The sequence below is a fragment of the Pedococcus sp. P5_B7 genome (assembly GCF_054049895.1).
Window position 1 is genome coordinate 283,319 of record NZ_JBFULM010000005.1, and the last position, 53,035, is coordinate 336,353.

Consider the following 53,035-nt stretch of genomic DNA (forward strand, 5'->3'; position numbering starts at 1 on the left):
TGACTCAGGGGCAGACCGTGCACCCACGCCTCACGGCGCGCGGGCGAGAGCAGGCGACAGGGGCGGCAAGAGCGATCGCGGACGACCTGGCGGCGTCAGGACTGGAGGCTGGCACCGTCACGACCAGCGACCTCGTGCGCGCGAGGGAGACGGCCGAGATCATCGTCGAGGTCCTCGGCGCGGAGCTGACGGTCGATGAGCGACTCCGCGAGCAACACCTCGGCACCCTCCAGGGCATGAGCCACGACGAGACGTTCGCGCTCGCGGCAACCGTCGACTGGTCGGAACCCGACCAGTCGATTGCGGGCGGTGAGTCGCTGCGCCAGGTGCGCGATCGAGTAGCGGCGGCGCTTTCCTCGATCGACCGCGGGAGCGTGACGACGCTGGTGAGCCACGGCGATGCAATTCGAGTTGCTGTCGCCCATGCGGCAGGGATGGAGCCACATCGCGCGCCGTGGCTGGAGGTACCGAACGGTGCCGTCGCGCGCATAGACGGCCGACGCACGACCTGGCTGCGCGGCTAGTTAGCTGCGCGCAGGTCTTAAGGCGGCCGGGTCGCCAAGGTGACGTCGCGGTCGAAGTCGTCGAAACCTCGCCCGGTGACGGACTCGACCATGCCGGGCATGCGCTCGCCGGCCGTAGCTGGGCCTTGGCTGGTCCGCGGATCTCGTTGTGGATACACCGGTTGCGAACGGGCTTTCGCCCCCGGAGTGGCCAGCCGCTGCACAGCCGAGCTGTCGAGGATGCTGGCGAGCACCGGGCTTGTGGCGCCCTCGCGGTCCGGGTGCCGGGCCCTTGGCCCGAGGTCGGTCTCGAGCCAGCGGGCTAACCGGACTGCTTTGCCGATGAACCGGGCTCGGTGCGCGTCGTGGTGCGCAGTCACGTCGGCCAGGACGTATTCGTAGCCCTTCTTGGTGTCGTCGAACAGCTTGAATGGAGTGACGTGCGCGGGCAAGGACGGCGGCGTGCTCGTGCTCGAGCAGGTCGGCCAGGACGGGCACGGCGACCTGAGGGTTGGTGGAGCGCAACGCCTGGGAACCCGAGCAGGTGATGCGCGCCCATTGGCCGATGAGGAGCGTCGGGAGAAGCGCCGCCAGGTCCTGCTTCTTGTCCCGGTGCGCGGAGTACACGACGTCGGCAGCCCAGGCCGCGTCCTGGAACATCATCGTGTGCGCGACCGTGGCCGCCGCGGCGTCGTCTGCGCTGCTCACGGGGACAGCATGCCCGTCTGCCGCAGGGGCTCTGCTTCCTGGCGCTCCGGGGTGTCGCCGGTTTAGGGCAGGATCTGCGGTGTGTTGGAACCTCACCTTGCTGCTGCGTTTGCTTTGACCGGCGCCCCTGGCGCCTACGCCATGCTTCTCGGGGCCGGTGTCTCAGCGTCGGCGGGCGTGAAGACTGCTTGGCAAGTGCAGGAGGAACTCATCCTTCGGGTTGCCGCTGCCCTGGGCAATGCCCCGGCCGATCCGTTCGCCTGGTTCGAGACCACCTACGGGACGCCGCCCACGTACGAGGGGCTGTTGGAGGCGCTTGCCGCTACCCAGATCGAACGGCAGGCACTGCTGAGGCCGTTCTTCGAGCCGACCGAGCAGGAACGAGCGGACGGTCTGAAGGTGCCGACTGGGGCACATCGGGCTGCGGCCAGGCTGGCAGCGGCAGGGCACGTGCGCGTTCTCATCACCACGAACTTTGACCGGCTGCTCGAGACTGCCCTGCGCGATGAGGGCGTGGAGCCCGTGGTGGTAACGGCCGCCTCACAAATGGCAGGGCTGGCACCGCTGCACACGGTGCGGTGCCTGGTCGTGCACCTGCACGGGGACTACCTGACCCCGACAAGCATGCTCAACACAGTCGAGGAGCTGGCGACCTACCCCGCAGAGGTCGACAAGCTGCTGGACCGCATCTTCGACGACTATGGCCTGCTGGTCGCCGGATGGTCAGCTGTCTACGACCCGGCCCTGCGGGATGCCTGGAGCAGGTGCCCCAACCGCCGGTTCTCCTCGTTCTGGGTCGACCCGCACGGGCTACGACAGGAAGCGCTCGATCTCGCGAGGATGAAGGCCGTTCGCGTCATAGAGGACACCGCGGAGCGGTTCCTGGGCCAAGTGGCCGACTCGGTCGACGCCATTGAACGGACCGGGCAACGCCACCCGCTGACGGTTCCCATCGCCGCGGAGTCAGCGAAACGCGAACTGTCCGGCGGCAGGACTGCCATCGCGCTCCATGACACGCTGCGCCGAGAACTCGACGCCCTGGCCCTTTGCGGCCCGCTGCACCCGGAATCGTTCGACTCAGTGAGCGGTCAGGACGAACACGCACGACGGCTCCGGGTGATCGAAGCCGCCAGCGCCGTGCCGGTGACGCTGGTCGCCACCACGGCGTACTGGGGCACTGAGTCGACTGACCGGTGGTGGCTCGACGACATCCAACGCTTCGGAACCCGTCCCAACGTAGGCGGACTGACGAACCTCATCAACCTCACACAGGCCCCGGCCACGCTGCTCACCTACGCGGCCGGGGTCGCCGCCACCGCTGCACAACGATGGGACCTGGTCACCCTCCTGCTGACCGGCCCGCGGACGCTGGACTGGCAGGGTGAGGAGGTGCCCGTCGCGCAGTTCTTGGGCCCGGACCACACGTTGAACAAACCCCCGAAGTACCTGTACGCCTACCTTCGACCACTCCTGGCCGACCACGTCGGACTCGGCAACGCGTTCGAGGAGGGCTGCCAGAGGTTCGAATACCTGCGGCTGGTCGCCGCTGCCGCCCGGGCCAAGGCGACCTCGCGCGGCTTCAGCCTCGGGCTGCCCCACCTGCAGGTGACTGACGTCGCCCGCATGGAGTACGTGCCCGTGGTGCAACCCTGGTTCCGGCGTTTGCTGGCCACCCCAGACGTCGCAACCATCCTGGCTGGGCTGCAGATACCGGACGCAGCAACCGGCGAGCAGCTCGCAGACGAAGTCGATGCCCAGGTGCACAAGCTCGCCGACCAGGCTGCATGGAGCGCGCTGCCACCGGGCGGAGGAACGCTGCCGTCCGGGACATGGTGGATCGACAACCATGGCCGTTGGGCCGAGCCCTCCTGACCTCGACCCATCGGTCGGATCAAGGATCAGACAAGGTCAGTGCCTGACCATCGCGAGCGAGTTGCTCACGCGGTCCCTGCACGAGCCCCGCGGGACGGTCGTGGGATGCAGCACTCACGGGTGTCTCGACGTACGCCAGTGATGTTCATGTGCGCGGCCGGAGGCTGGCCCAAAAATGAGCCCAATAGACCTCATCCACGTCGGACCAGGTAACGATCTGACAACAGCGGACCGGATGCGTCTCAGCGCGACCGCACGGCTCTGACCTGCGACGATGTGCGCAAGCGGTTGTGAAGGGGTCGCCAGAGTGGTGGGCATGGTCATCCCTTGGAACTTCCCCATCCTGTCCGCGAATTGCTACGGATCAGGGGGTGATTCCTGCGGTGAGGAGGCCGTGCCGGACGTCCTTCCGTGACGACGTCAACGTATAGCGGGCCACACCCGGGGATTGTTCCGACCGGTGCCGAGCTTTGGCCCAGAGCGCACTCAATCTCAGCCTGACGCGGGGTCTGGAGCATGGGCAGTCAACGGCGTGGTCGACATACGCACGTTGTCGCCAGTGGCCACGGCAGCACCTGGGAGGGTGCGGACGGCCGTGTTCAACAGCTCCCCTTACCTGCGAACGTCTGCGCTTGGCTCGAAACTGGGTGGGCGTTTCGGGGCACCGCGTCCAAGGTTGGCTGGTTGTGTCTGGTCGGGTTGCCGTCACTCGTCGTCCGGTGACGATTGGCAACCCTTCGATGCGCCCGAAGGTGGATGCCAGCTGTGCTTGAGGAAGCCTCTCGATGTGACGTCACGATTGACGTTGCTGTCCTACTGCTGTCAGACGGCCGGGAGCGCGAGAAACCGACGGCCTCGCAAGGCGCTGACCTGCGGTTTTGGTGGCCAGGGGCGGGGTCGAACCGCCGACCTTCCGATTTTCAGATGTCGGCGGCCGGGCGAGCCGGTCTGTAGGAGCGCTGCAGGGTGCCGCCTTTGGGCACCTCAAGTGCAGTTCCAGCTGGTGGCGTCTGGGCGCGTTGCTGTCAGTGCTGCTGTCACACGATCTGAAGCTCTCGTCGCCGAATGCGGGGTCGCTCGCCTTACGTGGAGTGCGTGGTGGCCGTCCCGGGGGGGGTCCCCTCTTCGTCCCGAACTTCAGGCATTGGCGTCGGCGAGACGTGATCGTGCTTACGACCCGCCATCAGCCTCCGTAGAGCGGCAAGCTCCGTCGCACCGACTGCTGTACTTCCGTGCTGTACTGCACGTGCCCTTGATTCTCCGCTTTTCAGGCACTCACGAACCGCACGTCAGGGAACCTCTTCGATGTGGCGTGCGATATCTCGTGCAACATCTCGCCCGCAACGCCCGCCTTCGAGCGAGTGTGTCTCATGCTGAGCTGGCCCTTTTGAGGGCAAGGTGCGCGGGTTGCAGCCTCATACCAATGCGCGCATATCGTGCCCTCCTGGCCATGTGAGGGAACTCGCGGTGCGGGGCCGGAGACACGCGCTAACCTAGCAGGGCCCCACTGAGTCGACACGCCGGACGGCTTGCGCTTGCTGAGGTGGTCTGGGGAGCAAACTACAACAGTGTAAGTAGTTGCCGGTTCAGACCCGACTTGGGAAGAGCGAGAGGCGCCACGGTGCGAGCAATTACGAAATCGCAAGGGCAAGGCAGCGTTGCTGTCACGGCCATTGACAAGCTTCCGTCTCGAACGGTCAGCGGCAAGACATTCGTATCGATCCCGATTCGCCCCCAGGTCGTTCGCGCGAGGTCGAAGAAGGCTTCCTAGAGATCGGGAAGCAGCACCTTGATCGCGGCAGCCTGCAGGCGGGATGCCACTTCGCTCAACTCGCCCACCTGGTCGGCGACGGACAGCACTGATCTCAAGTTCGTGTTCCCAGGCTCTACGTCAACGATGTTGCACGTGGTGTTCAACGTCACGGCGCCTACGGTAAGCCGATCAAGAGGTACCTTTACACCACCAGGAGCCAGGATGCTCTCGTCTGTGCAGGCACCTTCCACGGTGATCGGCGTCGCCAGTACTCCTCTCCATGTCTGAGAGTCAGGTCGTGGAGATGTATCGGTCGCCTGGGTTGTGCCGTAATACATCGCCGCCGCCGACGAATACGTAGCAGATGGCTCGATGGCCGCCACTCTGTCGAACGACCACGCCTCCCGATGTGTGAAGGTGCTGGTTCCAACCAGGGCAACTGCGTAGGGGGCAGGAAGGCCGGCCCTTGGCGAGCGCCGGCGCAGCCAAAGAAAAAGACCGAAGTGTTCGTCGGCGGGCTCCCATGTGTGGTCGCGGAGCCTGTGCCGCTCCTTGAGCTTCTCGAGGTAGCGAACCGGGCCATCCTTGGCGTGGAGCACGCCAAACAGCGCTTCGCTCAGATTGTCCGCAGCGGGTCCGAGAGGAAACGGGTTGGACGGCGCGCAACCGATGTTTTCGTAGCACTGGGTCAAGACTCGCGTGAAGCGCTTCCCGTATCTAAGCGACTGACCCTCTCCTCGGGGAACTCGATTCGCGTATTGCTTTGGTCGAGCTACAGCCAGTGACATGTCCGAGACGAGTTGGATCAGTTGGGAGTAGGACTTCAAGAAGACAGGCTTCAGACCCAGCTTCCCCTCGAGGTACTGCGCTGATGCCACGGAGTACCTTACCGAGTCTGCATTTGTCTCTGCGCCGGTAACAGACCCAGGGACCACTAGGACAAACCGTGGGTGCTGCTTCTTCTTCGAAGACGAGACTGGTTCACCCTCGGCCTTCACGTCCCAAAGGGGGCCCACGAGATTTGGATCCGAGAGACTGACGCCGATGAAGAGCACCGGATTCGCCTCCAGCTCCTTGGCGACAACGCTCCTTACCTTCGTGCCATACCTAAGAAAGTGTGACTCTGTCAGGATGATCGGCTTCTTGTCTTCCCGGTCATTAGTTACGACGAGGCCATGCACGTGAAGGACGCCGATACCTCCTGAGGCAACAAACTCGCGCCACTCGTCGGCTTCATCTATGGAGTAGGACTCGATCGACGTCTCGGGAAGGTAGGAGCGCAGTGCTGACTCAAGAACCTCGTCGAAGTTTGTCGTAATAATTCGGACGGCCTGCTTGCGAACGGCGACAAGCCTTGCGATCGCGTCGGCAAGTTCCCCATGAGAGACGTCACCCTGCTCGGGGTAGAGCGCATCACGGATGATTTCAGACTCGCGCTTACGCGTCGCTGACAGCGCCATCTGAACTATGTACTCGGCTTTCCGCATCGGGTCGGAGGGGTCCGCTTTAGCCATGTGCCGCAGCGGCTCATCCGCCAAATCGTCGGCCATCCGCATCAGCAGCGATGACCACGACGGAAGGCCGGCGTCCATTGAGACGCCAGCTCCCACTACGAACGTGATGGGCTCAGGCCTCAGCGTCACACGCAACAGATCAGCGAGAAATGGCTGGTCCTTGGTTGAGAGCGTGTTGCCTTCCAAGATCCTCTCGGCGGAGATCAGCTCCGACTGCGCACCCGTGATACGACGCTGTGCCAACGCAATCCCTCCACACGTGATTACGATTCGCCATCAGGGCGGCGAATGTCCACGCGCCCGGTCGAACATTACATCCGTCGGCACGAGCTTCAGCGCCAACGCCTCGAGTCCACGTTATTGCCACGCGCCTCGGGGCTCCTGACTTCGAGAGGACGATTCGCAGCGCGGAAGTCGTGGAGCTCGGCGTCGAGCCACACGTTCGGCGAAAATGCGCCCTCCATCGAGTCGTCCGGCCAGAGGCATCATGTCGCCACGTGTCCCATCCCATCGACGACGAATCCCCACGCAGGCCAACGGAATTCACCGCGCCGATAGCCGTATTGTGTGAGACACAGGCGGAATCGCCCTGTCCCCACGCACTCCGACAGAGGGAAATCTCACCAGTCCTCGGAGATGGTGGCTTGAGGTCTGTGTTCGACACGGCACACGAACGGTGCGTCACTTCGCCCTGACTTGCGCGGCCATCTGGAGAGCAAAGCAGGGACGAGGCGTAGATCGCGATGGGGCTCACTACGGCCTCGAGGACTACACGCGCATCAGGCACGTGATGCACGCGCACGCATGAGGCAGTCGACCACCGCTCACCCCACCAGGTCGTGCGCCTCGCGGAGGGCGGCCCTGGGCGACTCGACGGCCGACAGCGCCACCGGGTCCCGGCCGCGCGAGCCGAGCAGCCAGGTCAGCGTGACCAGCAGCCGCCGGCGCCGGCAGGGCAGGCGTGAGCCGTGGTAGATGCGGTGCACGAGCCAGGCGAGGTAGCCGCGGAGCGGTACGCCGTACAGCTCGGCCACGCCCTGGCGCCGGCCCAGCGAGGCGACCGCGCCGGCGTCGCGGTGCCGGTAGGCCCCCAGCCGTCCGCGCAGGTTGTCGGCGAGCCGGGTCGCCTGGCGCACGGCGTGCTGGGCCGTCGGTGCACACCAGCCACCGCCGACGACGTCCGGCACGGCCGCGCAGTCGCCGACTGCCCACACGCCATCGACGACGCGGAGGTGCTCGTCTGCCAGCACTCGGCCGGCCTCGTCGCACGGAAGGCCGAGCCGGCGCAGCACCGGGTGCGGGACGACCCCGGCCGTCCACACCACGGTGTCCGTGGCGACGACCGTGCCGTCGCTGAGCACGACCGCGTCGCTGGTCACCCGCTCGAGCCGCGTGTCCAATCGCACGTCGATGCCGCGGCCGGCGAGTTGGGCCGCGGCGTACGAGGCGAGCCGCTCGGGCAGCTGGCCGAGGATGCGTGGTCCGGCCTCGACGAGCACCCAGCGGCTCTGGTCCATGGTGATGCCCGGGAAGTGCGGGAGCTGCCGGCGCACCATGTCCTCGAGCTCGGCGAGCGCCTCGATGCCGGCGTAACCCGCACCCACGAAGACGAAGGTCAGCGCACGCTCGCGCGCGAGCGAGTCGGTCGTCGACGCGGCGAGCTCGAGCCGCGAGAGCACCCGGTTGCCGAGGTGCAGTGCCTCCTCGACGGTCCGGAAGCCGATGGCGTGGTCCACGAGCCCCGGCACCGGCAGGGTCTTGGTCACCGACCCGACCGCGAGCACCAGCTCGTCGTAAGGCACCTCCTGCATCGCACCGTCGCGCGCGGTCAACGTCGCCACCCGGCGAGCGGTGTCCAGGCCGGTGAGTGACGCTGCCAGCACTCGGGCGCCGGGCAGCGCCGTCCGCAGCGGTACGACGACGTGCGCGGGCTGCACGGTACCGGCGGCCGTCTCGGGCAGCAGCGGCTGGTAGGTCATGTAGCCGTGCGGGTTGACCACGGTGACGTCGAGGTCGCGCGCCTTGCGGAGCAGGCGGCGCGCGACGGTGAGGCCGGCGTACCCGCCGCCGATCACGACCACGTGGCGGCTCATGGGAAGTCCACGCTGAAGTACTGGGTCTCCTGGTACTCGCGGATCCCGTCGCGAGCGCCCTCGCGGCCCAGCCCGCTCTGCTTGACGCCGCCGAAGGGTGCCGATGGGTCGGAGACCAGGCCGCGGTTGATGCCGACCATGCCGGCGTCGATCGCCTCGGCCAGGCGCAGGGCGTCCTGGAGCCGTCCGGCGTAGACGTAGGCGGCCAAGCCGAGCTCGGTGTCGTTGACCAGGCGCAGCAGTTCGTCCTCGTCCTTCCACACGACGACGGGGGCGACCGGGCCGAAGATCTCCTCGCGGACGATCTGTGCATCCGCGGGGACGTCGAGCAGGAGGGTCGGCGGGTAGAACCAGCCGTCGGTGGGGATCGGGCCGCGATGCGCGATGCGGCCCCCTTCGGTGACGGCGCGGTTGACCGCGGCTGTCACCCGGTCGACGGCCGCCGCGCTGATCAGTGGGCCGATCTGGGCGCCGTCGAACGCCGGACCCAGGGAGAGCGACGCGATGGCCGCGGCGAACCGGGTGGCGAACTCGTCCACCACGTCGGCGTGCACGTAGAACCGATTGGCGGCCGTGCAGGCCTGGCCGCCATTCCGGAACTTGGCGATCATGGCGCCCTCCACCGCGGCTTCGATGTCGGCGTCCGCGCACACGACGAACGGCGCGTTGCCGCCGAGCTCCATCGAGGCGTTCACCACCCGGTCGGCGGCCTCGCGCAGCAGCAGCTGGCCGACCGCCGTGGAACCGGTGAACGAAACCTTGCGTACCCGTGAGTCGTCGAGCCAGGCGCCGACGACTCCGGGGGCATCGGTGGTGGGCACCACCTGGACTGCTCCTGCTGGAACGCCGGCGGCGTGCAGGATCCGGGCCACCGCGAGGGCGGTGAGTGGCGTTTCGGCCGCCGGCTTCAGCACGACGGTGCAGCCCGCGGCCAGCGCCGGGGCGATCTTGCGAGTCGCCATCGCGGCCGGGAAGTTCCACGGCGTGACCAGAGCCGCAACCCCGACCGGCCGCTGGGTGACCAGCGTGCGGGCGCCGCCGGCCGGGGAGATGCCGTAGCCGCCCTCGGTGCGGACGGCCTCCTCGGAAAACCAGCGGAAGAACTCGGCGGCATAGATGACCTCGGCGTGCGCGTCGGCGAGGCTCTTGCCGTTCTCCCACGAGATTAGTGCGGCGAGCCGGTCGGCGTCGGCGTGCATGAGGTCGAAGGCCCGGCGCAACGCCTCGGAGCGGACCCGTGGGGCGGTCCTCGCCCAGTGGGGGAACACGGCGTGGGCGGCGTCGACCGCGGCCGTGGCGTCGGCAGGGCCGCGATCGGGCAGGTCGCAGACGGTGTTGCCGGTGGCCGGGTCGACGACGCCGAAGGTCGGGCACGTTCCCTGCTCGACGAGGAGCTCGGCGAGCAGGGAGGCGGCGTCCTTGAGCTCCGGGCATGGGGCAGCGGTGAGGGTCATGGGGGTCTCCAGGGGGATCGACGTGGTCACGGGTAGAGGCCGCGCAGCCGGTGGGCCTGCGCGACGCGTTGGACGGCGAGGGCGGTGGCGGCGGTCCGCAACGGCAGTTGCAGTCGCTCAGCGTGGTCGTGGACCTGCCACCACGCGGCCAGCATCCGGTCGGCGAGGCGGCGCTCGACCTCGTCGGCGCTCCACCAGTAGGCCTGGTTGGCCTGCACCCACTCGAAGTAGGACACGATGACGCCGCCTGCGTTGGCGAGGATGTCGGGGACGACGAGCTGCCCGCGCGACTCGAGGAGTGCGTCGGCCTCCGGTGTGGTCGGTCCGTTGGCGCCCTCGACGACGATGCTGGCGCGGATCCTCGGGGCGTTCGCCGCGGTGATCACGCCCTCGACGGCGGCCGGGACGAGCAGGTCGACGTCGGCCTCGATCAGCTCGGCGTGGGTGAGCTCGTCGGCGTCGAAGCCGACCACGCCGCCATGAGCGTGGACGTGCGCCTCGAGGGCGGATACGTCGAGGCCGCGCTCGTCTCCGACCGCGCCGTACTGGTCGCTGACGGCCGTCACTCGCACGCCGGCTTCGGCCAGGAAGCGGGCAGCGTACCTGCCGACCTTGCCGAAGCCCTGGACGGCGGCGGTTGCCCGGGTGGGCTCGATGCCGCGGCTGCGTAGGGCGGCGAGGGCCACGTGGACGACTCCGCGCGAGGTGGCCGTGGCCCGGCCGAGGGAGCCGCCGAGGCTCACCGGCTTACCGGTGGTGACGCCGAGGACCGTGTGTCCCTGCTGGACCGAGTAGGTGTCCATCAGCCACGCCATGGTGTTCTCGTCGGTGCCGATGTCCGGGGCGGGGATGTCGCGCTCGGGCCCGATGAGGGGGCTGATCTCACTGGTGTAGCGGCGGGTCACCCGCTCGAGCTCGGCCGAGGAGTAGGTGCGCGGATCGATCCGCACGCCGCCTTTCGCGCCGCCGTACGGCACGTCGATCAGGGCGCACTTCCAGGTCATCCACATCGCGAGTGCGCGAACCTCATCGAGGGTGACGTCCGGGCTGTAGCGCAGCCCGCCCTTCGCCGGACCGCGCGAAAAGTTGTGCTGCACTCGGTGGCCGGTGAGCAGCTCGGTGGTGCCGTCGTCGCGGCGCAGCGGGATGGCGACCGTCACCTCGCGCCGCGGATGGGCGAGCATCGCGTGCATGCCCTCGTCGAGGCCGAGCACCTCGACGGCCTGGCGCAGCTGCGTGCGCGCGTCGTCGAGCGGGCTCGCGGTCGTGGGCCCCAGCAACGTGGTCACCGGGTCTCCTCGAAGGCCGCAGCGAGGACGTCCAGACCCTCGGCGAGCAGGTGGTCGGGCATGGACAGCGGGGGCAGGAAGCGCAGCACGTTGCCGAACGTGCCGCAGGTCAGCACGATCAGCCCGCGCTGGTGCGCGGCTGCGGCGATCCGGCGGGTCAACTCGGCGTCGGGGACCATGGTTCCCGGCTCGACGAGCTCGACCCCGACCATCGCGCCCCGGCCCCGAACCTCGCCGATCCGGTCATCGCGCTCCTGCAGGCCGCGCAGTCGCTCGACCATCGTCTTTCCGATGTCACGCGCGCGGTCGACGAGCCTGTCCTTCTCTATGGTCTCGATCACGGCGAGGGCAGCTGCACACGCGAGCGGGTTGCCGCCATAGGTGCCGCCGAGGCCGCCGACATGCGGTGCGTCCATGATCTCCGCGCGCCCGGTCACGGCCGAGAGCGGCATGCCGCCGGCGATCCCCTTTGCGGTGACGATCAGGTCGGGTACAACGCCCTCGTGGTCGACGGCGAACATCTCGCCGGTGCGTGCGAACCCGGTCTGCACCTCGTCGGCGATGAAGACGACTGCGTTGTCGCGACACCACGCGGCGAGCGTGCTGAGGAAGCCGGCGGCCGGGACGATGAAGCCGCCCTCGCCCTGGATCGGCTCGATCACGACGGCCGCCAGGTTGTCGGCACCGATCTGCTTCTCGACCACGGTGATCGCCTCGCGGGCGGCCGCCATGCCGTCGTTGTGGCCGTCGCGAAACGGGTAGGACACCGGAGCCCGGTGCACCTCTGGAGCGAAAGGTCCAAAGCCGCTCTTGTACGGCATGCTCTTCGCGGTCAGCGCCATCGTCAGGTTGGTCCGCCCGTGGTAGGCGTGGTCGAAGGCAACCACGGCCTGCTTCCTCGTCCAGGAGCGCGCGATCTTGACCGCGTTCTCGACCCCCTCGGCGCCCGAGTTGAAAAGCACAGTGCGCTTCTCGTGCTCCCCAGGCGTGAGCCGGTTGAGCGCTTCCGCGACCTCCACGTAGCCGGCGTACGGTGTGACCATGAAGCAGGTGTGGGTGAAGGCGCGCGCCTGCTCAGCGACGGCGTCCACGACCAACGGAGCGCTGTTGCCGACGGTGGTGACCGCGATGCCGGAGCCGAAGTCGATGAGCGAGTTGCCGTCGACGTCGACGACCACGCCGCCTCCGGCGGCCATCGCGTAGAGGGGGAGCGTGGTGCCGACGGCCCGGGCGACGGCGGCGCCCTTGCGGGCGTGCAACTCGCGAGACCGTGGGCCGGGCAGCTCGGTGACCAGGCGGCGTTCTTGGGGGAGGGTCGGCCCTCCGGTGGCGTGCGACATCGGGTGCTCCAGCAGTGAGGCGGTGTGGGACTCCTCGACGGTAGGTCGGCGGTGTGAAGTCCGCCATGGCCGAACTGCACAGCCAACAGGCGGCCCGCTGTGCGATCATGACCCCATGGTGGCGGTTACCGATCTCCTTGCTGACCCCGTCCTCGGGCTCGATCCGGTCGAGCTATCGCATCCCGAGGCGGAGGTGCGCTGGGTCGCGGCGAGCGAGCTGGTCGACCCGACGCCATTCCTCGAAGGCAACGAGGTGCTCCTGACCACGGGTCTCGAGACGGTCGGCTGGCGGCGCGAGTGGGCGCCGTACGTCGGGCGCCTCGTCGAGGCGCAGGTGGCCGCCTTGGGCGTCGCCGTCGGGCTCACCCACCGGGCAGTGCCCGTGGGCCTTCGGCGCGCGTGCGCCGACGCCGGGCTGAACCTGTTCGCGGTGCCGCGAGCCACCACGTTCGTGGCGATCAGCCGGACCGCTGCGCGCTTGATCGACGCCCACGCCGGGGCAGCAGCCCGACGCTCCCTCGACGTCCAGCGGCAGCTCACGCAGGCGGCTCTGCGAGGCGGCGCACCGCTCATGCTGATGCGCCGTCTGGCGGCCGTGACGGGCGGTGCCGCCGCTATCGTCGACCGGGACGGACGGGTCGAGGGCGGGCCGGCCGGAGTCGGCCTCGATCTGGACGTGGTCGCTGCAGAGATCGTGCGGCTCCGCCCGCAGGGCCTCCGAGCCGCATCCAGCGTGCAGTCTGGATCAGGGACGATCGTCGTGCAGCCGGTCGGGCTAACCGGGCGCCCCGGATCCTGGCTGGCCGTGCTCCTGCCTGGACGTCCCGACGACGCGCAGCGGGCAGCGGTCACCACCGCGGTGTCACTGCTATCCCTGGCCGCCGAGAGCCGGCGCGCGCGACAAGCGAGCACACGTCGGCTCCGTGGCCGGGCCCTCGAGCTGCTCGTCCGATCCGACTCGCGCACCGCCGCCATCGTGCTGGGTAGCGGAGTCGTCGACGAACCGGCCCTGCCCGATCCCGTGGTGCTCCTCCGGGCAACCGGGCCTGAGGACGCGCTGGACGACGCCGTCAGTCGGGGCGAGGACCGCGCGCCGCTCTTGGCCCGCGTCGGCGACGAGGTGTGGGTCGCGACCGACCCCCGCGATGTCGACCAGCAGGCTGCGGCGTTGGCCGAGCACGGGCTTCGTGTCGGCGTGGGGGACCCCGCACCAGTGGAGTCGGCCGCACGCAGCCATGCCAACGCCGGACACGCGCTGCTTGCCACCTCCGACGCCAGACCCGTGGTGCGATGGGAACGGCTCGTCGGGGCCGGCACGATCGCGATGCTGGACCGGCCGCGCGCCGAGGCCTTCGCGTCGGCCTTCCTGTCGCCGCTCGGCGGTAACGAGGAACTGCTCGCGACGCTGCGCTCGTTCCTGCGCCACCACGGCTCCCGCGCCAGCGTCGCCAAAGAGCTCGGAGTCCATCGCAACACCGTGCGGAACCGGATCGCACAGATCGAGGAAGCCGTGGGCGGCTCGCTCGACGATCCGCAGGTCCGGGTCGATGCCTGGGTGGCGCTCACGATCGCGTGACGACGGGCATTGCTGCCTCCCTCGCGACGCGGTCGAAACTGAACAGGGCTCTGAGTATCGGGCGCGGTTTCGCATGGCCAGCCAAAGGTTCCACGATCGCGCCGCGACCTACCGGCGTCGATGACTGGCTCTCGCGACAGCCTTGGTGATCGACACGTGGCTCAACGTGTCACAACGCACATCGTGCCGTGACCAACGCCATGCCGAATGAGCATCTGCCTCACAGCAAATGGGTATTGGCCCCCTTTCCGATGCTGTCCTTACGATCGCCGCACCACCTCTGCCCCCAGGAGTTCCCATGGCCACACGAAAAGCCACCTCTGCGCTGGTCGCGCTAGTTGGAGCGATAGCGACGACGACCGCGGTCCTTGGCCCGGTCACCTCGCCGGCCGCGGCAGCGACCACCGTTCCAGGGGACCCATTGACCGGCAGCGGCTCGACCGGACGGACCGTACTCACGTTCGCCGACCTCACGACCGGCACGAGCACAGCCCCCGTGGATGACGCTGCATTCGCAGTGCCCGCCCAAGCTGCACCTCCCTCGAACCAGTTCGAGGGCACCCTGACCCTGGCCAACCCGGCTATCAGCGGGGGCTTCAGCGAGATCGTCGACACCTACCGCCGCACGGCGAAGGCCGACAACGCCTGGAAGCACCTTCCGGCATTCACGACCAGCCTGGTGCAGACCGGCAGCCACCTGATCCCGATCAAGCGTGGCCTGACGATCACCGGCGGCACGACGTACAACCTCGTTGTCAGCCCGGGCCGCGCGTGGAACGAGAGCACCGACAACGGCAAGACGCGCGCGGCCATCCCATTCGCAATCATTGAACGCAACGCAAACTGCGTGCACAACGGGGTGCTCACGTTCCTCTTCAACGCCTCGTCGATCAGCAACGTGCGCTACCAGGTGACGCAGGAGACGTGCGCCTACCAGAAGTTCAACATGTGGGGACAGCTCAGCGCGACCTACACACCATCGGTATTGCCCAATGATGAACAGATCCGAAACGACTACGCCGCGGAGGTCAGCACCCGGCTTCCTACCAAGCCGCTCGCTGCCCTCGCGTCCGACTATCCGAGCGCAGGAGTCAACACCACCGCGTTTGGTACCGGCGTCACGCCCGCAGACATGACCAAGTACGGCGTGCTGGTCAATGGGGCCAACTACGTCTCAGGCTGTACGACCAGATTCGGTACTTACCCCTTCTGTGAAGAGATGGTGATGCCGTCGTACTCGACCGCCAAGTCCGCATTCGACGGCGTAGCCTTCATGCGCCTCGCGCAGCTGTACGGGACCTCGGTCAGGAACCAGATCGTCGGAAACCTGGTTCCGGAGACCGCCTCCGCCAGGGGGGAGTGGTCTGACGTGACCTTGGACAATGCCCTTGACATGGCGACCGGCAACTACAACCTCGCCGGCTACGAATCCGACGAGGACGGCCTGAAGATGTCGGACTTCTTCGTCGCCGAGACCTATGACGACAAGATCGACACAGCGCTGGTCTTTCCTCGTAAGGCGGTGCCCGGGACCAAGTGGATCTACCACTCCTCCGACGCGTTCATCACGGCCCGAGCGCAGGATGCCATCTTGAAGTCCCACCAAGGACCTGGGGCTGACATCTTCAACATGTTGCGCGACGACGTCCTGAAGCCGCTCCGGCTCTCGCCCGAGAGCTGGGCCTCCGTGAGGACCGACAACTCGGGGAGCGGCAAGCCGTTCGGAGGCTACGGAATGTTCTGGACTTCGGACAACATCGCCAAGATGGCCAAGCTGCTCAACAATGACAGCGGCCAGATCGGTGAAACCCAGGTGCTCTCCGCAGCGGCGCTCGACACCAGCATGCAGAAGAACGCGAGCGACAGAGGCCTGACAACCTCCGGATCCGTCCCGTTCAAGTACAACAACATGTTCTGGGCCAAGCAGTTCACCCCGGCTGACTACCCACAGCTCTCCTGCTCGTTCTGGACGCCGTTCATGTCCGGGTACGGCGGCATCACTGTGGCCATGGCGCCCAACGGCGCGACGTACTGGTACTTCTCCGACAACAGCGAGTTCTCCTGGGCCTCGGCCGTGATCGAGACCGGCAAGATCAACCCTCTGTGCTGAACCTCGCGGACGGGTGGGTGGCGTACTTCGGTTCGCTGTCCACCATTGCGGTTCGGTCCGCGGCGGCACTATCGGCCCGTGCCATAGCGTTGCTCGGTGAACCGCCGCAATTCCATGACGGCCGTCTCGATCTCCGTGGCGGCGTAATGCGCAGGGTCCCATGCGGCGTAGAGGGTCACGGTGAGTGGCTCCCCGTCGACCAAGATCTGTGCCTTCGACAAGCCGTAGCGCGGATCGTCGGAGGTCACGCACACGCCGCGACCCGCTGCAGCGAGCGCCTGGCCGAGGCGCGGCGCCCGGGCCTGTGCTACGACGTTATAGCTGAGCCCGCGTTTCGCAGCGGCCGCGTCGAAGGCACGTCGTACTGCGTGGCCAAGGTCGAGATGGATCAATGGATGCCGGGTGACCTCGGCGAGGTCCACGCTGGTATCCGTTGCCAGCACATGGTCCGGGGGAGCCTGCGCCCAGACCTCTACCTGGATGAGTACCTCTGCGAACAGAGAACCCGACGGTACCGAGCTGCCAATCCCGAAGTCGGCGTCACCGCGGGTGACGGCGCCGTACACGTCCTGCGGCAGCGTCTCCACCACGTTGGCCAACGAGGCCGGGCCGCCGGCCGCGATGAATGGCGCGACGAGGTCGTTGATGGTTGTGGTGGGACCGGCCAGGACCAGATCCGGGCTCGCGCCGGTCGCGATCGCCGCCACCATTGTCTGGGCCTGCGCGGCCCGGGCCACCAGGTCGCGGGCGATGGGCACGAACTCGCGCCCGGCGGCTGTGAGCACCAGCCGCTTGTCTGACCGGGTGAAAAGTTGCAGGTTGAGGTCCGACTCGAGTCGGCGCAACTGCCGGGAGAGGGAAGGCTGGGCGACAAAGAGCGCCTTGGACGCGGCGGTGACTGAACCGGTGTCCACGATCTCCAGAAAGTACCGCAGCAACCTCAGGTCCATCATGCCTCCCAGGCATCGACAAGGTAGAATGTAAGTATTGGACAGCATGGAAGCTGGCTCCCACAATGGCCGGAAGTCCATTTCTGCACAAGGAGATCCATGAATCGCCGTCGATTCTTCGCAGCCCTCATCTCGGCCGTGGGCCTGGCAGTAGTAGCAGCGTGCTCGGGTGGGAGCTCGGCGGGTGGTCCGGCAGGAGGCTCCGCGAATACGGCGGTCCTCACCGTCGCCTCGTCTGCGTCTGTCACCACATGGGACCCGATCAAGTCCTTCTCCACCGAGGCGATGTATCTGGGGAATCTGTACGAGCCGCTTCTCTGGAAGAACCCTTCTGGGAGCACGGACGAATACACCCCTGGTCTCGCCATCAGCTGGCAGGCCTCCGCCGACGGCCTGACCTGGACGTTCAAGATTCGTCAGGGCGTGACCTTCCACACCGGTGAGAAGGTCGACGCCGCTGCCGTCAAGGCGAGTCTGGAGGCTGCCAAGGAGCGCGGCGGCGCCTCGTTCATCTGGGCGCCGGTGAAGAAGATCGAAGCACCGGACCCGGCCACCGTTGTCTTCACGCTCAAGTACGCCGCACCCCTGGACCTGATTGCCTCATCGACCTATGGCGCATGGATCGTCGCGCCATCGGCGCTCGAGCCCGCCAAGAAGGACGACAAGTACTTCGAGAAGGGCGTCGACGCCGGCACCGGCCCCTACACTCTCGCGGCGTACACCCCCGGCAAGAAGGTCGTGTTGAAGAAGTACGACGGCTATTGGAACGCCAATGCCCGGGCGACATACAAGACGGTCGACATCGCGATCACGTCAGACGCAGTCACGGCACAGCAGATGCTCACTGCTGGTGAGGTGGCGTACTCCACCCAGATTCCGCTCGAGAACATCGCCTCCTTCAAGAAGAACCCTGACTTCACGGTCAAGGTCTCGAAGTCGCCGTTCGACTACCTGGCGATGTTCAACACCACCCGACCTCCGCTCGACAACCCGGTGGTGCGCCAGGCGCTGTCCTACGCGATGCCCTACAAGGACATCATCTCGGTGGGTGCCCAGGGCTACGGCACCCAGAGCCACGGCCCGGTCCCTGACGGAATCTTCCCGTACTCCGCCGACGTCCCCCAGTACACACAGGACCTCGACAAGGCCCGGCAGTTGCTCGCCGACGCCGGGCATCCTGGCGGAGGATTCGACCTGACTCTCACCTACGCGTCCGAGAACGCCGCCGAAGGGCGATTCGTGCCGCTGATCAAGGACGCCCTGGCGAAGGTCGGTGTCAACGTCAAGGTCAAGGCACAGCTCTTCAACCAGCAGTGGGAGGACGCCAAGTCGGATCCGAAGGGCGCTCAGGACATCTTTATCCTCTACTACTGGCCGACCTACAGCGACGCCGGTTCCGACAACATGTACTCCCTGTTCCACAGTGCCAAGAAGCCGTTCTTCAACATGAGCTACTGGGACAACGCGGCCTACGACCAGATCATCGACAAGGCCGCGACGTTTACCGCGACCGATCGTGAAAAGGCGCAGTCGATGTACCAGCAGGCCATGGGCATGCTCCACGAACAGGCACCTGCCGCATTTCTCTACGACGCCCAACAGGTCTCCGTCATCCCCCGCGTACTCAAGGTGCCGGCCTTCAACGAGAACTATCCTTTCACCACCTTCTTCTCGGGTTTTAGCCCCGCCTGACCGATAGCCGCATCATGGGTGCCGGCCTCCAGCTCCGGCCGGCACCCTGGGGCGTGCTGAACCCACTTGCGAGGAAGGAATCCATGACCAAGTACTTCGCGAAGCGGATCGCGACCTCCGGGGCGGTGATGTTGACTCTCACTTTCCTGACCTTCGTACTGGCCCGGGTCGTGCCGTCCGACCCGGCCGTCGTGTACGCCGGCCAGAAGGCAGACGCCGCGACCCTTGACCGCGTCAGGGAGCAGCTTGGTCTGGACCGACCGCTGCCCATCCAGTTCGTCGACTATGTCGGCGCCTTGTTGCGGGGCGATCTCGGTGACTCGCTCGCGACCAAACAACCAGTCCTTCCGGACATCGCCGGCCGGCTCCCCCCGACCCTTGAGCTCATCGCGGCCGCCATGCTCGTGGCGGCAGTGCTCGGCGTGGCGCTCGGGGTCATCGCGGCACGCCGGCCCGGGGGTGTCCTCGACGGACTCATCCGGATTCTGTGCATCGGCGGAATCTCGATGCCAGCCTTTTGGCTCGGGCTGCTCCTCCAGATGCTCTTCGTCGGGCAACTCGGGATGCTCCACGCCACCGGCGAGTTCAGCACCGTGCTCGCCTATTCCAACCCCGTCCGCACAGTGACGCACTTTCCCCTCCTCGACAGCATCCTCACCGGCAACTGGGCGGCGCTCGGCGACGGCCTGGAACACCTGGTGCTGCCCGCCGTCACCTTGGCGGCGTATCCGCTGGGCCTGATTGCGCGGATGACCCGGGCATCGATGCTCGACGCACTCGACCAGGACTACGCGCTCACGGCGCGCGCGTACGGGCTGAGCTCCAGCACGCTCACGTGGCGGCTGGCCCTGAAGAACGCGTTGTCGCCAACGTTGACCGTCCTGGGACTGTCGATCGCGTACACGCTGACGGGCACATTCTTCGTCGAGGTCGTCTTCAATTGGCCCGGGATCGGCCAATACGCCACCCAGGCGATGCTCGCGGTCGATTACCCGGTGATCATGGCGATCACGCTGCTGGGCGCGGCCGGGTACCTGGTCACCAACCTCGTCGTCGACCTGCTCCAGGCACGCATCGACCCCAGAGTCCGGAGCTGAGCCGATGACCGCAATTGAACTCGACGTCGCGACGATGCCAGTCGCGCAACCGCCCACCCGGGCTGCGTCGCTGCTGCGATCGCTACTGCGTGACCGGCTCGCCCTGGCTGGCATCGTGCTGATCGCCCTATTGGTCGCGGTGGCGATCTTCGCCCCATGGATCGCGCCCTACCCAGACCAGGGCCGTGGTGCCACAGACGTCGCTGCGGGCAACCTCGCACCGAGCGCGGCACACTGGTTCGGTACCGACGAGCTGGGTCGCGACATGCTGAGCAGGGTCATCATGGGCGCCCGGCCGGCCCTGACGATCTCGATCGCCGTGGTGCTCGTCGCGGCGGCGATCGGGGTGCCGCTCGGCGCGATCGCGGGCTACCGGGGCGGGTGGGTCGATGAGTTCCTCATGCGGCTCACCGAGCTGTTCCAGTCGTTCCCCCCGCTGCTCCTCGCCATGATCGTGGTGGCCCTGCTGGGGCCCGGGCTCACCAACATGGGTCTGGCCCTCGCCCTGTCGTGGTGGCCCTGGTACGCGCGACTGGTGCGGGGCGAGGCAAGGTCATTGCGCGAGCGACCGTTCGTCACGGCCGCTGAGGCAATCGGCGTGCCCGCCCGCACGATCCTGCGTCGGCACATCGTCCGGAACGCGCTGACGCCGGTGCTGATCCAAGCGACGGTCGACGTGGGCACGGTTGTCCTGGCGGCCGGTTCGCTCGCCTTCATCGGACTAGGCGCCCAGCCGCCAGCAGCTGACTGGGGGTTGATGGTCGCGCAGGGCCGCAGCCTGCTCTTCACCTCATGGTGGATCTCTACGTTCGCCGGCCTCGCGATCTTCCTCACGGTGCTCGCGTTCAACCTCCTGGGCGACGCCCTGCGCGACGTACTCGACCCGAGGAGGGTGAAGCGATGACGAACGACGCCCTGGTTGCTGTCCACAACCTCGAGGTGCAGTTCCTCGATCGAGGACGGGCCACGAACCGACCCCTACGCGGCATCGAGCTCGAGGTAGGGCGCGGTGAGATCCTCGGGATCGTCGGTGAGACCGGATGCGGAAAGTCCATCACCGGCCAGGCCATCCTCGGCGTCCTGCCCGCAGGTACACGCACGTCCGGACAGATCGTCTTCGACGGCGTCGATCAGCTCGTCCTGACAGAGAAGGAGCGAGCGCGCGGCCGCGGTGACGCGATCAGTATCGTCTTCCAGAACCCCGGTACCGCATTCAATCCGGTTTTCACGCTCGGGGCGCAGATGAGACTGGTCCTGCGGCGACATCGGAGCATCCGTGGCCGCGCAGCCAGCGAGCTGATCGAGCAGCGGCTCGCCGATGTGGGCCTGGCCGATACCCGCCGCGTGATGCTCGCCTACCCTCACGAACTCTCGGGCGGGATGCTGCAACGCGCGATGATCGCGATGGCCCTCTTGTGCGAGCCGAAACTGCTCATACTCGACGAGCCCACCACCGCTCTCGACGTCACCATCTCTCGCCAGATTCTCCTGTTGATCGTCGACCTACAGCGGACCTTGGGATTCAGCGTGCTCCTGATCACCCACGATCTCGGTGTGGTCGGAGCAACCTGCGATCGGGTCGCGGTGCTGTACGCCGGGCGCGTCGTCGAGTCGGGTCCGACCGCCACGGTTCTCCGCAGCCCGATGCATCCCTACACTCGTGGCCTCATCGCCGCGCTGCCGACTGGCACGCGTCGGCGCCTGGAGGCGATTCCTGGTCATGTCCCCGCCAACCTGATGGCGATCCAGGGCTGCGCGTTCGCCGACCGCTGCTACGCGGTCGCGGAGACTTGCCGTCGTACCGACCCGCACCTCCTGCCGGTGAGCGCGGCGCACGAGACGGCCTGTCTACGGAGCGGTGACCTGTGAGCGCGCTGATCGCCACCGACGAGCTGGTGCACGACTTCCGGTCACGCCGGTCGTCCCACACCGCGCTCGACCACGTCTCGGTGACCGTGCGCACCGGCTCGTCGCTGGGGGTGATCGGCGAGTCCGGGTCAGGCAAGACCACGCTCGTGCGCTGCATGCTGGGCCTGATCAGGCCGACGAGCGGCTCGATCACCTTCGACAGCACCGAGGTCACCCGGATGTCGCCGGCTGAGCTGCGGGCGATGCGACGGCGGATCGGCATGGTCTTCCAGAATCCCGTCCAGGCCCTCAATCCGCGGATGACCGCGGCGGACAGCGTCGCTGAACCACTGCGCCTGCATGCCCGCGCCCGAGGAGCCGAGCTCCGGCGCAAGGTCGACGAGGTGCTCGACGCAGTCGGACTAGCGTCGGCCCTCCGCGACCGTCTGCCACACCAGCTCTCCGGCGGGCAGTGCCAGCGGGTCGGGATCGCTCGTGCGCTGGCCACCGAACCGGAGCTGCTCATTCTGGACGAGCCGACCTCGGCTCTCGACGTGTCGGTCCAGGCCCAGATCCTCAATCTGCTCACTGACTTACGCGCCGAACGCAACCTGACCTTCGTCATGGTCTCGCACGACCTCGACGTCGTGCGCTACCTGGCTGAGTCCGTCGTCGTGATGTTGCGAGGCCGGGTCGTCGAGGAGGGCCCGACGGAAGCCGTGCTCTCCGACCCAAAACACGAGTACACCCAGACGCTGGTCGCAGCCAGCCCCACCCTGCAGAGCGAGAACCTCCGGTCCGCTCTGGAGAACCGAGAGGATGTCGTCAAGTGAACTGCCGACCCGGCTACGCCCTGGACAAGACGCCCGCGCCCGGCCAGGTCAACCTGACAAACTGGCAGGACCCACCCTGGAACGCATGGGGTTTCAGCCACATCACCGAGCTCGTCCCGACGGCCGTGATATCACGCGACACCTCGGCGGCCGCCACAGAACCGCGCCCCCTGGACTGGATCGACATCGCCAAGCTCCACCATCAGATCGACGCAACCCACACCCGCGCACTCGTCGTGCTCGCGGACGGTCGACTGGTGGGGGAGTGGTATGGCGAGGGCATGACGGCCTCTTCGAAGCACACACTGATGTCAGTATCGAAGAGCCTGTGCGGCCTACTTTTTGGCCGGCTGATCGGGCAAGGCCTCATGGCCGAAGACGCGCGGATCGGCGCCCTCGTTCCGCGACTGAAGGACTCAGCCTTCGGTGAGGCCACCATCCGCCAAGCGCTCGACATGCAGGTCTCCGTCGACTACGACGAGACCTACCACGACCCGCAGGCTCATGTCGCCCAGCAGGATCGGGTGGCCGGCTGGCGTCCTCGTAACAGTGACGATCCGGCCGACACCTACGAGTTCCTGACAGGCCTACGAGCCGCCGGTCAGCACGGGCGGCAGTTGCAGTACTGCTCTGCCACGACCGATGCGCTCGCGTGGGTTGTGGAGTCGGTCACCGGCGCCCGCTACCACGAGGTCCTCTCTGCCGAACTTTGGTCCAGGGTTGCCCCCGAGTCCGATGCAGTCATCACCGTCGACAAAGGCGGCTTCGCATTCGCCAACGGAGGCATCGCCTGCACGGCGCGCGACCTGGCTCGGATCGGTCAACTGATGCTCGACCGCGGGGCAGTCGATGGCCGCCAAGTTGTACCCGAGGCGTGGGTTGAGTCCACCCTCGCCGGCGGGAGCCTCGAGGCAGCGACGGGCAGTGCCTTCCAAGCGGTGCACCCTGGCGGTAGCTACCTCAACCAGTGGTGGGTGACCGGAGACTCGCAAGGCGCGGTCTACGGAGCCGGTATCCATGGTCAGTATCTGTGGGTTGACCCGAGCGCCCGGGTCGTAATCGCCAAGTTCGCGGCCCAGCCGGAGGCCTTCTCGCCTTCAGCGTTGGAGCGCAACAGCGAGTTTCTGCGCTGGTTGGTGGCCTGCTCCCTGACCCGATGAAGGGTGCTAGCACAAACGAAATGCGGGGCACCCCGCCAGCGGGGCACTCCTCAGAGGAGACCATCACCGCGATCAGCAGGAGCAGCATCGGGATGACGATGTCCGCAGACCGGCGGTGTTGGCGGCCGACACAAGCGTGGTGTTTCAGGATGTGCATGATCGTCCCCAATCACTTGGTGCCAGTGGCCACCCGCGCCCATCATTGACGCCTCCGAGTTCGACTCTCGTCGCTCACGCCGACCATCACGGTCGGTCGCGAATCGCCCTTTCCCGACGATGGATTCGTCAGCGGTCATGCCTCGATCGTGACCGAACGTTTGTGAGGGTCCATCCCAATGACCACTGGTGATGCGGTGCCTTCCACGCTGCCCTCCGAACTCGAACCTGATGGGGTTGTCGAGCGGGAAGGGCAACGCTACTTCGAGCTAGGGCAAACCCCTCTTGAGCCACTCCCGCCCTGGCGACGTCTGGGGATGCACAGGCCAAATGAGAGCCACACCGAGGTGAGTAGCCGAAAAGAGAGCGACAACCCGAACGTCTAGACCGAGCCTCGTCAGAACCCAGCCATGACGTCAATGAAACAAGTAGCCGAGATGCGGACCTACGGGAAGGCTGAGAGAACGGCTCGGGGCGATCGAGGGCAGCAACGGCGCTGGCCACCCACTGGCCCAGCGACTGTTGGCGGCCTGCGAGCACCGCCCGGGGGCCGCCCTGTGCGACATCGGCCACAATCGCAAGCCGACGCCCGCGACGCCCACTCCATCGCCTTCGTCGCGGTCCGGACCAAGACGCTGCGTGTCCGCCGCCCCATGGTGGGCCCGAGTCTCTGCGGATGCTGTGTGACCTCCGGGAGAGGCGCACCCAGTTGCGGGTCCAGACGGTGAGCAGGCTGCAACGAGTAGCTCCCCGGATGGGCCAGAAGGACCTTGTCCTTTCATGAGCTAAATGCCCTGGGGCGCAACGGGGAAGTCAGGCGGCAGAAGGCTCGCCGCGTCCGCGTCGGCAATGATCGTAGCGTTTTCATGTAGTTGCACGAGGGATGCAGGACAGCGTGCCGACACAGGGCCGGTTAGGGCGTCACGCAGGGCGTGTGCCTTCGAGATTCCCGACGCGATGAGGAGGAGCCGGCGCGCCCTGGAGATTGTCCCGAGCCCTTGGGATAGGGCGAAATGGGGGACCAGTTCCGGGGCGGGGAAGAAGCGAGCATTGGCCTGGCGGGTGGAGTCAGTGAGGCGAACGACTCTGGTGCATGATCCGAAAGAGCTATCGCTTACGAACTCGTGTCGGCAATGGCGGTTGCGATGGCGCGATAGACCCTCGATCCACCCTTGAGCGATCGAGGGCGCCAACCCGCCAAGATCCTGATCCGCGAGGTCTTGAACGACTGGCAAAGGGGGCACGTCGGCGTGGAGCTCACGCCCGATGAGGTCGATGTGTGCATCAACGTGAGGGCTCACGACGTGAAGCACTTCCTGCACTCCTCCACAGCGAGAGAGCTCAGCAACCTGCTCTTGGCGAAGATCGAGCCATGGAACGAAGTGGCGATCGCACAAGGTCACCAGCCGGCCCTACTTGGGCGAGCGCCAACAGGTGCAAGCGCCATGGCCAGGACAGGGCGTCGTCCTGCTGCACGCGCTCGACACAGACAAACACATACAGTCCCAAGGGTTTCGGCACGTCTTCACCCCGGTCATGCCGCCGCTTGACCGCTAACCGAGGAGCAGTGCGATAGCGGTCAGGCTTGCTGGTCCTTATCGGGGTCCTTCTTGGCGGCCGACAGCACTAGTAGCCAAGCAAGGACAACACCGTGTCCGTCTGTTGAAAATGAGGATGGCCACAAATGAGTGCCTACTTGTCAGCTAGCCCTGATGTGTCACCCACCCACGCCTTCAGCAGCTCCGCCTTTGCGAACCGCCCGCGCCTGGCTCGCAATTGGGTGGGCCGTTTCGGGGCACGTCGTCCAGGGTCGGCTGGTTGCGTCTGGTCGGGTTGCCGTCACTCTGCCTTCGCATGACGATTTGCAAACCTTCGATGCGCGAGAACGTTGACGCGCCAAGTGTGCTCGAGGAAGCCTCACGCTGTGACGCCACGATGGACATGGCTGTCCTACTGCTGTCAGACGGCCGGGAGCAAGAGAGACCGACGGCCTCGCAAGGCGCTGACCTGCGGTTTTGGTGGCCAGGGGCGGGGTCGAACCGCCGACCTTCCGATTTTCAGGTGTCGGCCATCATGGTCGGATGTCTCAAGGGGACAGTCGCCCAGTGCCGTTGGCTATCCGTGGTCCCGGATCCGATGGTTGCGTATGACAGCGTTGCTGTCAGGGCTGCTGTCAGCGCTCATAGTCTCGCAGCTGCTTAGCGTGCACGGGGTTCACGTGCGATCAATTGGACCAGACTTGGGGTGGTCCGGATCGACCGTCGGCGTCCCTGTGTATTCGAGCTCTGGTCAAAAGCATCAGCGGGAAACGGCGTCCGCGGGGTAGGTCAGCCGTTGCTGGCGCTGGGCTGGCCGCGTGTTCCGCTGCTATTGGACCTATCGCCCTTGCCTGGGTGCGATCGAGCCACTTCGGACCGGTCCGGTGGTCCCGCGCACGATCAAGCTGGGCGACAGCACGACCTCCCCACTGGCAGGCAAGTTTCGATCCTCTACACGCTGGACTGCTTTTCCTACCGCCTGCGTTGTCAAGTGGTGGACGTCTTGCCCCACCGATGTGAGGTTGACGTGTGACATCTGGGACAGCTGGCTGTTGTCGTATCCAATGACCGAAACGTCGTCAGGAATCCTGACGCCGGCTCGGGTGAAGGCATCTATCAGCGCGGTCGCAGCCGTGTCATGGTACGGAATGATCGCGGTAGGGATGTCGCCAGCAGCAAGCAGGCGGTGAGCCGCCTCCCACCCGGCCTCGGCGGTGCGGTCGCCGCGCTGCACGCGAGCGGCAAGACCCAGGGCTCGGGCGGCTCCCCTAAAGGCCCGGCGACGGTCCGATGGGAGCTGGCCAGACCCCCCGTCGATGTGAAGGACCTCCCTGTGCCCCAGCTGGGCGAGGTGACCAAGCGCCAAGCGCATGCCAGCCGCCTCTGACGTCCGGACGACGTCCAGGTTCGTCTTTGGCACGCGACGGCCAATCAAGACAACAGGGACCCGAGAGTCCAGCTCCTCCAGTCGTTCTGCCGGCCAGCCAGAGGACAACAGGATGACGGCGTCGCAGCGGTACCCCAGAAGCGTGGCGATTGCCTCCTCCTCGCTGCGTCCTGGCACCTGAGCACTCAGTACTAGTTCGTAGCCGGCCGCCGTCGCCGCCTCGTAGAGGCCTTCGATGAGGTCAATCTGGAACGGGCGGCGAGTGTCGAAGGCGGCCCCGAGCAGGCGGGTCCGAAGCACAGCAAGCGACTGGGCTCGGGTGTCCGGTCGATACCCAAGGCGGTGTGCGGCTTCCAAAACCCGTTCCCGCGCTTCGGCACTGGGCCCAGGCTCGTTGCGGATTACCAAGGATGCCAACGACCTCGAGACCCCCGCTGATGCTGCGACGTCTTTGAGGCGCGCCTCTGACTGCCGCGGGTCCCTGCCCATAAGCCCCCTCCAAAGAAACGTTCTAACAAACTCTTGACGCTATCCGACGGCCAGAGCATACTCGGTGACGCAGCACTTGGAGCGCTCCAAGAACTCGCGCTTGGAGCGCTCCAGGCCACGAACAAACCGTGAGCGGCTGCGATCGACTTAACCGACCGACGAAGGGGTCAGCCCGATGGGTGCAGTCAAGTCCTCAGAGCGCCGCGAGGGTCGCCCGAACGTGCTCGTAGTCCTTCTTGACGACGTTGGGTTTGGTGCGCCCTCACCGTTCGGTGGTCCCTGTCACATGCCCACGGCGGACTGGCTGTCGCGGGGCGGGCTCAGGTACACGCGTTTCCATACGGCGGCTCTCTGCGCACCAACGAGACAGTCCCTGCTCACCGGCCGAAACCCGCACACCGCCGCGATGGGTGGCATCCCGGAGACGGCCACCTCCGAGCCCGGCTATTCCTCGATCAGGCCTGAGTCGATAGCACCACTGGCACGAGTCCTCTCACTCAAGGGCTACGCCACTGGTGCCTTCGGAAAGATGCACCAGACGCCGGCGTGGGAAATCACCCCAAGCGGACCCTTCACCCGCTGGCCGACGGGGGAGGGGTTCGACCGGTTCTACGGCTTCCTCGGCGCGGAAAGCGACCACTTCACACCTCCGGACCTTATCGACGGCACTACTCAGGTTCAGCCGCCGAAGAGCGCGGAGGAGGGCTACCACCTGTCTGAAGACCTCGTGGACCAGGCGATCTCATGGATGTCGACGTTGAACACCCTTGAGCCCGACCGCCCTTGGTTTTGCTACTTGAGCTACGGGGCCTGCCACGCGCCGCTGCACGTGCCCGAGTCTTGGAGGGACCGCTACCGTGGACGGTTCGACCACGGGTGGGATGAAGAGCGCAAACGCACATTCGCACGCCAGAGGGCGCTGGGCCTTGTCCCTGCGGACGCTGAGCTGCCGGCATGGCCCGAGGGCGTGCCCTCCTGGGCGACTCTGTCGGATGCCCAGCGTCGGGTCAGCGCACGACTCATGGAGACCTTCGCGGCCTTTGCCGAACACACCGATGCTCAAACCGGTCGACTCATTGAGCATCTTGAAGCCACAGGTGCGCTGGACAATACGATCGTCTTCTACCTCCTCGGCGACAACGGGCCATCTCCCGAAGGGGGCCTGGAGGGCACCATCAACGAGGCCCTCGCCGTCAACGGATTCACCGACACGGCCGAACGCATGCTGCCATATCTGGACGAGATCGGTGGTCCAACCACCTACCCCCAGTACCCGGTCGGCTGGGCCTTGGCAACGAGTACGCCGTACCAGTGGACGAAGCAGGTCGCGTCGCACTACGGGGGGACCCGCAACGGGATGATCGTCCATTGGCCAAGCAAGATCCCCGACGCCGGCGGGCTCCGGCACCAATGGCATCACGTGGTCGATGTTGCCCCCACAATCCTCGAGGCAGCCAACCTCAGCATGCCCCCCGTGGTCGACGGCATCGAGCAGATCCCACTTGAAGGGGTCTCCTTTGCTTACACGTTCACCGAGCCCGACGCACCGGAGCGTCACACCACACAATACTTCGAGGCACTGGGGAACCGCGGCATCTACCACAAGGGATGGACGGCCGTCACCAAGCATCGCACCCCTTGGCTAATGTCCGGCGCCACTCTTCCCCGATTCGAAGACGATGTCTGGGAGCTGTACGACACCACGTCCGACTGGACGCAAGCCAAGGACCTTTCCGCTCAATACCCGGAGCGCCTCCAGGACCTTCAGCAGATGTTTCAAGCAGAGGCGTCCAAGCACAATGTTCTGCCCCTCGATGATCGGCTCATCGAGAGGTTCAATGCCGCCCTGGTGGGCAGACGCGACCTCTTCGCCGGGCGTTCGAGTGTCACACTTCCTGGAAATCTGCCCCGACTGCGAGAGAACGCAGCCCCGAACCTTAAGAACACATCCTTCACGCTCACCATCGACCTTGAGTTGTCGCCCGAAGCTGAAGGTGTGCTTGTCGCTCAAGGAGGACGCTTCGGCGGCTGGTCGCTATACGTCCATGACGGGCGCCTCCATTACTGCTACAACCTCTGCGGAATCGACATCACGTACGTCCGGTCATCGGTCCTCGAGAGCTTCGGAAGGAGCACGGCCACTCTTGACTTCGTCTATGACGGACAAGGAGTCGGCAAGGGCGGCGACGTCGTCCTCGGTCTGCATGGACGACCCATTGGCGAAGGACGCATACCCCGGACGACCGCCTACATCTTCTCTCAAGACGAGACCTTTGACATCGGTATGGACCGTGGCACACCAGTCACGGAGGAGTACGGCGATATGTCAGCGAACAAGTACACCGGCGCTATACACACTGTCCGCGTGGACTTCGGAGACGATTCGCTCGCGCCAAGCGTGAGCGAACAGATAGGCGCGGCCCTGATAACCCATTAGGGGATGGGAGCCACGTCAAGTCCGGGCCCGCCCTGGAACCGTAATAGATCGAAACAGGTCAAAGTAACCCTCGTGCGCGAGGCCCAAACAGGAGACATCAAATGATTGCATCCAAAAGGCAGAGCCCGCAGGTTGCCGTGGTCCGAGCCGTTGGCATCGCCGCCGTCCTTGCATCCCTGGCGGCATGCAACAGCGGTGGCGGCGGTGGAGCCCTTGGGGGCTCTGAGAAGGGCGGTGTGAGCCAAATCGTCGTCGCGACCAACGTTTCCCCCTGGCTTCCGGCATACAAGGCGGTGGCAGCACACTGCGAGGAGAAGCTCAAGACCACTGTCGTCCTGCGAGAATTCCCGTTGGACGGCCTTCGAACCCAGGAGATCAACGCCGTTCAGCAGGGAAACCACCCCTTTGACGTAATCCAGCTAAATGAGGGGTGGACAGGCGAATTCTACGACAAAGGATGGGTGCGGCCCTTCAAGGACGTCGATAGCTCGTTCCAGCTAGACCCTCAGGTGATCACGTTCGACAGTCTTCCGTTCTGGGATGCAAAAAAGCGCACCTCTGCGGAGTCGGGCCAAATCGTGGCGATGCCCATCAATGGCAACGTTGAACTGCTCGCCTACCGCACCGACATCTACAAGTCGCTGGGACTTAGCGTGCCCAAAACCTGGGAGGAGGCCATCCAAAATGGCCGCCGAGCACAGGAGGCACGAGCGGTCAAATACGGTTACGTGATGCGCACGCAAGCATCACCCGGAGGTAACTCAGTGGGGTACGAATACGCGCACATGCTCTACAGCTACGGTGGCGATTGGTTCGTCGACGAAGGTTCGGACTGGACGCCCGCGCTCAAGTCTCCCGAGGCCCTGGCCGCAACAAAAACCTGGCTCGCGCTTTCCAAGCTCGGTCCTGCAGACCCCCAGACGGTGGGTCAGGCGGAATCAATCGCCTTGATGCAGGGCGGTCAGGCGCTTCAAAGCCAGGTGGTTGCCGCGGCCGCGGCTGACCTACTGAATCCCAGCAAGTCAAAGGTCTCCGACAAGATCGGCTTCGCGGTCATTCCGGCTGGCGCAAAGGGCGCGACACCGGTGAGCGGCACGTGGAGCCTGGCTATTCCCTCCAAGCTGTCCGACGAGCGTGCAAAGGTTGCGCTTGACTTCATCAAGTGCGTCTCTACGGCGGAGTCGCAGAAACTCTTCGCGGCAAAGGGCGGCATTCCTATTCGCCGCGACGTCATGGACGATCCTGCACTCCAGGCTGAGAAGCCATACTTCTCGGCGCTGGCAGACTCCATGGACACGCTGCACCGCTACCCGCGATGGCCCTTCCGGGAGCCAATGATGTCCGGCGTAGAGCAGGCGCTCAGTCAGATCACCACGGGCAAGGTCACTGTCGAAGCGGGGCTTCAAATCATGCAGGAGAAGAGCGAGGCAGCGGTCAAGGAGGCCGGCTTCCTGAAGTAGGTCGCCGACGATATCCTTGAAATGAACGGAGTTGACATGCGTCGCAACCGATTCGCTTGGTGGGCCATTACACCATTCGCAGGGATCATGCTCCTCTTCGGCATCTTCCCAATGCTGCAACTGCTTCGGATGTCAGTTTCCGATGTGAATATCCAACAGGGATCACTGTCGTGGCGATATGCGGGGCTGGACAACTTCCGCAAACTCATCACGGACGACGCAGTGAGAGAATCGGCCCTCGTGACCGCGACATTCATCATGGGAACCGTGCCCCTCACAGTTTTATTTGGCACCCTTCTTGCTCTCCTGGTACACCGAGCAAAGCTTCTTTCTGGCCTGGCTAAGAACGTCATCCTCTGGCCCGCTGTCATTGCACCGGTTGTGGTGAGTCTCATGTGGCTGCTTATCCTCAGTTCGAGCGTAGGGGCCCTGAACAGGGTCCTGAGCTCTACTGGCCTGCCAACTCAGGCCTGGCTCGGTAGCCGTGTGGGCGCCATGACCTCGGTTATCGCCGTTGATGTGTGGCACTGGACGCCTATTGTGTTCCTCCTTGTCTTAACCGCCCTCCAAGGGATGGACGCGGAGATTCTCGAGGCGGCGCGCGTCGACGGCGCAAGCGAAGTAGCTCTGGTGAGGTACGTGATACTGCCGATGCTGCGGCCGGTAACCGGTGTCGCGATTCTCATTCGCTTGGTGATGTCCGTCAAGGCGTTCGATGAAATGTTCTTGCTCACCCGTGGAGGTCCCGACGGAGCCACCAACTTGATCAGCCTCCACATTCGCACGGTCTTTTTCGACCGATTGCAACTCGGATATGGCGCCGCGATGAGCGTCGGTGTCGTGCTAATCGTCGGATTCATGCTCCTAATGGCGGCCATGGCCCGCCGGTTGGTCGCTCGAGGTGGAATCACATGAGGCCCGATGTTGAAATCGAACACGTTGCGACGGGCAATGCCCCTCGAAGCGCAATAGGAACAGCTCGCAAGTCGAGACGGGGCAAACGCACGAGCGGCCGTATTCAGCCGATCGTCGAGATCGGTCTGGCGATCGCGTGCCTTCTCATCATCGTGCCGATCGCGTGGATGGTGGTCCTTGCTCTGCAACCGGGTCGGAACATTGTAGATCCCGATTGGGCCTTCTCTCTCTCCATGAGCAACTTCGAGGAACTCCTGGGCCCCGGCCAAGCCTTCGCTGCCCAAGCGTTCAACAGTCTACTGATCGTGCTCGGCACCGTGGCGTTGTGTGCGCTTGTAGGTTCACTGACGGGATACGCTCTTTCCCTTCTGAACTTGCCACGTTCAATAACCTGGCTTCTTCTCGGTATCGCGGCGTTCCTGCAGTTTGTGCCTCCCATGGCGCTGGTGCCAGGGCTCTACGTGACGATGGACGGTCTTGGCCTCCTGGGCACCATTCCGGGACTTATCGTCCTCAACACTGTGTTTCAGCTGCCGTTCTCGGTCTTGCTTATGAAGGTCTACTTCGACGCAGCCCCGCGGGCACTGCGGGAGGCGGCGATGATTGACGGAGCGAGTGAGTGGAGAACGTTCCTGTCCGTCATGCTTCCCCTGGTCAGGCCAGGAGTGGGGGCAGTCGCCATCTTCGCGGGGATCATGGCCTGGAACGAGTTCCTATTTGGCCTCACGATGACATCTGGCGGAAAGACCTCCCCACTCACAGTCGGCATTGCCTCCCTCGTCCAGGAATATCAGGTCGCATGGGGCCAGATGGCAGCGGCAGGTGCTGCGGCGGCCATTCCCATGGTCGTCTTGGGTGTCATCGCCAACCGTCAAATCGTGGCCGGCCTCACCGGAGGGGCGGTGAAGGGGTAGTGGGCAATCAGGCGAAGGCCCAGCCAGGAAGTCGGCGGACTTCCTGGAGCTGTTCACGGATCGGTCCGAGGACGTTCTCAGGCGAAGTGTCAAACTCGATTCGCTCGAAAGCGCGTCTCCCATGAGCGGGTGTTGCGCCCCGCGAGGCCAGGTCTCGAGGGCGCCCGGTTCCGCCGCTCAGCCCGGTTCCGCCGTTCAAGAGACCCCCGGGCCGTCGCCGACCAGCTGCCTGCCCGAGTTCGTCCACCTGGCCGGCGGCACCTTCGTCATGGGAGGTGCCGGTCCGGAGGTTAACCCCGCCGACGGTGAAGGCCCACTCCGGCGGGTCGCGGTGTCCCCGTTCCTGATGTCGCGAACCGCAGTCACCAACGCCCAGTTCGCCGAGTTCGTGCAAGCCACGGGACATCAGACCGGCGCAGAACGCTGGGGATGGTCGTTTGTGTTCGCTGGTCTTCTCCCCGGCCCGCTGCGTCGAGGGCAGCGCCCCCCTGGCGCCCCTTGGTGGTGCCGCGTCGACGGGGCGGACTGGCGGCATCCGCTCGGGCCCGGTTCCACGTGGGAAGACATGACCGCCCACCCTGTGGTGCACATCGACCATGAGGATGCGAATGCCTACTGCCGGTGGGCTGGCGGCAGGTTGCCTACCGAGGCGGAGTGGGAGTACGCGGCAAGGGGCGGCCTGGAGCAGGCCCTCTACCCGTGGGGAGACGACCTGCTGCCCCACGGCGAACACCAATGCAACATCTGGCAGGGGGTCTTCCCTACCCACAACACTCGCGACGACGGCTACTTTGGAACCGCACCCGCGGATGCGTTTCCCCCGAATGGTTTTGGTCTCCACAACATGGCCGGCAATGTTTGGGAGTGGTGCAGCGACCACTGGGGCACCACGCATGACTCGCGACCGTCGGTCGACCCTCGTGGGCCCCGCCGTGGAACGGACCGCGTGATGCGCGGAGGGTCCTACCTCTGCCACGTCTCCTACTGCAACCGCTACCGGGTGTCGGCTCGCACGTCGAACGACCCTGGTTCAAGTTCGGGGAACATTGGGTTCCGGTGTGTGCGAATCCCTAGGACGACGTCGTGAGCCAGCGCGACCACGAGCAGGTCGACGTCCGGGTGACTCAAGCTGCTGCCGTCCGGCGTCGCTTCCCGCGCTGGGTGTTCGGCAGCGGGAATGAACCCGACCCGCGATTCACACTCGCCAACGAACGCACATTTCTGGCGTGGATGCGCACGGCACTTGCCTTGACCGCCGGCGGTATAGCCCTCGAAGCATTCTCGGTGAACCTTGAGCCACGGATGCGACTGATCGCGTCCTTCGTGCTGCTGGTTTCAGGGCTCGTCCTGCCACTTGGCGCATGGGTGGCATGGATGCGTACAGAGCGCGCGCTGCGCGCGAAGGCGCCCCTCCAACCGCCCCTACTAGGCCTTCCGCTGGCGATCGTGGTCTCCGCGACAGCGACCGTTGTGATGCTTGGAGTGCTAAACCGATGAGTGAGTCCACACACGATTCATTGCGAGACTCCGGAGTCCAAGTTGAGCGCACCAGGCTCGCCTGGCAACGAACGGTCTTGGCCCTCTGCGGGGCTGCTGTCCTCGCGCTCCGTGGCTGGGCCCACGAAAACCCCGCCGCACGGCTAATCGTCGGTGCCGGGCTCATAGGGGTTGCCGGAGCGGCGTTGGGGCTCTTGTCGAGTCGGCGCCAACGTCTCCAGTCCCATGCACTCCAGGCGGGCAGCTCTAGCGACGCCTCTTCGCCCGGGGCTGGGTCGCTGCTGGCGGTCGTCCTGTTTGCCGCCATCCTCGCCGCCGCCCATCTCATTCTTCTGATCAAGCGAGATGGTCGGTGAGCGCCATGTGCAGCATCAAGCGAGCCGTCCGCGCAGCCGGCCTGACCTGCGCTCTTGATCGCCTGTCAGAGCCGCCGCAGCGACCCCGCCACCATCGCGGCGGACTTGGCGGACAGCGGGGGGATGCCGGGTGGAACGTCCAGGGGCAGCACACCAGGATCAGCGGATCACCGCTGGACGAGGGCCCGGTCGCTGACGTCCGGACCAGTCACGGCTACCTGCTGGCGCCCGCTGCGCAGCACTGTGGAGTGGGGATCTGACGTGGGCACCACACATGACCGACCCCCCAGCGGCGCGCAGGCGGCATACGACGTCGTCGCCATTGGTCGCACGGGAGTGGACATCTATCCCCTCGACCACGGCGTGGGCCTGGAGGACGTGCGCACCTTCGAGAAGTTCCTCGGCGGCAGCGCCACCAATGTCGCTGTGGCCGCGGCGCGCTACGGACACAGCACCGCGCTCGTGACCCGTACGGGCGACGACCCGTTCGGCAGGTTCATCCACCGGGCCTTGCGTGGCTTCGGAGTGGATGACGTCTTCGTGAGCGCGGTGGCTGGGCCGCCTACGCCCGTCACGTTCTGCGAGGTCTTTCCACCGGACGACTTCCCGCTGTACTTCTACCGCTACCCGATCGCCCCGGACCTGATGATCGAGCCCGAGGAGATCCCAGGGGAGGCCATCGCCGAGGCTGGGATCCTCTGGGCCACCGTGACGGGGTTGTCGCAAGAGCCGAGCCGCAGCGCGCACTTCGCTGCCTGGCAGGCGAGAGGTCGAGGCAGGCACACGATCCTCGACCTCGACTACCGCCCCATGTTCTGGCCGAACCCCGACGAGGCAAGCGCGCAGGTCGGCCGGGCGCTCGAGCACGTGACCGTGGCAGTGGGCAACCGTGAGGAGTGCCACGTGGCCGTCGGCGAGACCGAGCCGCAACGCGCTGCCGACGCCCTCCTCGAGCGCGGGGTGGAGCTCGCCATCGTCAAGCAGGGACCCAAGGGCGTGCTCGCTGCCACCCGTGAGGAGCGACTTGAGGTGCCTCCTTTGTCGGTGCAGGTCGTCAACGGCCTGGGGGCCGGAGACGCGTTCGGGGGAGCCCTGTGTCATGGGCTTCTCGAGGGCTGGGACCTGCGCCGCGTCCTCGCGTTCGCCAACGTGGCGGGGGCCATCGTCGCCTCGAAGCTCGAGTGCTCCACCGCCATGCCCACCGAGGCCGAGGTCGAGGCGAATCTCGCCCGACACAGCGTCTCCGAACCCGCCGAGGAGGCGTAATGACCACCAGCACGGTGTCCGTTGCTGAACTGACCGAGATCCGCGCCCGCGAGCCGCAGCGCATCGGCAAGGCGTGGCAGGCGCGCACGCGCCGGGACCTTCTCGGCGCGGACGGTCGGCTCCTCATCGTGGCGGCCGACCACCCGGCCAGGGGCGCGCTCCGCGTCCGCGACGACGCCGGTGCGATGGCGAGCCGCAGCGATCTGCTCGACCGGCTGGCCACCGCCATCGCCCGGCCCGGCGTGGACGGGGTGCTCGGCACCCCCGACATCCTCGACGACCTCCTGCTGCTCGGCGCACTCGAGGGCAAGGTCGTCATCGGGTCGATGAACCGGGGCGGTCTACAGGGGGCGACGTTCGAGCTGGACGACCGGTTCACGGCATACCGCGCCGCGGACATCGCTGCCAACGGCATGGACGGCGGCAAGATGCTCACCCGGATCGCGCTGGCCGAATCCGACACCGTGGCGACCCTCGAGGCGAGCGCCCATGCGGTGACCGAGCTGGCCGAGCGCGGCCTGATGGCGATGGTCGAGCCGTTCATGTCGGAGAGCCGCGAGGGCAGGGTGGTCAACCTGCTGGACCCCGACTCCACCATCAAGTCGATCCACATCGCCGCGGGGCTGGGCGCCTCGAGCGCGCACACCTGGCTCAAGCTGCCCGTGGTCGACGACCTGGAGCGCGTCATGGACGCCACGACCCTGCCGACGCTCTTGCTTGGTGGTGACCCGCAGGGCGACCCGCAGGACACCTACGCGTCCTGGGGCAACGCGCTCGACCTGCCCGCGGTCCGTGGCCTGGTCGTCGGCCGCGCGCTGCTCTACCCACCGGACGGTGACGTCGCCGCGGCCGTCGACATTGCCGGCGCGCTCGTGCACGGGGCGAGCCTATGAGCGACAACGCCCGGTGGGTGCGCCCGCTCGGGTCGGGGGCCGACCACAGATGGGAGGTCGTCATCGACGACCGGGTCGACGGCTGGAGGCACACCGGTCTGTATACCGGCCGCCTGGCGGACGGCGAGAGCCGCGCCTTCGACGCGGGGCAGCGCGAGGCGATCGTCGTGCCGCTCTCTGGGTCGGTGGCCGTGGCGTGCGTCGACGCGGCTGGTGAGAAGCACGAGGCGGAGCTGGCGGGCCGCGCGAGCGTTTTCGAAGGGCCGACCGACGTGGCGTACCTGCCGGCCGGTTCAGAGACGACAATCACGGCGCGGGGCGCGGCGCGGGTCGCAGTCGCCGTCGCGGTCACCGGGGGTTCGGGGGCGCCGCGGCCCTTCCGGCACGTCGCGGCAGCCGAGGTGCCGGTCGAGCTGCGAGGGGCCGGACAGTGCAGCCGCGAGGTGCGCAACTTCGGGATCCCCGGGGTCCTTGACGCGGACTCGATCATTGCGTGCGAGGTCGTGACGCCCAGCGGCAACTGGTCCTCCTACCCCCCGCACAAGCACGACGAGGAGCGCGCGGGCGTCGAGACCGAGCTCGAGGAGATCTACTACTTCGAGGTCCAGGCCGACGGCTCTCGGCTTGCCCCCGCTTCGTCCGATCCGATCGGCTACCAGCGCGTGTACGGCACCGACGAGCGGCCCATCGACGTGCTCGCCGAGGTGCGCACGGGCGACGTGGTCCTGGTCCCCCACGGCTGGCACGGGCCGGCGATGGCAGCCCCCGGCTACGACCTGTACTACCTCAACGTGATGGCCGGTCCCGGCCCCGAACGGGCCTGGCTGATCTGTGACGACCCCGCGCACGGCTGGGTGCGGACCACCTGGGAGGACCAGACGGTCGACCCCCGGCTCCCGATCGGAGGCACACGATGACCCAACAGACGATCCGGCTCACGGTCGCGCAGGCCGTGGTGCGCTTCCTGGCCCACCAGTGGACCGAGCGCGACGGCGAGCGGCAGAAGCTCTTCGCCGGCTGTTTCGGCATCTTCGGGCACGGCAACGTCGCCGGCATGGGCCAGGCGCTGCTCCAGAACGAGCTCGCTGATGGCGAGGAGCACCTGCCGTACGTGTTGGCGCGCAACGAGCAGGCGATGGTGCACACGTCCGTGGCCTACGCGCGCCAGAAGGACCGTCTCCAGACCTGGGCCTGCACCGCCTCGGTCGGGCCCGGCTCGACCAACATGCTCACCGGCGCAGCCCTCGCCACCATCAACAGGATCCCCGTGCTCCTGCTTCCGTCTGGCACCTTCGCGACGCGGGTGTCCTCGCCGGTGCTGCAGGAGCTCGAGCAGCCCTACGCCGCCGATGTGACCGTCAACGACGCGTTCCGGCCCTTGTCCCGCTTCTTCGACCGGGTGAACCGGCCCGAGCAGCTGCCATCCGCGCTGCTCGGCGCGATGCGGGTGCTCACCGACCCGGTGGAGACCGGTGCGGTGACCATCTCCCTGCCGCAGGACGTGCAGGCCGAGGCCCATGACTGGCCCGTCGAGCTGTTCGCCGACCGTACCTGGCGGATCGCCCGCCCGGTACCCGAGCAGATCGACATCACAGACGCCGCCGCCCTCGTCCGCGCCGCGCAGCGGCCCCTGATCGTGGCCGGGGGCGGCGTGCACTACTCGGGCGCGGAGGAAGCGCTGCGCGCGCTCTGCGAGCAGACCGGCATTCCCGTGGGTGAGAGCCAGGCAGGCAAGGGGTCGCTCCCGCATGGCCACCCCCAGCAGATGGGCGCCATTGGCTCCACCGGAACCACGGCGGCGAACGCCCTCGCCGTCGACGCCGACGTCGTCATCGGCATCGGGACGCGGTGGAGCGACTTCACGACCGCCTCGCGGACCGCGTTCCAGGACAAAGACGTTCGCTTCGTCAACATCAACGTGGCACGGTTCGACGCCGGCAAGCAAGCAGGCCTGTCCGTGGTCGCCGATGCGCGCGAGGCCCTCACCGCGCTCACCGCAGCTCTGCAGGGGTATGCCGTGGAGCCCGCCTACCGTGACCGCCAGGCCGCGCTCTGGGCCGAGTGGGACGCAGCCGTGGAGGATGCCTACCACCCGGCGCCAGCCGTGACCGACAGGCTGGCACCCGGGCTGCTCACGCAGGGGCAGGTGCTCGGCGCGGTCAACGAGCTGAGCGACCCGCGGGACGTGGTGCTCTGCGCGGCAGGATCGATGCCCGGTGACCTGCACAAGGTGTGGCGAGTCCGCGACCGCAAGGCGTACCACGTCGAGTACGGCTACTCCTGCATGGGCTACGAGGTCCCTGCCTCCCTTGGCATCCGGCTCGCGGACGAGAGCCGCGACGTCTTCGCCATGGTTGGCGACGGCGGATACCTGATGATGCCAACGGAACTCGTGACGGCGGTCCAGGAGCGCACCAAGGTGATCGTGGTGCTCGTGCAAAATCACGGCTTCCACTCGATCGGCTCGCTCTCCGAGTCGCTCGGCTCCCAGCGGTTCGGCACGAAGTACCGCTACAGGGACAGCGAGAGCGGCCGTCTCGAAGGCGACCGCTTGCCGGTGGACCTCGCGGCCAACGCCCGCAGCCTCGGTGCCCGCGTCATCGAGGCGCACTCCCAGGGCGAGCTCGAGCAGGCCATCAAGGACGCCAAGGCGGCCCCCGCCAATGGCGGCCCCGTGGTCATCCACGTCGAGACGGACCCCACCGTGTACGCCCCGGACGGCCACGGCTGGTGGGACGTGCCCGTCAGCGCCGTCTCGGAGCTCGACTCGACCCGGGCCGCCTACGCGGACTACAGCGAGCACAAGAAGGCCCAACGGCCCCTGATCGCACCCACCCGACCCAGCAGAGACACCCCTGAGAGGACCGAACGATGACCAAGCCCGCCATGCTCGGTAGCGCCCCCGACAGCTGGGGGGTGTGGTACGCGGACGACCCGGTGCAGACCCCCTGGCGACGATTCCTCGACGAGGTGTCGCAGGCCGGCTACACCCGCATCGAGCTCGGTCCCTACGGCTACCTGCCCACCGACCCCTCGCAGCTGCGAGAGGAGCTCGACAACCGAGGCCTGACCGTGACTGCCGGGACGATCTTCGAGCACCTGCACCGCAAGGACTCCTGGGACACCACGTGGTCGGCCGTCTCGGCCGTCGCAGAGCTCACGGCCGCGATGGGGGCCGAGCACCTCGTCGTCATCCCGGACTTCTGGCGCGACCCGGCCACCGGCGCCATCATCGAGGACGCCCAGCTGACCGACCAGGAGTGGCCGGTCTACGCCACGCAGATCAACCGGTTGGCGCGGACGATCCATGAGGAGTTCGGCCTCAAGTTCCAGTTCCACCCGCACGCCGACAGCCACGTCGACACCCACCCGAACGTCGAGCGCTTCCTGGCAGAGACCGACCCAGAGCTCGTCACGCTCTGTCTCGACACCGGCCACATCGCGTACTGCGGCGGCGACAGCCTCAAGATCATCCAGGACTTCCCGGAGCGGATCGGCTACGTCCACCTCAAGCAGATCGACCCCGTGGTCGCCGAGAAGGTCCACGCCGCCGGCATCGGCTTCGGTGAGGCCGTCAAGCTCGGCGCCATGTGCGAGCCACCCCTCGGCGAGCCGGCGATGCCGCCGATCCTCGAGGCGCTTGCCAAGCTCGACGCGGAGATCTTCGCGATCGTCGAACAGGACATGTACCCGTGCCCGCCGGACCAGCCCCTGCCCATCGCGCAGCGGACGCTGACCTACCTGCAGTCCTGCGGACCGCTCCGCTGACCGCCCAACCCCGACTGCGAAACCTGACTGCAGCACCTCACGAAGGAGTGACCAACCATGACGGATGACCTGAGGGTGGGAGTGATCGGCGTCGGCATGATGGGCGCCGACCATGCCGAGCGCGTCGTGAACCGGATCGCCGGGGCACGGCTCGTGGCTGTCTCGGACCCCGACACAGCCAAGGCCGACCAGCTCGCCGCCCAGTTCGACGGCGTGAGCAGCATCGGCGACCCACTGGCCCTCATCGCCGACGAGGGAGTTGATGCGGTCATCATCGCCTCGCCCGGGTTCGTCCACGAGGAGCAGGTGCTGGCCTGCCTCGAGCACGGCACATACGCCCTGTGCGAGAAGCCCCTCACGATGGACAGCGAGTCCTCGCTGCGCATCGTCGAGGCCGAGCACAAGGCCGGGCGACCGCTCGTCCAAGTGGGCTTCATGCGGCGGTTCGACCCGGAGTACGCCCAGCTCAAGGCGATGCTGGACAGCGGGACCTACGGCCGGACGCTGCTGGTGCACAACACCCACCGCAACAAGACGGTGCCCGACTCGTTCCGTTCCGAGATGATCGTCCGCGACTCGCTGGTCCACGAGGTCGACGTCGCGCGCTTCGTCTTCGGCGAGGAGATCGAGGAGATCACCGTCCTGGCCGGCACGCCGACCGGTGAAGCGGCCGAGGGCGTGCTCGACCCGCAGGTCGCGCTGTTCCGCATGGCTGGAGGCGGCCTGGTCACCTCCGAGGTCTTCGTCAATTGCCAGGTCGGGTACGAGGTGCGCTGCGAGGTCGTCGCCGAGCGGGGCACCATCACCGCTGGCAAGAACAGCACCGGTATCTTCAGCACGCTCGCCGACGAGCAGGGCGGCGCCTGGGGCGGTCAGGTGGCACCTGACTTCCGGGTCCGCTTCGCCCGCGCCTACGACCTCGAGGTGCAGTCCTGGGTCGATGCCAGCAGGCGTGGCGAGGTGGTCGGGCCGACCAGCTGGGACGGATACGCCGCCACGGCGGTCTGTACGGCCGGAATGGAGTCTCTGGCGACCGGCCGGCCTGTCAAGGTCGACCTGGCGGATCGCGACGCGGTGCTGGGAGGGGTCGCCCGATGAAGCTCGCCCTGGATCCGTACATGTTCCGGGAGACCACCACCCTGTCGACCCTGCCAGGCACGGTGGCCGATCTTGGCTACGAGTGGATCGAGCTGTCACCTCGGGAGGACTTCACGCCGTTCTTCACCCACCCGCGGGTGGGTGACGACACGGCGAAGGCCTTCAGCAAGGAGCTGAAGGCCGCGGGGGTCGGCGTCGCGTCGGTCCTGCCGCTGTACAAGTGGTCCGGCCCCGACGAGGAGGAGCGGCAGGCGGCGGTGCGCTACTGGAAGCGGGCGATCCAGCTCGCGTCCCTGCTCGGGGTCGACACGATGAACAGCGAGTTCAACGGCAACCCGCGCGAGGCGGACGTGTGCGAGGGGCAGTTCTGGAAGTCGATGGAGGAGCTGCTGCCGCTCTTCGAGAAGGAGGGGATCCGGCTCGTGCTCGAGCCCCACCCCGACGACTGGGAGGAGGACGGCAAGCGCGCCATTGACCTCATCCGTGGCATCAACTCCCCGAACGTGTCATTCCTCTACTGCACGCCGCACACCTTCCACCAGGGCAACGACGTCGACGGGATCCTCGACAAGGCCGGACCCCTGACGACGATGTGCCACATCGCCGATGCCTACGACCACACGGCCTCGAGCGGACTGCGCTACATCGTCAACCCGCCGGGGTCGCAGGTCACGGTGCACCAGCACCTCGACGTCGGCCAGGGCGAGGTGGACTTCGAGGCGTTCTTCAAGGCGTTGGAGCGCAACGGGTTCGACGGCATCGTCAGCTCCTGCGTCTTCGCCTGGGAGGACCGGGCCGCCGCCTCCAGCACCTACATGCGCGAGACCATCTCGTCCTACCTGGCGAAGTGGGCCTCGCCGCCCACCCTCGAGTCCCCCTAACGGCAACCACGCGGCATACCGAACGGCGCAACACCCCCTGCAACGACGAAGGAACGTCACCATGAGCACTCCCACCCGTATCACGCACCTCATTGCCGGCCAGCCCTGGACGGGTACGGCCGAGCGCACCAGCGAGGTGCACAACCCCGCGACCGGTGAGCTCACCGGACTGCTCGACCTCGCCTCCGCGGACCTCGTGGGCGACGTCGTCGCGACCGCCAAGGCGGCCTGGGAGGACTGGGCCGACACCTCGCTGGCCCGGCGGGCTCAGGTGCTCTTCAAGTTCCGCCAGCTGCTCGACGACCGCAAGGAGGACATCGCGGCCCTCATCACTGCCGAGCACGGCAAGGTCCTCAGCGACGCCGTGGGCGAGGTCACCCGGGGGCTGGAGGTCGCCGAGTTCGCCTGCGGCATCCCGCACCTGCTCAAGGGCGGGTTCAGCGAGAACGCCTCCACGAATGTCGACGTGTACTCGATCCGTCAGCCGCTCGGCGTGGTCGCGGTCATCTCACCCTTCAACTTCCCGGCCATGGTGCCGATGTGGTTCATCCCCATCGCCATCGCCTGCGGCAACGCGGTGGTCCTCAAGCCCAGCGAGAAGGACCCCTCAGCGGCCATCGCCATTGCATCCCTGTGGACCGAGGCCGGCCTGCCCCCCGGCGTCATGAACGTCGTCAACGGTGACAAGGAGTCGGTCGACGCACTCCTCACCCACCCGGACGTCAAGTCGGTCTCCTTCGTGGGGTCCACACCGATCGCCCAGTATGTGTACGAGACCGGTACCACCCACGGCAAGCGTGTCCAGGCCCTCGGTGGAGCCAAGAACCACATGCTCGTGCTGCCCGACGCCGACCTGGACCTGGCCGCCGACGCCGCGGTCAACGCCGGGTTCGGCTCGGCGGGGGAGCGGTGCATGGCCATCTCGGCCCTCGTGGCGGTCGAGCCGATCGCCGACGAGCTGATCGGGAAGATCAAGGACCGCATGGGCAAGCTCACCACCGGGGACGGCACCAAGGGCTGCGACATGGGTCCCCTGGTCACCGCAGCGCACCGCGACAAGGTCACCGGCTACGTCGAGGCGGGTGTCGAGGAGGGCGCGACCCTGGTGGTCGACGGTCGTGACGACGACTTCGACGGTGGCGAGGACGGCTACTTCCTCGGGCCGACGCTGTTCGACAACGTCGGGACCGAGATGTCGATCTACCGCGACGAGATCTTCGGGCCTGTCCTGTCCGTGGTGCGGGTGGACAGCTACGACGAGGGCCTCGCGCTGATCAACGCCAACCCCTACGGCAACGGCACCGCCATCTTCACCAACGACGGCGGAGCGGCCCGACGCTTCCAGCGGCAGGTCGAGGTCGGCATGGTGGGCATCAACGTGCCGATCCCCGTCCCGGTGTCGTACTACTCCTTCGGCGGATGGAAGAACAGCCTGTTCGGCGACACCCACGCCCATGGCATGGAAGGCGTGCACTTCTTCACCCGGGGCAAGGTCGTCACCTCGCGGTGGCTCGACCCCAGTCACGGCGGCCTGAACCTCGGCTTCCCCCAGAACGTCTGAGGACAAGGCCGTAGGTCAGTAGGGCCCATCGAACAGAAGGGATAGCCAGTGCCGCTCGTCAGAATCGACGTGAATGAGGGCCGTTCAGAAGCTGAGCTCCGCCGGATTGCGGACACGGTCCAAGAGATCATGCTGGAGACTTTCAGCGCCCCGCCGCGAGATCGCTACCAAATCATCACTGAGCATCCGGTCGGCCAGATCATCGCGGAGGACACCGGGCTGGGGTTTGAACGAAGCGCCGGCGTGACAGTCATTCAGATCTTCCAGCAGGGACGCTCCCGAGAGCACAAGGCTGCTGCCTACCGCGAACTTGCACGGCAACTGAAGGAAAAATGCGGGATTGCTCCAACCGATTTGATCATCTCAATCATGGCGAACGAACCCGAAGACTGGTCCTTCGGCCTCGGCCGCGCCCAGTTCGTCGAAGGTGACCTTTAACGGTCCGATCCCTTCGCGTTCTGGTCGCATCCGTTCGCCACTGAATGGTCATGGCCGGCGGCGGTGACATCCGAGGCAGCCATTGACCCGGAGGAGTGCAGCTGTGCGTGATGGCACGTGAGCCGCAGTGATGGCGTGCGAAGGGGCGGGGCCGGGATGCAGCGCCCCCCAAATCAGGCTTTCGCGCTGCTCGCCGACGCGGATGCGAACGTTCGCGAAACACTATCCGCGGCTGTGAGCCTGGTTGGCCTTGCATCGACCCCGGTTGAGGACGGACGACAGGCCATCGAAATGTTGGCCGATCTGCGCCCGAGCATGGTCATCCTTGACGTGCAGCTGCCCGGTCTCAGTGGGGTCGAAGTCTGCTGGTGGATCCGTCGGCAGTGGCATCTTGCGGACGTTCCGGTGATCTTGCTCAGTGGACTCACTTCGCAGTTCGAGATCGATGCGGGCCTGCTGGCCGGAGCCAACCATTACGTGACCAAGCCGTTTAAGAGCTCTCACATCACTGCCCTCGTCGCCCGCCACCTCGTGGGCGGCCCTCTTGCCGCCCCCGGCCCGTGTGATCATCTCTGACCCAGCGGACTGATGGGCAAACGTGATGGGGAACGCGTCCGACAAAGTCTCAGGGCGGGCACTGTGAGCTTGTTGGCTGGATAGGGAAGGCTCACGTCAAGGACGGCGACGCGCGACCGGACCTCGCGAACGGCCACGAGTGGTGCGCCCGCCGCGCCGGACATCGATCACGCAGTGCCGCCGGACGCCTTCAGCAGCTCCGCTTGCCTGCGAACCGGCTGCGCGTGGCTCGCAATTGGGTGGGGCGTTTCGGGGCACCTCGTCCAGGGTCGGCTGGTTGCGTCTGGTCGGGTTGCCGTCACTCGTCCTTGCATGACGATTGGCGAACCTTCAATGCGCGAGAAGGTTGGCGCGCCAAGCGTGCTCGAGGAAGCCTCTCGCTGTGACGCCACGATGGACATGGCTGTCCTACTGCTGTCAGACGGCCGGGAGCGAGAGAACCCGATGGCCCTCCAAGGCGCTGACCTGCGGTTTTAGTGGCCAGGGGCGGGGTCGAACCGCCGACCTTCCGATTTTCAGGTGTCGGCGGTCGTGGTCGGACGTCGGCAGGGGGCTTCGCGCATGCCCGTTTGGCCCTCCGGAGTCCGACGCCTGCTGGTTTTGTCCGGTCGCGTTGCTGTCAGTGCTGCTGTCAGGCCACCCATGCGCGCGGCCGCTGAGCGTGCATGGGATTCACGTGGGGGCAGTTGGGACCGAGGTTCCTGGCGTGCGTTGGCGCCAAGTGCTCGAGGCCGCCCGTGGGTTAGCCATGAAGGTCGGCCCGAGCATCCGCGCGCCGCCCAGCCCGGTCGCTCTTTGTGGACCGCTCCGTCGATCCCGGTGATGGCCGGTCAGGGCGAGGTGTCGCCGTGGTGTGGGTCGATGTTCTGGGATGACCCGTGTAGTAACCCTCCGAGATCCGTGCGATGACCTCAGGCTTCACCATTGAGTGGGGCTCCGTCAGTAGTTCGACAACACGCTCAGCTGCTCTGTCGAGGTAGTCCTGGCCCGTTGCGATGGGCGTTTTCCTTACGTCATGAGAGTTGCCCGCTGGCGGTCTTGAGATCTGCCGGACGTGCCCTCGACTATCGCTCCGTGCTCCAGTTGGTCGCAGGCAGCCGCGACCACTCTCGGCGACGCGGCCATCAGGTCTGTGCCGTGTGGCACGGGGAGGTTCACCGGCGGCGAGTCGGCGTGCGTCTGCCCTGTCCGCCCGCCTCGTGCCTCCGGGACGGTCTGGTGATCGCGTCAGCACACGGCGGCGAGCTGCGCCGGCAGCAGGCTGGACGCGGAGTGGTCGGCAACGATCGTGACGTCGGCATGCAGTTGCAGGATCGACGCGGGGCATCTCGCGGACACGGGACCGCTCAGGGCGTCACTCAGTGCTTGTGCTTTGGCGTCTCCTGTGGCGATCATCAGAAGGCGACGGGCTCGGGAGATGGTCCCCAAGCCTTGAGTGATGGCGTACTCGGGGACTTGGGCTAGGGAGGGGAAGAAGCGGGCGTTTGCCCGGCGCGTGGATTTGCTGAGGCGCACAACCCTGGTTCGCGAGGAGAGTGAGCCGTAGGGCTCGTTAAAGGCGAGATGTCCGTTGGCTCCGATACCGAGAACTTGTAGGTCTATGCCGCCGGCCTGGTGGATTTGTTCTTCGTAGTTTTCGGCTGACTGGTTGTGATCGTGGGTCCACGCATTGGGGAGGAGGACCTGGTCTGGTTGAAGGCCCCAGGGATGACTGACGTGACGGGCGAGGTAGTTCGCGTAAGTGAGCTCGCTGGATGGTGGGAGTCCGAGGTATTCATCCAAGGCGAACACACGCAGGTGACGTGCACGGGCGGCGATGTCGCTGATCCGCGCCACGACTTGATATGTCGCCTCCGGTGAAGCGCCAGTGGCCAATCCGAGGCGCAGTTCGGGGTTGGCGTCGATGGCGGCCTCCAGGAGTTGGCCAGCGGTCTGGGCGACGTCACGTCGTTGCCCGCACACGATTAGCCTCATCGGGCCACGCCTTCTTCCTCGGACAGGGCGGGGACATCATTGAGGACCGCGTGCGCAGCGAAGAGGGCACCGTGGACTGACGCGTCGTAGACGTACATGGCCTGCCGGAGCTGTGGGGGGAAGGACTGCCCGGAGATGGCGGACTCGATGGCAGGCAGGAGGGTTGGAGCTGCGTGCATCAGGCCCCCGCCGAGTGCGATGACGCTGGGGTTGAGGATGATCGAGAGCTGGCTCACTGTGTGCGCGACCTGCTCGCGGATCTCGGCTGCGAGCCCCGACTGTGGTCCGGTCGTGGCGAGGAGGAGGTCCACTGCCCGAACGCCTTCAAGACCGTACTCGCGGGCAGCGCGCTCCTCGATCGCCCGCCCTCCGATGACGTGTTCGACCAGTGTCCCGTGGCCTGCGGCGACCGGCAGGTAGCCGACTTCGCCGGCGGCACCATTATGACCGCGTACGAGGTGGCCGTTCACGACGATGCCCGCAGCCACACCGGTGCCGAGGCTTAGATAGACGCCGTCGGAGACGCCGTGCAGTGCGCCGTTCGTGAGCTCCGCGAGGGTCGAAAGGTTGACGTCGTTTTCGACCGTGATCGTGGTGGTCGCAAGGATCGCGGCGACCTCGTCATCGATCCGGACCTCTTCCCATCCGGGGATGTTCGGTGACATGGCCACGCGGCCGTGGGTCTGGATTCCGGGTATCCCGATGACGCAGGAGAGACGTCGTCGGTGACCATCGAGGTCGGCTTCGGTGATGAGCGCGTTGGCTGCAATAGCCGCGCGTTGGACCACCGAAAGGGCGCCGTCCGCTGCTTCTGTGGGGATGCGGGAACGCCCCCTGACGGTTCCGCTTTGGTCCGCCACCATGATCTCGATCTTGGTGCCGCCGATGTCGATTCCGACCGCGAGCCCGCGGATTGGTGGAGTGTCAGTCATTTACGGGCGTCCAGGCCGTTCCAGCGGGTGCCTCGATCCAGGACTGCACCGCATTTCGGAAAGCTGGGGTGAGCTCTCGTTCGGACAGCACGGTGTACCACAGTTTCGACTTCTTGATGACCTCCGGGACGGCGTCGAAGGCGCGGTTGACGTCATCCCAGGTAACGCCCATGTCGGCGGGACGGTACGGCACGCCGAGTCGGTCAATCACTCCTCGGATCCAGTCCGGGTCGTTGCCCTGCAGGGCGCTGGCGATGAGGATGCCCAAGCCGACCGCCTGCCCGTGGAGGAATGACCTCCCGGTGACGTACTCGAGTGCGTAGAACACGAAGTGGTCGGCACCCTCGATGTGTCGGGGGTTCCAGCCCGCGTTCGCGAAGGCCATTCCGCCGTACTGCAGACTGTCCACGAGCGCACGGATGCCCTCGTCGGTGAGGTCACGGATGCTGTCGACGTTGTCGACGATCCTCTGCATTGCTTCACGCGACTTCTCCGCCAGGTCCGGGTCGAACGGCCAGCGCTGCTCCGCGTTGCCGGACTCCTGCGCAAAGCGCCAGTCCCACAGCGCCGTGTGATAGCAGAGCACGTCGGCTGCGCCTGACCAGTTCAGCAACGCCGGGGCTGACCGGACGATGTCGAAGTCCACGAAGATGGCTTCGGGTTTGGCCCAGCCGACATACTGCACGACACCGTCGATCCGCACTGCCGAGCGGTGACCCCACGCCGCATTGACGCTCAGGGCGGTCGGCACCTGGAAGAACGGGATGTTCAGGCGCCCGGCGAGGTACTTCGCCGCGTCGAGCGCCTGGCCGCCACCAACACCGACGATGGACTTCAGGTGCTGATGACTGGCCACCGTCTCCTCCAGGTACTCGCGGTTGAGCCCGGCCTGGATGATCGGGAAGCCGTCGGCGCCGATCTGCTCCTCCACAAGGGGGCGCAGGTCGTCCATGGTGACGACCGCGGTCGGTCGGTTGAGGATCTTGCCGAGCTCGGGGAGCAGTCCCCTGCCGAAGATGGTGTTCACGTGACTCCTTCGTTAACGGTGCGTAAATACTATTGACGGCTGTCCGACGTCGTCAATAGTATTTACGCATGGCGCTTGACACCTCTGGCCACGCCCGCCGACACGACATCGTTCGCGTACGCAATGAGCATGCCGTGCTGACGGCGCTCCTGGACGGCTCGTCCTTGACCCGGGTGGAGCTGAGCCGGCTGACCAGGCTGTCGAAGCCGACCGTGAACGCCATCATTGACCGGTTCTGCGACGACAAGGTCGTGAGCCGGACGACGGTCGCTTCTGCCCCGCCGAAGTTCTCCCTTGACGCGCGGGCAGGATCGGCGCTTGCCATCAGCATCAGCGCCTCACGGGTACGCGTTGGACTGGCTTCACTGTCTCCCCGGGTGGATGACGACTTCGTGCAGCGACCTACCCCGGACAATCCCACGGCCCTGCTTGACCTGCTCTCGGACCTCAGCGGGCAGGTGTCTCGGAGGCTCACCCGGGCTCGACCGAGTGTCGTGGCGATCGCTGTCCCCGGGATCCCGGTCGACGGGAAGGTCCAGCTGGCGACCAACACCCCAGCCCTGGACCAGGTGGACTTCGCAGCTCGAGCGCATGAGCTATTTGAGTGCGAGGTGCTGCTGGTCAACGACGCCAACTGCGCCACGCTCGCCGAAGGATTCTCCGGTGCCGCCCGTGGCCGCTCCACCTACGTCGGACACCACTTCGGAGTCGGCATCGGCATGGGTTTGGTGGTCAACGGCGAGCTGTTCGAAGGCCCGACCGGGCGCGCCGGCGAGACCGGCTTCATGCCAGCAGAACGCCTCGGGTCCCGGATCGAGGCCAGCGATTTCCGCGCGATCGCCGAAGAGTTCAAGCGCCACGGCGACCACGTCGCGCAGACCCACGTCGAACAGGCCGCCCACGTGGTGGCACGCGTCGTCATGGCCGTGCAGAGCGTGATCGACCCAGAGATCCACGTACTCGGCGGCACCGTAGGCGCCTCGAGCCGTGTCATCGATCGCGTCCGCTCCCTTCTCGACGACCAACCCCTGCGCGCCTTGGTCGCCGCCGGTGAGCTCGGCGGGAGCGCCGCGCTCATCGGCGCACAGCGAATCGCAATCGACCACCTGACCGCACGTCTCCTGGAGCGTCATGGAACCGCTTGAGATCGCCCTGCGGTTAGGAGTCGCGCTCCTCGCCGGGCTCGCCGTCGGCTTGGAGCGGGAGATCACAGGCCACCCCGCCGGCATGCGCACCCACGTGCTGGTCGCCATCGGTGCAGCCATGTTCACCCTCACAGGGGCTTACGGCTTCACCGACGTCAGCAAGGGCCCCAACATCGATCCCGCCCGCATTGCCGCCCAGGTCGCCTCAGGAATCGGGTTCATCGGCGCCGGCGCCATCCTCCGCGACCGCGGATCGATCCGCGGCCTTACAACAGCCTCGACCGTGTGGTTGTCGGCGGCATGCGGCGTTGCCGCGGCTGGGGGGGCCTACTGGGAGGTGGCAATCGGCACCGCCTTCGTCCTGACTGTCCTGGTCGGCATCCGGTACGTCCGGATAGGCCAGGGCCGCTGGGAACACCTTCAGCTTGAGGTCGAGTACCTGATGGGGGCCGGAACGCTGGGCCCGATTCTTGACGCCGTCAAGCGCAGCGGCATCCGGGTCCACGGCATCGACCTCGCTGACGACTCCACCATCTCTCTTCGCCGGGTGAATCTTCGGCTCACCGTGCCCGCCGGGACCCACGCTCACCAGGTCGCCGCCGACGTGTCCTCCATCAATGGAGTGAGCGGTATCTCGCTCATCCCGGATTGAGGAGGCGGGTGAACGCGATGAACACCTGACCCGACACGAGAAGCCCCAGTGCGAGCAGCCTCCAGGGGCGCGCGCCTCCCGCACCTTGATGCCCACTAACTGATCCGGCGCCGAGACCAGCCAAAAATTCGATCTCTGGTCACTTCAGGATCCACACCTACTGACACCACTTCCCCGAAGCAGCAGACATCTCAGAAGGGCAGTTCACGTGAAAGACCGAGCACCTCACAAGCTCAGGATCGGTGTGGCCGTCGCGGCCGCGCTCGCACTCCTGACGTCCGGCTGCGCAGCCGGCGCGACCTCCGACCAGAGCGCTGACGGGGGCACGCTGCGCTACGCCACCGTCGCCGAGCCCGTGGGCCTCGACCCGGCCTTGGTCTTTGACAGCGACTCTTACCGCATCAACGCCCAGATCTTCGAGACCCTTACTACCCTGGCGCCTGGCGCCACCTCCGACGTCGTACCTGGCCTTGCCAGCAAATGGACCCCAAACACGACCGGCACGGAGTGGACCTTCACCCTCCAGAAGGACGTCAAGTTCCAGGACGGCACCGACTTCAACGCCGACGCCGTGGTGACCAACTTCGAGCGCTGGAAGAACTTCCCCGAGGCACTCCAGGGACGCGCCGAGCTCATCGGAACCATCTTCGGCGGCTTCGGCGACGCCTCCATCGTGAAGTCGGTCGAGGCCACCGACGCAACCACGGTCGTCGTACGGCTGAGCGAGCCCCGGCCCGACCTGCCCATCGCTTTGACCGTCCCGGTCTTCGGCATCGGCAGCCCCACGGCACTGAAGAAGTACAACGCCGATGATGCAAGCAGCAAGTCCAGCGAGTTCGCCAACGCGCACCCGGTCGGCACCGGTCCGTTCCGCTTCGACTCCTGGGTCCACGGTGACCGAGTCGAGCTCGTCCGCAATGGCGACTACTGGGGCACGCCCGCAAAGCTCGGACGCCTGGTCTTCAAGGCAATCCCCGACAGCGCAGCCCGGCTCAACGCGGCCATCGCCGGCGACGTCGACGCCGCAGACGCGATCAGCCCGGCCGACTCCAAGTCGGTCACCTCGGCGGGCAACCTGCAGCTGCTGCCCCGCGCGTCCTGCAACTCCGGGTACGTCTCCTTCAAGAGCAATCAGCCGCCCTTCAACGACCCTCGTGTACGGGAGGCCGTCGCCCACGCCATCAACAAGGACGCCCTCGTCAAGCGGTTCTACGGTGAATTCGGCAAGCCGGCATGGCTGCTCATGCCCGAATCCATCCCGCACTACGACTCGTCTTTGAAGAACCCCGACTACAACCCCGGGCTCGCCAAGTCGCTCCTCGCCCAGGCGGGCGTTCCCCACCCGAAGGTCGACTTCTGGTACCCAACCGACATGACGCGTCCCTGGCTGCCCGACTCCCAGGGGATCTTCCAGGCAATCACCGCAGATCTGGAAGCCGTCGGGTTCGCCATCACTCCCAAGAGCGCGACCTGGACCTCCTACCTGTCGGACTCTCAAACGTCGAAGTACGCGATGTTCCTGCTCGGCTGGAGCTGCGACTACGGCACAGCCGACAACTTCTACGGCGGCGCCTTCGGCTACGTCGGCGGAAAGCCAAACCCGCGTTACGCCTACGCCAGCGACAAGTTCAACACAGCCCTGACCACCGCGGAAACGGCCCCGGTCGCCGAGCAAGACGCGGCCTGGAAACAGGTGCAGGAAATCGTCTACAACGACAACCCAGTGGTGCCGTTCGTGCACGGCTCCTCGGTCGTGGCCGCCTCAACGCGCATCAAGGGCTACGTGCCCAACCCGGTGTTCGTCGAGCACTTCGGCAACGTCAGCCTCAACAACGGATAGGAGAGGTGTGGGGTGGGACCTGCCCAGCGGGCCCACCCCACAC

41 protein-coding genes (1 of these 41 only partly in view) are annotated in these 53,035 nt (G+C 66.4%); 30 read left to right on the forward strand and 11 right to left on the reverse strand.

Translation table 11 applies throughout. The annotated features are described in order from the left end of the window. Positions 1-524 carry the 3' portion of a histidine phosphatase family protein gene (locus ACXJKD_RS13600; RefSeq protein WP_457255148.1) on the forward strand. 58 nt of this gene lie to the left of the window's left edge, so only the last 524 of its 582 coding nucleotides appear in the window; its start codon lies off the left edge, out of view; the stop codon is at positions 522-524. A gap of 17 nt (positions 525-541) precedes the next feature. Here ACXJKD_RS13600 and ACXJKD_RS13605 read toward each other — a convergent pair whose 3' ends face one another. After that, complete coding sequence (locus ACXJKD_RS13605) at positions 542-955, reverse strand: hypothetical protein (protein ID WP_457255149.1); 414 nt, start codon at positions 953-955, stop codon at positions 542-544. Positions 956-1,406: 451 nt separating this feature from the next. Between ACXJKD_RS13605 and ACXJKD_RS13610 the strand changes: the two genes are divergently transcribed. Beyond that, a complete protein-coding gene (locus ACXJKD_RS13610) occupies positions 1,407-3,083 on the forward strand; it encodes an SIR2 family protein (protein ID WP_457255150.1) in 1,677 nt (558 codons plus the stop codon). Positions 3,084-4,850: 1,767 nt separating this feature from the next. Here the strand turns inward: ACXJKD_RS13610 and ACXJKD_RS13615 are convergent. The 5 genes from ACXJKD_RS13615 to gabT all read right to left on the reverse strand — a co-directional run bounded on the left by ACXJKD_RS13615 (position 4,851) and on the right by gabT (position 12,526). Next, positions 4,851-6,593 (reverse strand): SIR2 family protein, encoded by a 1,743-nt coding sequence (locus ACXJKD_RS13615; RefSeq protein ID WP_457255151.1) that lies wholly within the window; start codon positions 6,591-6,593, stop codon positions 4,851-4,853. Between the two features lie 581 nt (positions 6,594-7,174). Continuing rightward, positions 7,175-8,443 (reverse strand): NAD(P)/FAD-dependent oxidoreductase, encoded by a 1,269-nt coding sequence (locus ACXJKD_RS13620; RefSeq protein ID WP_457255152.1) that lies wholly within the window; start codon positions 8,441-8,443, stop codon positions 7,175-7,177. Then, on the reverse strand, positions 8,440-9,897 hold the full coding sequence (locus ACXJKD_RS13625) for an NAD-dependent succinate-semialdehyde dehydrogenase (RefSeq protein WP_457255196.1): 1,458 nt from the start codon (positions 9,895-9,897) through the stop codon (positions 8,440-8,442). The genes ACXJKD_RS13620 and ACXJKD_RS13625 overlap by 4 nt, the downstream gene beginning before the upstream one ends. A gap of 26 nt (positions 9,898-9,923) precedes the next feature. Further along, positions 9,924-11,186: a Glu/Leu/Phe/Val family dehydrogenase gene (locus tag ACXJKD_RS13630; RefSeq protein ID WP_457255153.1), complete on the reverse strand. Its 1,263-nt coding sequence runs from the start codon at positions 11,184-11,186 to the stop codon at positions 9,924-9,926. After that, positions 11,183-12,526, reverse strand: a complete 1,344-nt coding sequence (gabT, locus tag ACXJKD_RS13635; protein ID WP_457255154.1) for a 4-aminobutyrate--2-oxoglutarate transaminase — start codon at positions 12,524-12,526, stop codon at positions 11,183-11,185. Before gabT ends, ACXJKD_RS13630 begins: the two co-directional genes overlap by 4 nt. Before the next feature lie 115 nt (positions 12,527-12,641). Between gabT and ACXJKD_RS13640 the strand changes: the two genes are divergently transcribed. Both ACXJKD_RS13640 and ACXJKD_RS13645 read left to right on the forward strand, forming a co-directional pair. After that, positions 12,642-14,102: a PucR family transcriptional regulator gene (locus ACXJKD_RS13640; RefSeq protein WP_457255155.1), complete on the forward strand. Its 1,461-nt coding sequence runs from the start codon at positions 12,642-12,644 to the stop codon at positions 14,100-14,102. A gap of 298 nt (positions 14,103-14,400) precedes the next feature. Next, positions 14,401-16,212 (forward strand): hypothetical protein, encoded by a 1,812-nt coding sequence (locus ACXJKD_RS13645; RefSeq protein ID WP_457255156.1) that lies wholly within the window; start codon positions 14,401-14,403, stop codon positions 16,210-16,212. A 68-nt stretch (positions 16,213-16,280) separates the two neighbouring features. Here ACXJKD_RS13645 and ACXJKD_RS13650 read toward each other — a convergent pair whose 3' ends face one another. Continuing rightward, positions 16,281-17,165, reverse strand: coding sequence for a LysR family transcriptional regulator (locus ACXJKD_RS13650; protein WP_457255157.1), 885 nt, complete (start codon positions 17,163-17,165; stop codon positions 16,281-16,283). A 135-nt stretch (positions 17,166-17,300) separates the two neighbouring features. Here ACXJKD_RS13650 and ACXJKD_RS13655 point away from each other — a divergent pair, with 135 nt between their 5' ends. The 6 genes from ACXJKD_RS13655 (at position 17,301) to ACXJKD_RS13680 (ending at position 23,792) form a co-directional block, all read left to right on the forward strand. Then, positions 17,301-18,854, forward strand: a complete 1,554-nt coding sequence (locus tag ACXJKD_RS13655) for an ABC transporter substrate-binding protein (RefSeq protein ID WP_457255158.1) — start codon at positions 17,301-17,303, stop codon at positions 18,852-18,854. Between the two features lie 83 nt (positions 18,855-18,937). Continuing rightward, positions 18,938-19,951: an ABC transporter permease gene (locus tag ACXJKD_RS13660; RefSeq protein WP_457255159.1), complete on the forward strand. Its 1,014-nt coding sequence runs from the start codon at positions 18,938-18,940 to the stop codon at positions 19,949-19,951. A gap of 4 nt (positions 19,952-19,955) precedes the next feature. Further along, positions 19,956-20,855 (forward strand): ABC transporter permease, encoded by a 900-nt coding sequence (locus ACXJKD_RS13665; RefSeq protein ID WP_457255160.1) that lies wholly within the window; start codon positions 19,956-19,958, stop codon positions 20,853-20,855. Further along, the gene (locus ACXJKD_RS13670) at positions 20,852-21,820 is read left to right on the forward strand and encodes an ABC transporter ATP-binding protein (protein ID WP_457255161.1); all 969 of its coding nucleotides are present in this window, start codon (positions 20,852-20,854) and stop codon (positions 21,818-21,820) included. Before ACXJKD_RS13665 ends, ACXJKD_RS13670 begins: the two co-directional genes overlap by 4 nt. After that, a complete protein-coding gene (locus ACXJKD_RS13675; protein WP_457255162.1) occupies positions 21,817-22,632 on the forward strand; it encodes an ABC transporter ATP-binding protein in 816 nt (271 codons plus the stop codon). Before ACXJKD_RS13670 ends, ACXJKD_RS13675 begins: the two co-directional genes overlap by 4 nt. Further along, positions 22,629-23,792: a serine hydrolase domain-containing protein gene (locus ACXJKD_RS13680; protein WP_457255163.1), complete on the forward strand. Its 1,164-nt coding sequence runs from the start codon at positions 22,629-22,631 to the stop codon at positions 23,790-23,792. Before ACXJKD_RS13675 ends, ACXJKD_RS13680 begins: the two co-directional genes overlap by 4 nt. 2,532 nt (positions 23,793-26,324) lie before the next feature. On the opposite strand, the gene ACXJKD_RS13685 is transcribed toward ACXJKD_RS13680, so the two are convergent. Then, positions 26,325-27,362: a LacI family DNA-binding transcriptional regulator gene (locus tag ACXJKD_RS13685; RefSeq protein ID WP_457255164.1), complete on the reverse strand. Its 1,038-nt coding sequence runs from the start codon at positions 27,360-27,362 to the stop codon at positions 26,325-26,327. 175 nt (positions 27,363-27,537) lie between these two features. Here ACXJKD_RS13685 and ACXJKD_RS13690 point away from each other — a divergent pair, with 175 nt between their 5' ends. The 17 genes from ACXJKD_RS13690 to ACXJKD_RS13770 all read left to right on the forward strand — a co-directional run bounded on the left by ACXJKD_RS13690 (position 27,538) and on the right by ACXJKD_RS13770 (position 45,422). Continuing rightward, positions 27,538-29,799 carry an arylsulfatase gene (locus tag ACXJKD_RS13690; protein ID WP_457255165.1) on the forward strand — a complete coding sequence of 754 codons (2,262 nt, stop codon included), beginning with the start codon at positions 27,538-27,540 and terminating at the stop codon, positions 29,797-29,799. 236 nt (positions 29,800-30,035) lie between these two features. After that, positions 30,036-31,259, forward strand: coding sequence for an extracellular solute-binding protein (locus ACXJKD_RS13695; protein ID WP_457255166.1), 1,224 nt, complete (start codon positions 30,036-30,038; stop codon positions 31,257-31,259). 21 nt (positions 31,260-31,280) lie between these two features. Then, positions 31,281-32,174, forward strand: a complete 894-nt coding sequence (locus tag ACXJKD_RS13700) for a carbohydrate ABC transporter permease (RefSeq protein ID WP_457255167.1) — start codon at positions 31,281-31,283, stop codon at positions 32,172-32,174. After that, positions 32,171-33,088 (forward strand): carbohydrate ABC transporter permease, encoded by a 918-nt coding sequence (locus ACXJKD_RS13705; protein WP_457255168.1) that lies wholly within the window; start codon positions 32,171-32,173, stop codon positions 33,086-33,088. The genes ACXJKD_RS13700 and ACXJKD_RS13705 overlap by 4 nt, the downstream gene beginning before the upstream one ends. Before the next feature lie 121 nt (positions 33,089-33,209). Beyond that, positions 33,210-34,175, forward strand: a complete 966-nt coding sequence (locus tag ACXJKD_RS13710; protein ID WP_457255169.1) for a formylglycine-generating enzyme family protein — start codon at positions 33,210-33,212, stop codon at positions 34,173-34,175. Further along, positions 34,172-34,585, forward strand: a complete 414-nt coding sequence (locus ACXJKD_RS13715) for a YidH family protein (protein WP_457255170.1) — start codon at positions 34,172-34,174, stop codon at positions 34,583-34,585. Before ACXJKD_RS13710 ends, ACXJKD_RS13715 begins: the two co-directional genes overlap by 4 nt. Continuing rightward, the gene (locus ACXJKD_RS13720; RefSeq protein ID WP_457255171.1) at positions 34,582-34,941 is read left to right on the forward strand and encodes a DUF202 domain-containing protein; all 360 of its coding nucleotides are present in this window, start codon (positions 34,582-34,584) and stop codon (positions 34,939-34,941) included. The genes ACXJKD_RS13715 and ACXJKD_RS13720 overlap by 4 nt, the downstream gene beginning before the upstream one ends. Before the next feature lie 261 nt (positions 34,942-35,202). Then, positions 35,203-36,207 (forward strand): 5-dehydro-2-deoxygluconokinase, encoded by a 1,005-nt coding sequence (iolC, locus tag ACXJKD_RS13725; protein ID WP_457255172.1) that lies wholly within the window; start codon positions 35,203-35,205, stop codon positions 36,205-36,207. Continuing rightward, positions 36,207-37,100 (forward strand): class I fructose-bisphosphate aldolase, encoded by an 894-nt coding sequence (locus ACXJKD_RS13730; protein WP_457255173.1) that lies wholly within the window; start codon positions 36,207-36,209, stop codon positions 37,098-37,100. Before iolC ends, ACXJKD_RS13730 begins: the two co-directional genes overlap by 1 nt. Then, positions 37,097-38,017, forward strand: a complete 921-nt coding sequence (gene iolB, locus ACXJKD_RS13735; protein ID WP_457255174.1) for a 5-deoxy-glucuronate isomerase — start codon at positions 37,097-37,099, stop codon at positions 38,015-38,017. The genes ACXJKD_RS13730 and iolB overlap by 4 nt, the downstream gene beginning before the upstream one ends. Continuing rightward, the gene (gene iolD / locus ACXJKD_RS13740; RefSeq protein ID WP_457255175.1) at positions 38,014-39,975 is read left to right on the forward strand and encodes a 3D-(3,5/4)-trihydroxycyclohexane-1,2-dione acylhydrolase (decyclizing); all 1,962 of its coding nucleotides are present in this window, start codon (positions 38,014-38,016) and stop codon (positions 39,973-39,975) included. Before iolB ends, iolD begins: the two co-directional genes overlap by 4 nt. Beyond that, entirely contained in the window at positions 39,972-40,868 is an 897-nt protein-coding gene (locus tag ACXJKD_RS13745) for a TIM barrel protein (RefSeq protein WP_457255176.1), read from the forward strand. The genes iolD and ACXJKD_RS13745 overlap by 4 nt, the downstream gene beginning before the upstream one ends. Before the next feature lie 57 nt (positions 40,869-40,925). Further along, positions 40,926-41,966 (forward strand): Gfo/Idh/MocA family protein, encoded by a 1,041-nt coding sequence (locus ACXJKD_RS13750; protein WP_457255177.1) that lies wholly within the window; start codon positions 40,926-40,928, stop codon positions 41,964-41,966. Further along, positions 41,963-42,847 (forward strand): sugar phosphate isomerase/epimerase family protein, encoded by an 885-nt coding sequence (locus tag ACXJKD_RS13755; RefSeq protein WP_457255178.1) that lies wholly within the window; start codon positions 41,963-41,965, stop codon positions 42,845-42,847. Before ACXJKD_RS13750 ends, ACXJKD_RS13755 begins: the two co-directional genes overlap by 4 nt. Positions 42,848-42,908: 61 nt before the next feature. Next, complete coding sequence (locus ACXJKD_RS13760) at positions 42,909-44,408, forward strand: CoA-acylating methylmalonate-semialdehyde dehydrogenase (RefSeq protein ID WP_457255179.1); 1,500 nt, start codon at positions 42,909-42,911, stop codon at positions 44,406-44,408. A 48-nt stretch (positions 44,409-44,456) separates the two neighbouring features. Next, a complete protein-coding gene (locus ACXJKD_RS13765) occupies positions 44,457-44,846 on the forward strand; it encodes a tautomerase family protein (protein ID WP_457255180.1) in 390 nt (129 codons plus the stop codon). A 156-nt stretch (positions 44,847-45,002) separates the two neighbouring features. Further along, entirely contained in the window at positions 45,003-45,422 is a 420-nt protein-coding gene (locus tag ACXJKD_RS13770) for a response regulator (RefSeq protein WP_457255181.1), read from the forward strand. Between the two features lie 1,227 nt (positions 45,423-46,649). Here ACXJKD_RS13770 and ACXJKD_RS13775 read toward each other — a convergent pair. From ACXJKD_RS13775 to ACXJKD_RS13785, 3 genes are read right to left on the reverse strand one after another with little or no spacing between them, the layout of a single operon-like run. Beyond that, the gene (locus ACXJKD_RS13775) at positions 46,650-47,396 is read right to left on the reverse strand and encodes a glucosamine-6-phosphate deaminase (RefSeq protein WP_457255182.1); all 747 of its coding nucleotides are present in this window, start codon (positions 47,394-47,396) and stop codon (positions 46,650-46,652) included. Beyond that, complete coding sequence (locus ACXJKD_RS13780) at positions 47,393-48,328, reverse strand: ROK family protein (protein WP_457255183.1); 936 nt, start codon at positions 48,326-48,328, stop codon at positions 47,393-47,395. Before ACXJKD_RS13780 ends, ACXJKD_RS13775 begins: the two co-directional genes overlap by 4 nt. Next, the gene (locus ACXJKD_RS13785) at positions 48,321-49,355 is read right to left on the reverse strand and encodes an iron-containing alcohol dehydrogenase (protein ID WP_457255184.1); all 1,035 of its coding nucleotides are present in this window, start codon (positions 49,353-49,355) and stop codon (positions 48,321-48,323) included. Before ACXJKD_RS13785 ends, ACXJKD_RS13780 begins: the two co-directional genes overlap by 8 nt. A gap of 68 nt (positions 49,356-49,423) precedes the next feature. Between ACXJKD_RS13785 and ACXJKD_RS13790 the strand changes: the two genes are divergently transcribed. From ACXJKD_RS13790 to ACXJKD_RS13800, 3 genes are all read left to right on the forward strand, one after another. Then, positions 49,424-50,500, forward strand: coding sequence for an ROK family transcriptional regulator (locus ACXJKD_RS13790; protein ID WP_457255185.1), 1,077 nt, complete (start codon positions 49,424-49,426; stop codon positions 50,498-50,500). Next, positions 50,487-51,152, forward strand: coding sequence for an MgtC/SapB family protein (locus ACXJKD_RS13795; RefSeq protein ID WP_457255186.1), 666 nt, complete (start codon positions 50,487-50,489; stop codon positions 51,150-51,152). Before ACXJKD_RS13790 ends, ACXJKD_RS13795 begins: the two co-directional genes overlap by 14 nt. 208 nt (positions 51,153-51,360) lie before the next feature. Then, positions 51,361-52,992: an ABC transporter substrate-binding protein gene (locus tag ACXJKD_RS13800; protein ID WP_457255187.1), complete on the forward strand. Its 1,632-nt coding sequence runs from the start codon at positions 51,361-51,363 to the stop codon at positions 52,990-52,992. Positions 52,993-53,035: the final 43 nt, after the last annotated feature.

What these genes read in the sequence shown, in the direction of transcription:
- ACXJKD_RS13745 (WP_457255176.1), top strand. Translation starts at nt 39,972, where the DNA reads ATGACCAAGCCCGCCATGCTCGGTAGCGCCCCCGACAGCTGGGGGGTG.
- ACXJKD_RS13620 (WP_457255152.1), bottom strand. Translation starts at nt 8,443, where the DNA reads ATGAGCCGCCACGTGGTCGTGATCGGCGGCGGGTACGCCGGCCTCACC.
- ACXJKD_RS13760 (WP_457255179.1), top strand. Translation starts at nt 42,909, where the DNA reads ATGAGCACTCCCACCCGTATCACGCACCTCATTGCCGGCCAGCCCTGG.
- ACXJKD_RS13690 (WP_457255165.1), top strand. Translation starts at nt 27,538, where the DNA reads ATGGGTGCAGTCAAGTCCTCAGAGCGCCGCGAGGGTCGCCCGAACGTG.
- iolD (WP_457255175.1), top strand. Translation starts at nt 38,014, where the DNA reads ATGACCCAACAGACGATCCGGCTCACGGTCGCGCAGGCCGTGGTGCGC.
- ACXJKD_RS13755 (WP_457255178.1), top strand. Translation starts at nt 41,963, where the DNA reads ATGAAGCTCGCCCTGGATCCGTACATGTTCCGGGAGACCACCACCCTG.
- ACXJKD_RS13795 (WP_457255186.1), top strand. Translation starts at nt 50,487, where the DNA reads ATGGAACCGCTTGAGATCGCCCTGCGGTTAGGAGTCGCGCTCCTCGCC.
- ACXJKD_RS13730 (WP_457255173.1), top strand. Translation starts at nt 36,207, where the DNA reads ATGACCACCAGCACGGTGTCCGTTGCTGAACTGACCGAGATCCGCGCC.
- ACXJKD_RS13670 (WP_457255161.1), top strand. Translation starts at nt 20,852, where the DNA reads ATGACGAACGACGCCCTGGTTGCTGTCCACAACCTCGAGGTGCAGTTC.
- ACXJKD_RS13790 (WP_457255185.1), top strand. Translation starts at nt 49,424, where the DNA reads ATGGCGCTTGACACCTCTGGCCACGCCCGCCGACACGACATCGTTCGC.
- ACXJKD_RS13705 (WP_457255168.1), top strand. Translation starts at nt 32,171, where the DNA reads ATGAGGCCCGATGTTGAAATCGAACACGTTGCGACGGGCAATGCCCCT.
- ACXJKD_RS13645 (WP_457255156.1), top strand. Translation starts at nt 14,401, where the DNA reads ATGGCCACACGAAAAGCCACCTCTGCGCTGGTCGCGCTAGTTGGAGCG.
- ACXJKD_RS13650 (WP_457255157.1), bottom strand. Translation starts at nt 17,165, where the DNA reads ATGATGGACCTGAGGTTGCTGCGGTACTTTCTGGAGATCGTGGACACC.
- ACXJKD_RS13625 (WP_457255196.1), bottom strand. Translation starts at nt 9,897, where the DNA reads ATGACCCTCACCGCTGCCCCATGCCCGGAGCTCAAGGACGCCGCCTCC.
- ACXJKD_RS13685 (WP_457255164.1), bottom strand. Translation starts at nt 27,362, where the DNA reads ATGGGCAGGGACCCGCGGCAGTCAGAGGCGCGCCTCAAAGACGTCGCA.
- ACXJKD_RS13775 (WP_457255182.1), bottom strand. Translation starts at nt 47,396, where the DNA reads ATGAGGCTAATCGTGTGCGGGCAACGACGTGACGTCGCCCAGACCGCT.
- ACXJKD_RS13710 (WP_457255169.1), top strand. Translation starts at nt 33,210, where the DNA reads ATGAGCGGGTGTTGCGCCCCGCGAGGCCAGGTCTCGAGGGCGCCCGGT.
- ACXJKD_RS13665 (WP_457255160.1), top strand. Translation starts at nt 19,956, where the DNA reads ATGACCGCAATTGAACTCGACGTCGCGACGATGCCAGTCGCGCAACCG.
- ACXJKD_RS13780 (WP_457255183.1), bottom strand. Translation starts at nt 48,328, where the DNA reads ATGACTGACACTCCACCAATCCGCGGGCTCGCGGTCGGAATCGACATC.
- ACXJKD_RS13700 (WP_457255167.1), top strand. Translation starts at nt 31,281, where the DNA reads ATGAACGGAGTTGACATGCGTCGCAACCGATTCGCTTGGTGGGCCATT.
- ACXJKD_RS13660 (WP_457255159.1), top strand. Translation starts at nt 18,938, where the DNA reads ATGACCAAGTACTTCGCGAAGCGGATCGCGACCTCCGGGGCGGTGATG.
- gabT (WP_457255154.1), bottom strand. Translation starts at nt 12,526, where the DNA reads ATGTCGCACGCCACCGGAGGGCCGACCCTCCCCCAAGAACGCCGCCTG.
- ACXJKD_RS13720 (WP_457255171.1), top strand. Translation starts at nt 34,582, where the DNA reads ATGAGTGAGTCCACACACGATTCATTGCGAGACTCCGGAGTCCAAGTT.
- ACXJKD_RS13750 (WP_457255177.1), top strand. Translation starts at nt 40,926, where the DNA reads ATGACGGATGACCTGAGGGTGGGAGTGATCGGCGTCGGCATGATGGGC.
- ACXJKD_RS13770 (WP_457255181.1), top strand. Translation starts at nt 45,003, where the DNA reads ATGCAGCGCCCCCCAAATCAGGCTTTCGCGCTGCTCGCCGACGCGGAT.
- ACXJKD_RS13640 (WP_457255155.1), top strand. Translation starts at nt 12,642, where the DNA reads ATGGTGGCGGTTACCGATCTCCTTGCTGACCCCGTCCTCGGGCTCGAT.
- iolB (WP_457255174.1), top strand. Translation starts at nt 37,097, where the DNA reads ATGAGCGACAACGCCCGGTGGGTGCGCCCGCTCGGGTCGGGGGCCGAC.